This window comes from Halocatena marina (assembly GCF_023276375.1).
In the GTDB taxonomy this organism is placed as follows: Archaea; Halobacteriota; Halobacteria; order Halobacteriales; family Haloarculaceae; genus Halocatena; species Halocatena marina.
On sequence record NZ_JALLPK010000003.1, the window covers coordinates 115,343 to 173,013 of the forward strand.

The 57,671-nt window shown below is 52.3% G+C and carries 51 protein-coding genes and 9 pseudogenes (2 of these 60 running past the window's edge); 29 read left to right on the top strand and 31 right to left on the bottom strand.

What is annotated here, in order from left to right; all coding sequences use genetic code 11:
* Nucleotides 1-539 carry the 3' portion of a formate/nitrite transporter family protein gene (locus MW898_RS21365; RefSeq protein ID WP_248910325.1) on the top strand. It extends 307 nt beyond the left edge of the window, so 539 of the gene's 846 nt are visible here — the last part of the coding sequence; its start codon lies off the left edge, out of view; its stop codon occupies nt 537-539.
* Nucleotides 540-911: 372 nt separating this feature from the next.
* The gene (locus tag MW898_RS21370; protein WP_248910326.1) at nt 912-2,243 is read left to right on the top strand and encodes an MFS transporter; all 1,332 of its coding nucleotides are present in this window, start codon (nt 912-914) and stop codon (nt 2,241-2,243) included.
* Nucleotides 2,244-2,332: 89 nt separating this feature from the next.
* On the opposite strand, the gene MW898_RS21375 is transcribed toward MW898_RS21370, so the two are convergent.
* Nucleotides 2,333-2,779 (bottom strand): universal stress protein, encoded by a 447-nt coding sequence (locus MW898_RS21375; protein WP_248910327.1) that lies wholly within the window; start codon nt 2,777-2,779, stop codon nt 2,333-2,335.
* 219 nt (nt 2,780-2,998) lie between these two features.
* Nucleotides 2,999-3,517 (bottom strand): HPP family protein, encoded by a 519-nt coding sequence (locus MW898_RS21380; RefSeq protein ID WP_248910328.1) that lies wholly within the window; start codon nt 3,515-3,517, stop codon nt 2,999-3,001.
* A 401-nt stretch (nt 3,518-3,918) separates the two neighbouring features.
* Here MW898_RS21380 and MW898_RS26285 point away from each other — a divergent pair.
* A pseudogene (locus MW898_RS26285) lies at nt 3,919-4,065 on the top strand (IS6 family transposase); the annotation flags it as partial.
* A gap of 148 nt (nt 4,066-4,213) precedes the next feature.
* Here the strand turns inward: MW898_RS26285 and MW898_RS21390 are convergent.
* Nucleotides 4,214-4,411, bottom strand: a complete 198-nt coding sequence (locus tag MW898_RS21390; RefSeq protein WP_248910330.1) for a hypothetical protein — start codon at nt 4,409-4,411, stop codon at nt 4,214-4,216.
* 425 nt (nt 4,412-4,836) lie between these two features.
* Between MW898_RS21390 and MW898_RS21395 the strand changes: the two genes are divergently transcribed.
* The 3 genes from MW898_RS21395 (at nt 4,837) to MW898_RS21405 (ending at nt 8,868) form a co-directional block, all read left to right on the top strand.
* Nucleotides 4,837-5,019: a hypothetical protein gene (locus tag MW898_RS21395; protein ID WP_248910331.1), complete on the top strand. Its 183-nt coding sequence runs from the start codon at nt 4,837-4,839 to the stop codon at nt 5,017-5,019.
* Nucleotides 5,020-5,404: 385 nt separating this feature from the next.
* Entirely contained in the window at nt 5,405-7,774 is a 2,370-nt protein-coding gene (locus tag MW898_RS21400; RefSeq protein WP_248910332.1) for a heavy metal translocating P-type ATPase, read from the top strand.
* An 11-nt stretch (nt 7,775-7,785) separates the two neighbouring features.
* Nucleotides 7,786-8,868 (top strand): transposase, encoded by a 1,083-nt coding sequence (locus MW898_RS21405; RefSeq protein ID WP_309242245.1) that lies wholly within the window; start codon nt 7,786-7,788, stop codon nt 8,866-8,868.
* Nucleotides 8,869-9,222: 354 nt separating this feature from the next.
* Here the strand turns inward: MW898_RS21405 and MW898_RS21410 are convergent, their stop codons facing one another.
* Nucleotides 9,223-11,106: a NosD domain-containing protein gene (locus MW898_RS21410; RefSeq protein WP_248910333.1), complete on the bottom strand. Its 1,884-nt coding sequence runs from the start codon at nt 11,104-11,106 to the stop codon at nt 9,223-9,225.
* 892 nt (nt 11,107-11,998) lie between these two features.
* Here MW898_RS21410 and MW898_RS21415 point away from each other — a divergent pair.
* The 3 genes from MW898_RS21415 to MW898_RS21425 all read left to right on the top strand — a co-directional run bounded on the left by MW898_RS21415 (nt 11,999) and on the right by MW898_RS21425 (nt 16,944).
* Nucleotides 11,999-14,449 carry a P-loop NTPase fold protein gene (locus MW898_RS21415; protein WP_248910334.1) on the top strand — a complete coding sequence of 817 codons (2,451 nt, stop codon included), beginning with the start codon at nt 11,999-12,001 and terminating at the stop codon, nt 14,447-14,449.
* Between the two features lie 159 nt (nt 14,450-14,608).
* Entirely contained in the window at nt 14,609-15,034 is a 426-nt protein-coding gene (locus tag MW898_RS21420; protein WP_248910335.1) for an FG-GAP repeat protein, read from the top strand.
* A 182-nt stretch (nt 15,035-15,216) separates the two neighbouring features.
* On the top strand, nt 15,217-16,944 hold the full coding sequence (locus tag MW898_RS21425; RefSeq protein WP_248910336.1) for a transposase: 1,728 nt from the start codon (nt 15,217-15,219) through the stop codon (nt 16,942-16,944).
* Nucleotides 16,945-17,683: 739 nt separating this feature from the next.
* On the opposite strand, the gene MW898_RS21430 is transcribed toward MW898_RS21425, so the two are convergent.
* Both MW898_RS21430 and MW898_RS21435 read right to left on the bottom strand, forming a co-directional pair.
* Nucleotides 17,684-18,022, bottom strand: coding sequence for a type II toxin-antitoxin system PemK/MazF family toxin (locus tag MW898_RS21430; RefSeq protein WP_277999967.1), 339 nt, complete (start codon nt 18,020-18,022; stop codon nt 17,684-17,686).
* Complete coding sequence (locus tag MW898_RS21435) at nt 18,023-18,376, bottom strand: MarR family transcriptional regulator (protein ID WP_248910338.1); 354 nt, start codon at nt 18,374-18,376, stop codon at nt 18,023-18,025.
* 552 nt (nt 18,377-18,928) lie between these two features.
* Between MW898_RS21435 and MW898_RS21440 the strand changes: the two genes are divergently transcribed.
* Entirely contained in the window at nt 18,929-20,140 is a 1,212-nt protein-coding gene (locus tag MW898_RS21440) for a tyrosine-type recombinase/integrase (protein WP_248910339.1), read from the top strand.
* Nucleotides 20,141-20,546: 406 nt separating this feature from the next.
* On the opposite strand, the gene MW898_RS21445 is transcribed toward MW898_RS21440, so the two are convergent.
* On the bottom strand, nt 20,547-21,542 hold the full coding sequence (locus MW898_RS21445; protein ID WP_248910340.1) for a hypothetical protein: 996 nt from the start codon (nt 21,540-21,542) through the stop codon (nt 20,547-20,549).
* 339 nt (nt 21,543-21,881) lie between these two features.
* Here MW898_RS21445 and MW898_RS21450 point away from each other — a divergent pair, with 339 nt between their 5' ends.
* The 3 genes from MW898_RS21450 to MW898_RS21460 all read left to right on the top strand — a co-directional run bounded on the left by MW898_RS21450 (nt 21,882) and on the right by MW898_RS21460 (nt 23,985).
* Nucleotides 21,882-22,382, top strand: coding sequence for an HNH endonuclease (locus MW898_RS21450; protein ID WP_248910341.1), 501 nt, complete (start codon nt 21,882-21,884; stop codon nt 22,380-22,382).
* Nucleotides 22,383-22,560: 178 nt separating this feature from the next.
* Nucleotides 22,561-22,767 carry a hypothetical protein gene (locus MW898_RS21455; RefSeq protein ID WP_248910342.1) on the top strand — a complete coding sequence of 69 codons (207 nt, stop codon included), beginning with the start codon at nt 22,561-22,563 and terminating at the stop codon, nt 22,765-22,767.
* A 3-nt stretch (nt 22,768-22,770) separates the two neighbouring features.
* Nucleotides 22,771-23,985, top strand: coding sequence for an RNA-guided endonuclease InsQ/TnpB family protein (locus MW898_RS21460; RefSeq protein WP_248910343.1), 1,215 nt, complete (start codon nt 22,771-22,773; stop codon nt 23,983-23,985).
* Between the two features lie 315 nt (nt 23,986-24,300).
* On the opposite strand, the gene MW898_RS21465 is transcribed toward MW898_RS21460, so the two are convergent.
* Complete coding sequence (locus MW898_RS21465) at nt 24,301-24,759, bottom strand: DUF7970 domain-containing protein (protein WP_248910344.1); 459 nt, start codon at nt 24,757-24,759, stop codon at nt 24,301-24,303.
* A gap of 1 nt (nt 24,760) precedes the next feature.
* Entirely contained in the window at nt 24,761-25,624 is an 864-nt protein-coding gene (locus MW898_RS21470) for a ParA family protein (RefSeq protein ID WP_248910345.1), read from the bottom strand.
* Nucleotides 25,625-26,408: 784 nt separating this feature from the next.
* On the opposite strand from MW898_RS21470, the gene MW898_RS21475 reads away from it, so the two are divergent.
* On the top strand, nt 26,409-26,909 hold the full coding sequence (locus tag MW898_RS21475) for a hypothetical protein (RefSeq protein WP_248910346.1): 501 nt from the start codon (nt 26,409-26,411) through the stop codon (nt 26,907-26,909).
* 22 nt (nt 26,910-26,931) lie between these two features.
* On the opposite strand, the gene MW898_RS21480 is transcribed toward MW898_RS21475, so the two are convergent.
* From MW898_RS21480 to MW898_RS21495, 4 genes are all read right to left on the bottom strand, one after another.
* Nucleotides 26,932-28,182, bottom strand: a complete 1,251-nt coding sequence (locus MW898_RS21480) for an orc1/cdc6 family replication initiation protein (RefSeq protein ID WP_248910347.1) — start codon at nt 28,180-28,182, stop codon at nt 26,932-26,934.
* Nucleotides 28,183-29,021: 839 nt separating this feature from the next.
* On the bottom strand, nt 29,022-29,240 hold the full coding sequence (locus MW898_RS21485; RefSeq protein WP_248910589.1) for a hypothetical protein: 219 nt from the start codon (nt 29,238-29,240) through the stop codon (nt 29,022-29,024).
* Nucleotides 29,241-29,518: 278 nt separating this feature from the next.
* The gene (locus MW898_RS21490) at nt 29,519-29,821 is read right to left on the bottom strand and encodes a hypothetical protein (RefSeq protein ID WP_248910348.1); all 303 of its coding nucleotides are present in this window, start codon (nt 29,819-29,821) and stop codon (nt 29,519-29,521) included.
* 581 nt (nt 29,822-30,402) lie between these two features.
* Nucleotides 30,403-30,852 carry a nucleotidyltransferase family protein gene (locus MW898_RS21495; protein ID WP_248910349.1) on the bottom strand — a complete coding sequence of 150 codons (450 nt, stop codon included), beginning with the start codon at nt 30,850-30,852 and terminating at the stop codon, nt 30,403-30,405.
* A 549-nt stretch (nt 30,853-31,401) separates the two neighbouring features.
* On the opposite strand from MW898_RS21495, the gene MW898_RS21500 reads away from it, so the two are divergent.
* The 4 genes from MW898_RS21500 (at nt 31,402) to MW898_RS21515 (ending at nt 35,481) form a co-directional block, all read left to right on the top strand.
* Nucleotides 31,402-32,031 carry a DUF7437 domain-containing protein gene (locus MW898_RS21500; RefSeq protein ID WP_248910350.1) on the top strand — a complete coding sequence of 210 codons (630 nt, stop codon included), beginning with the start codon at nt 31,402-31,404 and terminating at the stop codon, nt 32,029-32,031.
* Nucleotides 32,024-32,566 (top strand): PIN domain-containing protein, encoded by a 543-nt coding sequence (locus MW898_RS21505; protein ID WP_248910351.1) that lies wholly within the window; start codon nt 32,024-32,026, stop codon nt 32,564-32,566. Before MW898_RS21500 ends, MW898_RS21505 begins: the two co-directional genes overlap by 8 nt.
* 203 nt (nt 32,567-32,769) lie before the next feature.
* A complete protein-coding gene (locus MW898_RS21510) occupies nt 32,770-33,993 on the top strand; it encodes an outer membrane protein assembly factor BamB family protein (RefSeq protein WP_248910352.1) in 1,224 nt (407 codons plus the stop codon).
* 1,281 nt (nt 33,994-35,274) lie between these two features.
* A complete protein-coding gene (locus MW898_RS21515; protein WP_248910353.1) occupies nt 35,275-35,481 on the top strand; it encodes a hypothetical protein in 207 nt (68 codons plus the stop codon).
* On the opposite strand, the gene MW898_RS26290 is transcribed toward MW898_RS21515, so the two are convergent.
* On the bottom strand, nt 35,386-35,637 hold the full coding sequence (locus MW898_RS26290; protein ID WP_368409216.1) for a DNA glycosylase AlkZ-like family protein: 252 nt from the start codon (nt 35,635-35,637) through the stop codon (nt 35,386-35,388). The genes MW898_RS21515 and MW898_RS26290 overlap by 96 nt on opposite strands.
* Between MW898_RS26290 and MW898_RS26295 the strand changes: the two are divergent.
* A pseudogene (locus MW898_RS26295) lies at nt 35,587-36,148 on the top strand (site-specific integrase); the annotation flags it as partial. The gene MW898_RS26290 and the pseudogene MW898_RS26295 overlap by 51 nt on opposite strands.
* 449 nt (nt 36,149-36,597) lie before the next feature.
* On the opposite strand, the gene MW898_RS25750 reads toward MW898_RS26295, so the two are convergent.
* Both MW898_RS25750 and MW898_RS26065 read right to left on the bottom strand, forming a co-directional pair.
* Complete coding sequence (locus MW898_RS25750; protein ID WP_264556751.1) at nt 36,598-36,738, bottom strand: hypothetical protein; 141 nt, start codon at nt 36,736-36,738, stop codon at nt 36,598-36,600.
* A gap of 38 nt (nt 36,739-36,776) precedes the next feature.
* Entirely contained in the window at nt 36,777-36,995 is a 219-nt protein-coding gene (locus MW898_RS26065; RefSeq protein WP_309242257.1) for an IclR family transcriptional regulator domain-containing protein, read from the bottom strand.
* Nucleotides 36,996-37,904: 909 nt separating this feature from the next.
* Here MW898_RS26065 and MW898_RS26070 point away from each other — a divergent pair.
* Both MW898_RS26070 and MW898_RS26075 read left to right on the top strand, forming a co-directional pair.
* Entirely contained in the window at nt 37,905-38,117 is a 213-nt protein-coding gene (locus tag MW898_RS26070; RefSeq protein WP_309242247.1) for an aldo/keto reductase, read from the top strand.
* 83 nt (nt 38,118-38,200) lie between these two features.
* Nucleotides 38,201-38,749 carry an aldo/keto reductase gene (locus MW898_RS26075; RefSeq protein WP_309242248.1) on the top strand — a complete coding sequence of 183 codons (549 nt, stop codon included), beginning with the start codon at nt 38,201-38,203 and terminating at the stop codon, nt 38,747-38,749.
* 19 nt (nt 38,750-38,768) lie between these two features.
* On the opposite strand, the gene MW898_RS21535 is transcribed toward MW898_RS26075, so the two are convergent.
* From MW898_RS21535 to MW898_RS26090, 5 genes and pseudogenes are all read right to left on the bottom strand, one after another.
* Complete coding sequence (locus tag MW898_RS21535; RefSeq protein WP_248910354.1) at nt 38,769-39,866, bottom strand: Gfo/Idh/MocA family protein; 1,098 nt, start codon at nt 39,864-39,866, stop codon at nt 38,769-38,771.
* 188 nt (nt 39,867-40,054) lie between these two features.
* Nucleotides 40,055-40,991, bottom strand: a pseudogene (locus tag MW898_RS21540) (hypothetical protein).
* A 634-nt stretch (nt 40,992-41,625) separates the two neighbouring features.
* Entirely contained in the window at nt 41,626-41,754 is a 129-nt protein-coding gene (locus tag MW898_RS26080) for a hypothetical protein (RefSeq protein WP_309242249.1), read from the bottom strand.
* A gap of 118 nt (nt 41,755-41,872) precedes the next feature.
* Nucleotides 41,873-42,067, bottom strand: a complete 195-nt coding sequence (locus tag MW898_RS26085) for a DUF4147 domain-containing protein (protein WP_309242250.1) — start codon at nt 42,065-42,067, stop codon at nt 41,873-41,875.
* Nucleotides 41,973-42,470: a DUF4147 domain-containing protein gene (locus tag MW898_RS26090; protein ID WP_309242251.1), complete on the bottom strand. Its 498-nt coding sequence runs from the start codon at nt 42,468-42,470 to the stop codon at nt 41,973-41,975. The genes MW898_RS26085 and MW898_RS26090 overlap by 95 nt, the downstream gene beginning before the upstream one ends.
* 441 nt (nt 42,471-42,911) lie before the next feature.
* Between MW898_RS26090 and MW898_RS21555 the strand changes: the two genes are divergently transcribed.
* On the top strand, nt 42,912-44,072 hold the full coding sequence (locus tag MW898_RS21555; protein ID WP_248910355.1) for an ABC transporter ATP-binding protein: 1,161 nt from the start codon (nt 42,912-42,914) through the stop codon (nt 44,070-44,072).
* On the opposite strand, the pseudogene MW898_RS21560 reads toward MW898_RS21555, so the two are convergent.
* Nucleotides 44,069-44,650: pseudogene (locus MW898_RS21560) on the bottom strand (transposase domain-containing protein). The gene MW898_RS21555 and the pseudogene MW898_RS21560 overlap by 4 nt on opposite strands.
* A gap of 987 nt (nt 44,651-45,637) precedes the next feature.
* Between MW898_RS21560 and MW898_RS21565 the strand changes: the two are divergent.
* Entirely contained in the window at nt 45,638-47,434 is a 1,797-nt protein-coding gene (locus MW898_RS21565) for a DUF2264 domain-containing protein (protein WP_248910356.1), read from the top strand.
* 51 nt (nt 47,435-47,485) lie between these two features.
* On the opposite strand, the pseudogene MW898_RS21570 reads toward MW898_RS21565, so the two are convergent.
* Nucleotides 47,486-48,421: pseudogene (locus MW898_RS21570) on the bottom strand (transposase).
* A gap of 351 nt (nt 48,422-48,772) precedes the next feature.
* On the opposite strand from MW898_RS21570, the gene MW898_RS21575 reads away from it, so the two are divergent.
* Complete coding sequence (locus tag MW898_RS21575) at nt 48,773-49,708, top strand: carbohydrate ABC transporter permease (protein WP_248910357.1); 936 nt, start codon at nt 48,773-48,775, stop codon at nt 49,706-49,708.
* Complete coding sequence (locus tag MW898_RS21580; RefSeq protein WP_248910358.1) at nt 49,689-50,579, top strand: carbohydrate ABC transporter permease; 891 nt, start codon at nt 49,689-49,691, stop codon at nt 50,577-50,579. The genes MW898_RS21575 and MW898_RS21580 overlap by 20 nt, the downstream gene beginning before the upstream one ends.
* A gap of 309 nt (nt 50,580-50,888) precedes the next feature.
* Here MW898_RS21580 and MW898_RS26300 read toward each other — a convergent pair.
* From MW898_RS26300 to MW898_RS26305, 3 genes and pseudogenes are all read right to left on the bottom strand, one after another.
* Nucleotides 50,889-51,634 (bottom strand): annotated as a pseudogene (locus MW898_RS26300) (IclR family transcriptional regulator).
* A 306-nt stretch (nt 51,635-51,940) separates the two neighbouring features.
* Nucleotides 51,941-52,975, bottom strand: a complete 1,035-nt coding sequence (locus MW898_RS21595) for a zinc-dependent alcohol dehydrogenase (protein ID WP_248910359.1) — start codon at nt 52,973-52,975, stop codon at nt 51,941-51,943.
* A 162-nt stretch (nt 52,976-53,137) separates the two neighbouring features.
* Nucleotides 53,138-53,947, bottom strand: a pseudogene (locus tag MW898_RS26305) (amidohydrolase family protein).
* Between the two features lie 580 nt (nt 53,948-54,527).
* Here MW898_RS26305 and MW898_RS21605 point away from each other — a divergent pair.
* Together MW898_RS21605 and MW898_RS25765 are read left to right on the top strand one after the other, a co-directional pair.
* Nucleotides 54,528-54,644 (top strand): annotated as a pseudogene (locus tag MW898_RS21605) (IS1595 family transposase); the annotation flags it as partial.
* Nucleotides 54,645-54,944: 300 nt separating this feature from the next.
* Complete coding sequence (locus MW898_RS25765; protein WP_264556745.1) at nt 54,945-55,076, top strand: hypothetical protein; 132 nt, start codon at nt 54,945-54,947, stop codon at nt 55,074-55,076.
* A gap of 102 nt (nt 55,077-55,178) precedes the next feature.
* Here MW898_RS25765 and MW898_RS25770 read toward each other — a convergent pair whose 3' ends face one another.
* Entirely contained in the window at nt 55,179-55,301 is a 123-nt protein-coding gene (locus tag MW898_RS25770; protein WP_277999969.1) for a hypothetical protein, read from the bottom strand.
* A 63-nt stretch (nt 55,302-55,364) separates the two neighbouring features.
* On the opposite strand from MW898_RS25770, the gene MW898_RS21610 reads away from it, so the two are divergent.
* Nucleotides 55,365-55,553, top strand: a complete 189-nt coding sequence (locus MW898_RS21610) for a hypothetical protein (protein ID WP_248910360.1) — start codon at nt 55,365-55,367, stop codon at nt 55,551-55,553.
* A 16-nt stretch (nt 55,554-55,569) separates the two neighbouring features.
* On the opposite strand, the gene MW898_RS21615 is transcribed toward MW898_RS21610, so the two are convergent.
* The 4 genes and pseudogenes from MW898_RS21615 to MW898_RS26310 form a co-directional block, all read right to left on the bottom strand.
* Nucleotides 55,570-55,986, bottom strand: coding sequence for a GlcG/HbpS family heme-binding protein (locus MW898_RS21615; protein WP_248910361.1), 417 nt, complete (start codon nt 55,984-55,986; stop codon nt 55,570-55,572).
* Between the two features lie 115 nt (nt 55,987-56,101).
* Entirely contained in the window at nt 56,102-56,305 is a 204-nt protein-coding gene (locus tag MW898_RS21620; RefSeq protein WP_248910362.1) for a hypothetical protein, read from the bottom strand.
* Between the two features lie 210 nt (nt 56,306-56,515).
* Nucleotides 56,516-56,737 (bottom strand): hypothetical protein, encoded by a 222-nt coding sequence (locus MW898_RS21625; protein WP_248910363.1) that lies wholly within the window; start codon nt 56,735-56,737, stop codon nt 56,516-56,518.
* Between the two features lie 113 nt (nt 56,738-56,850).
* A pseudogene (locus MW898_RS26310) lies at nt 56,851-57,512 on the bottom strand (NAD-dependent epimerase/dehydratase family protein); the annotation flags it as partial.
* A gap of 3 nt (nt 57,513-57,515) precedes the next feature.
* Here MW898_RS26310 and MW898_RS26315 point away from each other — a divergent pair.
* Nucleotides 57,516-57,671, top strand: partial view of a DUF2264 C-terminal domain-containing protein gene (locus MW898_RS26315; RefSeq protein ID WP_368409218.1) — the 5' portion only. It continues 51 nt past the right edge of the window; the window shows 156 of its 207 coding nt (coding positions 1-156); the start codon lies at nt 57,516-57,518; the stop codon falls past the right edge of the window.

Consider the following 57,671-nt stretch of genomic DNA (forward strand, 5'->3'; position numbering starts at 1 on the left):
TCCCGGTCCTCGACGGCCGCGCGTCGGTAGCCGATCTCGGGCGGATTTGGGGCGTGACGTACGTCTCGAATCTGCTCGGCTGTGGGGCGTTCGTCGCGCTGATTGTCGCCATCGGTGAGCCGATGGGTATCGCCGAGCCGTCGGCGTTCGGCTCGCTTGCGGGGGCGCTGGTAGGACTTCCGTGGTGGGTCATCACGCTCTCTGGCGTCGTTGCGGGATGGCTCATGGGGTTAGCGACGTGGCTCTCGGCCGCCAGCCGCGATACGATTGGGCGTATCGTCTTCGTCTTACTCACGACCGCAGCCATCGGATTCGGCCCATTTCACCACGCCATCCTCGGGACGACCGAAGTGCTCTCGGCGGTGGTACTCGAGACAGGTGTTACCCTCGGGACGTTCGCCATCTTTCTGCTGTTTACGACGATCGGGAACATTATCGGGGGGACCGTCTTCGTCGGACTGCTCAACTACGGGCACGTTGCCCTTGCGGGCGAACAGAAAGATGTCGACTTTCAGGCGGACGGGATTGAGGACTCCTAATGCAAAGGAGAGATAGACATTGGTGATGTCTGGTACATAGCAACCTGTCCGACAAGAGTAGAAATGGAAAAACATAGCTGGAACAGGCTTTTCAGAGACGACACGAAATGGTACGAATACTGATCATACGATTTTCCACGGCAGTGTAACACTACTGACGAGGAACTAAGAAAGCAGATTTGGGGTTCAAATAAATTGATATTCAAAATACAATTCGACAGAGCCAAGGGGTCGACGCCGTGACACGAACTGTACAAAGATGGCTACGATTCATCCGCAAGATGTGGAGCAGAGGCGACACAGTATCTCCCGAGGCATCGGTAGAAATCTAGCTGCAACGTGTCGACGGCAACGCACCGTCGCGAGCAAATAATGGACGACCCAGTAGTCGGTACACACGGGGTCACAGGCTCCCCGAGACGGGGGCTGTTTATGGCTACATTTGGGTTTTTCGCGGGGCTCACGACGATCGTCTTTTACGGCGCAGCCGGCCCTATCTTCGAGGAGCACCTAGCGCTAACAGGTGTTCTCCATGGGCTGTTGTTGGGTTCGCCGCACCTCAGTAAAGCAGTACTCAGAATTCCGTTTGGTGCCTGGGTCGACGAGGCCGGGGGCAAAAAGCCCATGCTCATCCTGTTGGCGGTGACGATTGTCGGAATAGCAGGGCTCGTTGTCACCCTGTTCGTAACGTATCCAGAGAATTTTGGGATGCATCTCTATCCACTGCTGGTACTGTTCGGGTTGTTGGCGGGAGCAGGCGGGGCGACGTTCTCCGTCGGCATCAGCCAGACCTCCTATTGGTATCCCAGTGACAGACAGGGATTCGCGATGGGTGCATTTGCTGGTGCAGGGAATATCGGACCGGGAATGGTTGTCTACGTCTTGCCCGTTCTGATCGGGTTCTGGGGGCTGACCATGGCGTACTCGCTGTGGTTTGCGTTCGTCGTCGTCGTCACAGCTGTCTACGCGGTGTACGCCGTCGATCCCTACTACTTCCAGCTCATTCGGCAGGGAAAAGACGAATCTGAAGCAGCACAGACCGCAGACGAGCTCGGGCAGGACATTTTTCCATCCGGGAACGCGTGGGAGTCACTACGAGTATCCGCCTCAATCCGACGGACATGGGTACTCGTCTTCCTCTATACGGTCTCGTTTGGTGGAGGGTTCACCTCCTTGTCCGCCTGGTTCCCCACCTATTGGGACCTGTTCCACGGATTCGATCTCTCGATCGCAGGCCTGCTCGCGGGCATCTTCATTGTCTACGGGTCGCTCATCAGAATTCCCGGTGGTAGTATTAGCGACCGGTTCGGCGGCGAAAACGTCGCTATTGTGAGTTTCAGCATTATGGCAGTCGGTGCGGCGGTCATGACCGTCGCATCGGGATTCTGGCCCGCGTTCATCGGTATGATAATTCTTGGGACTGGGATGGGGATCGCGAACGCAGCCGTCTTCGAGTTAGTTCCGAAGTTCGTCCCGGAAGCCGTCGGTGGAGCCTCCGGCTGGATCAGCGGCATCGGCGGTGGCGGGACCCTTGTCATCCTTCCGGCGTTGGGGTACTACACTGATATTTTCGGCCAAATTGGTTATGCACGAGGGTTCTCTCTCTTCGTGATATTGAGCGTACTCTGTGCTGCGGTCGCGGTGGCACTGAAGATATACGGCCCTGAAACAGAGGCACCTGCCGACGAAACGCCCGTTCACTGAGACAGGTATCTCACCTGTTCTGTCTCAGTAGCGGACAAATTGCTGAGCGGTTCCGACGCCGATCGATCCACCGGGAGAGTGGACGATGGCTACTCCTCTGGATCTCGGTGCACAGTCAGGACCGGAATCTCGGACTGGCGAACGACGGCTTCGGTTACACTCCCGAGTAGGGCCCGTTTGACACCCGTTCTTCCATGGGTTCCTATTACGATCACATCGATATCGTTCTCATTCGCATACGTGAGAATATCATCATGAGGACGCCCTTGCCGAACAGCAGTCGTTGTCTCAATCCCTCGATCGTTTGCACGCGCCGCGATTTCACTGGTGGCATCCTTCCCCTTCTTCCGTAGCGCATCCAACAGGTTATCCAAGCCGGGGACTCCCTCCCCAGTGCCGGAAACTGTGGTTGGCTGATCAACGATATAGAGGATATGGAGTGATGCCTCGTGTGTTTCAGCCAGTTCAATCGCGGTGTCTACTGCTGGTTTAACCGCTTTGCTACCATCGGTTGAGATGAGTATTTGATCGAACATACACGGACACGTCTCGTATTGTACTACCAGAAGATACATTATAATAGTAGTCCCGAACCTTCTATCCCTCAGAGTAATCTGAGGAGGGGCCACAGTGGTATTTCAATCAGCAGGCTTCACGATATGAGACGAAGTAAGAGCCACACCGTCCCCACTCTTTCGCTGAACGCTTTCTCGCTTCTCAAACAGCGTTTGATTCTCCCTGCTCTGATGGGGCAGTCAGGGGAAATCACCGACGAGGGTGGTGGATTCGCCGTCAGATTCAGGCCCAAATTCCAGTCGAAGGACCTGAAGACAGGCGACGCACAGGATCGCGATCGTGACGACAGCGAGGGCGAGAATGGTCGGGAATGCCCCAATTGCTGCGATACATGCAATCACATAGGCCATCGGATGGTCCACGTGTAGTACGTAGAAGACAGCGGTGCTCGCCCCACAGGCGAGTAACAGACTCCCAACGATGCGAAGTCCGGATTCTGACATGGGTTCGATACTGGTCGGGGCAATGCCGTGGGCAACAACAGTATAGGCCACCCATCCAGCGATCAACGCAGTCAGATGGCTGACCAACACAGTCTTCGGGGAATTCTCCGACGCATGGGGAGACAGGACGAGCAGATACGCGGCAGGCGCAAGGGCGATTAGAACTCCCCAGAGTCCGGAGGCGAACATAATTCCTGCGAGTATGACAAGGAGTACGGCTCCTTGGCCGCTCGCCCACATCACTTGTTCATCCATCGCTTGCCTCCAAGGTGGGACTTCGGCTTCAATGAGTGTTACGTACGAGGTGTGGAGAGAGTCTCGACGTCTTTGACGGTGAACCAGATACGTTTGCTCTCATGTTTGTTATAATTATTCAGTTGTAATATGTGTGTATTACTAGTTGGTTACTCTCATACGTAGGTACGTCAGGATTCGGATAAGTTTGGTGAACACGTGACAACCAGCCCATTAGGAGCGAGTAGGACGGGTTTCGTACTGTTCGAGCAGTCGTCTGATTCGCTTGGCCGTGAAAAGGCCGTGTGCAAGTGGTGGCAAGAAGATCGCCATACCGTTTGTCATAGATGGACGTTACGCGACGCTATTCCTTACAGGGCACTGTCTGGTCAAAGTATGAGCAGTTCCTGGGTCTGGTGTTCATGCACATCCAGAAACTGCTCGAAGAGACGTTGAACACCGCAGCTCTTGAGTGTTGGGCTGAGGAGAGCACCCCGAGCGCCTACACGCTGCGGGAAACGGTCCCTCTGCTCGAGTTGTTTGGTGTTTCTCGCTCGCATCAGGCGATCGAGAACCGCACCCCGGTTGAGGAGGTGTTGAAACGGTGACTAGACAATATCGATTTCTCTTGACTTCCTACTTCTACGACATGTTTTATATTCGCTGTGGCTGACATGAACGTAGAGAGCACAGTCTGCACCAACCTCACCGAATCTATTACTCGGCGATATCTGGCTTGTTGAGGACGCTCACGGACACGAGAAGAAAGATAGCGAACGCCGTGATCAACCCGCTAACGAGGGCGAGCTGTGTGTCGCGACTTCCTGTCGTCTTGATGACGGCGAGAGTGATTCCGGCCCCGACCGGGAGTGAGAACAGGAGGGCAAAGCCGAGTTCTTCACGATTCATCGGCATGAATGTCCCAAGCGTTATCGTATGTCGGCATCATCGTGTCCACCCGACTCATCGCCATGTGAGTGTAATTGTCCAACGTCTCCGTTCGCAGGCATGTTACTCTCCACTGCCTTGGTCCTAGCTACTTTATCAAACCATACCGTTTTTATTTCATTCGGTTTCCGTCGGGCTCTTGTCTCCACATTACGTGCTATTCGATACTGGACAATAGTTTTTCCGCGAGATTATTACCTACAATAGAGTATACTCAATGGAATCCGCTTACAGCCGACTGATCCTGTACATCGGAAGCCCTTCGCAGTCGGTGTCAAGAAAATCTGTAAGATTTATGATAAACCCATCGCTTGTGTGTTGTTTCTCATCAGTGCCAGGTTGCAGAATGATCGCATCGACGGGATAGCGACAATCAACCAGAAGTGATTGCAGTGACGAGCGAGGGGACCGGCAACATTCTTAACAGCTCATCCGAGTACGAATTTGCCGCATACAAACGAAACGTTCCGATTTGGACGCTTGCAACACCAGCGGATATCAATACCGACAGACGCAATGAAGGTCTCGTTCGGTACGGTCATGGTCGCGTTGTCGCACTTGACTACACTCGGTAGTCATACCTGGAAGGTCGAATCTCGACTTGTTATATGATCTTTACCCTACTCATCCTTATTTTCATTTTTCTATAACGATTTGAATATATAGATACATCTATCGAAACCTCCTGTTTACTTGCTATCAACTCAAGAATTCAAGTGTGCCTTCTAGACAGTTTCGTTGATGAAGACTGGGGAGATGGAGCGATCGTATCTCAAAGCTAATTGTAACACGCTGCTAATCGCCGATGATCAGTCCGTGGTTATCGATCGTGCTCAAGCCGAGATATGCACTCTCTGTGGTCGGGAGCTACCGGAATCGCCTATCGGAGAGACAGACAAATCCTCGTTTTGTTCAATCGGGTGTCAAACTGTCTATGATACAATCGGAGGTGGTAAAACGGTGAGCGAACCCGACGAAGCGCGAAGTGAAGAAGACAGGCCCGAGAATGGTAGCTACCGACGCAGCAACGATACAGATTCACGTGAAGACGTCACTCGTACGTTCCTCCGTATTGACGGTATGCACAGTATCACATGTGAATCATTTTTGGAAGCGGTTGCTGAGGGATGTGACGGCGTCACCGATGCTGAGGCGAGTTACGTCACGGAAACGATACGGATCGACTACGATCCGGGCTCGATTTCACAAGCCACGCTCTGTGATGCACTGAACATAGCCGGTTATACAGCAATTCCTCGCGAGGACGCACCGATTGACTCGAACGTCGCAGCCGAACAGGGTGAACGTCGGCTTGAGAGTGCATTGGGATATCGCTACGCCGCCGGTGTCATCTTTGGCTCCTTTTTGCTACTTCCGTACATTGTATTACTGTATCCAGCTCACCTCTCGTCACTGCTCGGAGAGGGAGCCCTCCAGTCATTTGCGGGAGGTGCACAGTTAGATGGCGGAACTGGAGTCCTGATTTTACCACTCTATCTCGTACTGACGGGCGTCATCCTCTTTTTCACTGGGTTACCGCTGCTTCGTGGTGCGTACGTCAGTCTGAAGATGCGAGCGCCAAACGCAGAACTTCTCACCACACTTACCGTGATGGGTGCCTATCTGTACAGCACGGTTGCCGTCCTCCTCGGCCGAACTGACGTGTATTTCGATCTCACTATCGTGATTGCCGCGATTGTGGTGGCTGCCATCTTCTATGAATCACTGGTCAAACAGCGGGCGATGGATCTTCTGACGAACCTCACTCTCTCACAAATCGACGAGGCCAGACGATACGAACCGGACGGGACGACAAAAATTGTTGCTGTCGATGATCTTCAGGCTAGCGATCGAATTCTCGTCCGAGAAGGGGAGCGAATTCCGGTCGACGGGATACTGACCACTGGAGAGTGTACGGTTGAGGAGGCGGTCATCACTGGTGAGTCGCTTCCCATCGAAAAGCAAGGCGGTGACGATATTGTCGGTGGATCGATCGTCACTGCAGACGCAGCAGTGGTCTCGGTTGCTGACCGCGCTACCAGCAGTATCGAACAGCTCATTACGACTGTCTGGAATCTCCAGAGCGCCGACCACGGGGCACAACGACAGGCGAATCAGTTCGCTGCACGCAGTATCCCGATCATCGTGGCAGTAGCTGTTATCATCGGTGGGACACGACTGGCACTCGATGGAAATCCAGTTACATCCCTTCTAGTCGCGCTGACGGTGCTCTTGGTGGCATCACCGTGGGCATTCGGTCTTGCGACACCACTCTCGGTCGCTACTAGTATCGAAGAAGCGATGCGGCGGGGAATCGTCGTATTCGATGAAACCATCTTCGAACGGTTACGGGATGTCGATGTCATCATCTTCGATAAAACCGGGACGCTGACGACCGGCCAGATGAGTGTGATCGAAGCGGATGCTCCTGCGGAGCTGTTGGAGGCAGCGGCGATGCTCGAGCGGCGGGCCTCACACCCCGCTGCGGACGCGATCGTGGCCGCATTTGCTCAGGAAAATGAGATCGCTGAAACAACCCTGCCCGATGGTAGTGGCTCTGAGGACCCAGACGATGTGGAAGGAGAAGTCGACGGAGTACGGGAGTTCAGTAGCCATTCGACGGGCGTTGAGGGAGTCGTCAATGGCACAGAGACACTCGTCGGTCATCCCGATCTCTTCGAGATACGTGGCTGGTCGGTTAGTGACGAGCTTCTGACCCGGGCAGAGAGTGCGCGTGGCTTCGGTCGACTTCCAGTCCTCGTTGGGCGTGACGGGAATGCAGAAGGGTTCATCGTTGTCGGTGACGAGCCACGGGAGCGGTGGGACGAAACCATTACTCGCCTCAGCGAGCAAGGCATCGAAATCGTCGTCCTGACGGGTGACGATGAAGACGCCGCTAGGTTCTTCGGTCGGCATCCACACGTCGATTACGTGTTTGCGGGCGTGCCTCCCGCCGGGAAGACGGCAACGGTTCGTCGATTACAGTCAAACCGGTCCGTCACGATGGTTGGCGATGGAACAAACGATGCACCGGCACTTGCCCAAGCTGATCTCGGCATTTCACTGGGCAGTGGGACAGCGCTCGCGTCCGATGCAGCCGATATTGCGATTGTGGATGATGATCTCACAGCCGTCGAAACGGCGTTCGATCTCGCTCGTGCAGCCCGTCAGCGAATCAGACAGAATAATGTGCTGGCACTCCTTTATAATGGCATCACGATTCCGTTAGCAGCTGTGAATCTCCTGAATCCCCTCCTCGCGATGGCGGCGGTGATCGTGAGTAGCACGCTTCTCGCAGCAAACTCAGTTCGAGCACTACTTGACTCCTAACGTGCTGTGCGATGCGAGTTGGCCAGCTCAATCGGATGGAACGATCGCCGTCGATCCCTGAAGACGCATTCTGGGAATTACAGACGTATCTCGGGCTGGGAGAAGAGCTCTGTGCCAACGAAGGGGCACGAAGTTTCATCACCGAGTCAACGCGAGAGAAGACACCACTTGGTCATATTCATCGTCACCACATCCGCCAACAGTTATCCATCGAGACGATTCGAGACATGTACCACGAGGCGATGCAACGCCTGCTCGCAGAAGCGACCAGCCGGTCAGAGTACTTCGGGGAAGCAGCGGTGGCGATCGATACGACCGCAGCCGATTCCTTCACGGGTGATCGAGATGGGCACGAGGACGAAATCATCGGCACGAAAGAGGATGACGACGAGTACGCCTACCAGTGGGCAACCATCCAGGTCGTCGGCTGGGGGCCACGGGTGATGCTCGACGTCCGTCCTGTTCGCAAAGGCGACACGCTCGTCGAGATCGTTACGGACCTGCTCGAATCAGCCGAGGAACTCATCCGCATCGATCGCGTCCTCATGGATCGGGAGTTCGACAGCCAACACGTTCTCGAAGCAATCGTCGAGCGTAGGCACGACTATCTCGTGCCGAAGCGCAAACGGACCAGTGAGAAGGCCGTCGCCAGTCGCATGGAACAGCACGATGTTGAGACAGCAGTGAATGAACGAGGGCTTCATCTCGGGAACAACGAGTGGCACGAGACTCAACTACTCTACGTGCCGAAACGGAATTTTGACGGGGAGATCGAGGAAGGCCATGACCGGCACGTCGTGTTCATGTCCTCAGAACCGATTCTCGGCTCGGTCGAGGCTCATATTGGACGATACAGTGATCGCCAGGAGATCGAAGCTGGCTACAAACAGATCAAACGCTTCATGGCGAAAACGACCTCCACAGACTTTGTACTGCGATTTTTCTATTTTGCGTTCGCGTGTCTGCTCTACTCGCTGTGGCGGCTGATCGACCACTTGGTGCAGGTGTGCTTCACTGATTCGTTTACCGATGAACCGTGGGTGACGATGCACGACGTGCTCACATCGCTGAAGAAGCGCACTGGAGTTGGGTGACTACCGCAGCCACCCCATGTTTGCTTGCTCAAGGAGCGACAGGACTGTCATCTGATTTCCTAATTATTACAATGACGGAATAACGATCGATATTCCTCAGTAAATCACCACCAAATTCGGAAAATTATTGAGAGAGTCATGCATTGAGATGCGAAATGAGACAGTGATTCTCAACTTCACCGGAATACGGAAATTGAGTACGTTATTCCCAATTCAGGAATTCAGAGCCAATTCGTCCCAGGTGAGGCTCGCTGTTACGACGCCAGTCGCTGCACCGACTGCTACACCCACGCTTACAAGCATGAAGGCGGCCATTGTCATGGAAATAAGTCGATTCATGAGTAGTAGTTGGATTCATTCATCACCGCCGGTACCCGGAAGCCCACTAGAGTCATCACACAGCTCAACGCCTTTACCACACAGTTCGACTGTCGTCGTCGGTTCGTCGGGGTCGTTGCTTTCGATCTGAAGTGTTGCGTGCTTCGTGCATTTGGATGTCGGTGCGAACTCGACAGTGATGTTCTGACTCTCACCCGGTTCAAGGCTGAACGGTGCCTCACCACCGACAATGGTGAATGCGCTTGCGTCTGTGCCAACGATATCAGTCGCACTCACCTCAAGCGTGCCTGTGCCAGTGTTGGTGACGGTGACGTTCTTCGTCTTGGAGTCGCCAATAGTGACTTTGCCGAAGTCGAGACTGGTTGGTGAGACGTCGATGTCGGGTTGTTGCTGACCATTGACCTGCGTGAGTGGGAGGAAGTCCGTGTTGTTGTTATCGATGCCGAAGTCGTTGGGTTGGTCACAGAACCCATCGTTATTGGCGTCGGTGCAGGTCTGGCTGAATCCATCGCCAGTGGGTGTGGCGTAGTAGTTTCCACCGAGGTTGGGACCGCCGATGATGTTGGGGCCGGATTGGTTCGAGACATTCCATGTGTTGGATTGGCTATCGAATTTACTTCCAAAGGCGACGTTTTGCGTATTGTTCAGTAGATTATTGTAGACATGGTTATCCGTAGAACTATTATTGAGAAGGATTCCAGCCTCTCCATTGGCAGTGACACTATTACTGCTTATATTGCTATCAGTTGCATTTTCGATGTATAGACCAGTATTCGTGTTTTTGGAGAGGTTATTATTCGATAGAAGATTGTTGGTGGTGTTTGCGAGAATAATTCCGTTTTCTTCATTTGAATGAGCAATATTGTTTGTTATAGTGTTATTCTTACTCGTTCCTTGAAAATTAGAGAATATAATGCCAATTCGAATCCCACTTTCTAGGTTATTGTTGACTATATTATCTTTAAGGGTGACATTATTGACTGTTTGACGAAATGCAATTCCATTAACGTTATTCCTGTTAGCAGTACTATTAATAATCACACTGTTTTCTCCTGCGCCAATCCCATTATTAGTATTATTGTTGGCGGTATTGTTGATAGATACGCTGTTTCTCGATACTCCGATTCCAGTCTCATCGTTATCATTGGCGATATTATTAATAAGTGTAGAGTTTTCTGATGAACTAATCCCCTCGCCTTCGTTATTATTTACTGTACTATTTACCACCTTATTATCCCTATTACTAAGTTCAATTCCTGTAAGACCATTGTTTACTACAGTATTGTTAACTATTGTGTTATCTGGAGTCACTCGGTCAAAGTAAATCCCACTTAATCGATTTCCACTAACATAATTATTTGACAATGTATTGTTTGTGGTCGGTGATGATGGCCCACCAAATAAGATTATACCATCTGCTGTATTGTTTACCACTTTATTATTATTTATTGAATTATTATTCATATCTCCTGCACCATATATCCCTTGAAAATTACTTTTAGTTATAGTATTTTCAACCGTACCATTATCGGAAGAAAGATAGATGATACCATCTCTCCAGTCAGTAGATGTGAGATTAGTCACGGTAACATCTGAGGAGACTCCTCTTGCAAAAACACCAAATGAGGAGTTATTATCTATACCATCGATTGTGTGGCCATTTCCATCGAAAACCACATCACTGGCTTGAATGTCGATACAGGTGGTCGCCGAACTATTCGTGATGTTCTGTGTGAGGATGTACTCACCCGACGACGTAATCGTGGTACAGGAATTGATCGGTGTCTGTGCGCTTGCGGGTTTGATAGCGAGCAGACTTGCGCTCGTTACTACCGATGCGACGATGAGTAGGGCAAGCCCACTCACAAGTACTTGCTGTTTTCTCTTATCGTGGCTCATTTTGTATCACTCGGTCTCTGAAATATTATTTCAAGCAAAGAAAGAAGGAATATATTATTGTTATACGCTGTATAAGGTTGGTAATAAGATAATACCTGCTCGAATCAGTGAGGTTTATCTCAAGTGATATCCACGAGAACTCAAGCCCTCTATCGCAGACTAGCGTTGGATGGTACCAGACGTTTGTTCGTCACAACCCTCATTGCGGTCGTGGATACGTGGCAAGCAGTGACTCCAGCGTTAGGGACGGCATCCAACGGCGACCCCTCGACATGCTGCCACGTCGAAGCAATAAATCGGGCCGTGTCGTAGCACTCCACCCTCCCACGATCCCGGAGCGGGAATCGAATCATCGTCGACCACCATTGATTCGCTGTGGAATGCTCTAAAGAAATTGATGTCTTCAGTAGTAGAAAGATATCAAATAGTGCTATCCGGGGTGGGTATTCACAATGACGTACTGGATGCGGTTGCTAGAATGGGGCTAGAGTGGGAATTAAACCGCTCACATTCGGTCTTACCTGTCCGCTTCTTCTCAGTGGTGACTACAAATGAAATACCAGACCTCACATAATTTTGTCAGTATGTGGGTTTGACAGTATATTGCCTTTCGTTAGCAAGGCTGTTGATCTCTGTTTCCGCAGTGGAAGAATTTCTATAACCCCAATTATATACTATATATGATATTGTATATTGAAGGAATCATTGTCTCAGTATGGGTGAATCGACAACAGACATTGTACATCATACAGACGGTAGCTCTGGGACAGTTCGAAATATTGGATGATATCGCCTGTATTTGCAAACATATTGAGACACCGATATCTGTCCCTCACCAGTCTAATCATATCACTTCAGTAATATTTATTTGCGGCAATATCGAAGTCAATATATGACGATTGATGATGATAGATATAGCTCTGATGACGAGGGGAGTCATCAAGTGATATCAGCAGTGATGAATGACCGTCCGACGACCAACGATTCGCTTGATTTTGAGCCCGAGAACAAAGCACTATTTGAGTACATTACCCGCAAAGAGACCATCCCACCATTGACTATTTCCATCGAGGGAGAGTGGGGTATCGGAAAATCTTCATTTATGTTGCAACTTAAATCAAGGCTTCAAAAAGAGGGTCACTTCACAGTTTACTTTAATCCTTGGCGCTACGAAGAGACGGAGCTGCTGTGGGCTGCCTTCCTCGTGACGCTATTCAAACAGCTTTCAAAAGATCTCTCATTCAGGGACCGACAAGTCGCAAAGTGGCAACTAATTAAGTCTAGATTTCGCTCAATCCGATTACTGCGAGCGATAGCGATCCTTGTTGCCTTCTTACTAGTCGTCTTGTTGCTTATTTGGATCATACCGGGTGAGTTTCCTTCTGGGTCTCAAGGCTTCATCCTACGGAGCTGGTTAAACGAACTGGTTATAGGAGGAGGACTCGCTGGAGTGGTTGCCTTGGTAGCTTTCGTGTGGCAAGGATATCGGAAGCACGCTGTTGCTCCAGTCGAATCAGAGCTTCGATCAGCTCTTGTGACCCCATACTATGAAGATCATACCGCATTTATAAAACGACTCCACGATGACCTTACTCGAACGCTTGATGCCTATGTCGGTGAGAAGCGTCGTATCTTTATCTTTATCGACGATCTCGATCGGTGTGACCAACTACGAGCGGCAAAGCTCATCGAATCGATCAACCTCATGCTTTCGAATGATCCACGATTGGTGTATCTGATTGGAATGGATCGTGAAAAGGTAGCGGCAGGGATCACAGCGAAGCACGTAGAGTTGTTACCACATCTTGATGCTGAAACGGATACCGACCCCTCTTCAGATCAGACTATCGAATTCGGGTATTCGTATATCGATAAATTCATTCAACTCCCATTCATTCTTCCAAGGCCAACATCTCGTGAAATCAGAGACTTTACTTCGGCAATTATAGACCCTGAAGATCCTGAAGCAGCCCCGACGGATTATCAGGAATCGCCTGAGAAAACAGCAAATCGCCGACCGGATTCGCCTCGAAAAGTGAAGGAGCTCTATAACGATTTAAAGCCTATTCTTGAACCCAAAGATGCGAAGCGTCTCGTGACTGTAACCGACTGGATAGCACCAACACTCGATCATAATCCACGACAGGTCAAGAAATTTATCAATCAGTACCGACTTAGTATCTCCTTGGCGCACTACAATGAGGTACTGGAGCTTAAGTATCAAGAGACAAGGAAGCTACCACCGCCGAAGGAAGCAGAACCTCTCGGTGAAACAGAACCTCATGATGAAACAGAATTTCTTCACCTTCACGACGATGTGACGCTGGAACAACTTGGAAAGTTTGTCGCCATTGGTCTTCAGTGGCCACGACTTCTTCCAAAACTTGATCGCAATCCTAGATTACTCGCTGACTTGACTGTAATCGGGCTTCGACGGCAATACTGGGAACAGTTCCAGTGGCAACTAACGGAGCATTTCGATGATTACGTGTACACTGACCAGTACTTGGAACAGGAAGACAAGGCATGCAGGGAAATGGAGAAGAAAATGCTCCCCAAATGTCTCGAATCGGAGGATAAACTTGAGCCGCTGTTGAAATTGCTTCTTGAAAAACTATACGAGGGTTCAAGAGATGGTTCGGATATCGATGGGATGAATCCGGCTGTTGGGATGGTGAAGTACTTCGATGTGGACAGCCATGATATAGACAAACAGATGACATGGGCAGACCGTTTCCGAGAAGCAGATCCCATTGCCCTTGAACACAGAACCGATGCGAATGCGGCTTACAGCATGATCAGTGCCGATATTGAGAAGCTCCTTAGACTCTCACCTCGATCAGATCAGCCGACAGAAACATTCAATCCAGATCCAGCTGCCGATCTCGCTGATGAAGCCTTCCGTCGCGGTTGTGTTGCTATCAAACAGAACGAATACGAAACTGCTCGACTGCGCTTCGATAAGTGCTTAGATCTGTACGAAACAGATGATAGAGATAACAAACCCGAAATAGATGATAGAAATGATGAAGCGTCGGCACTCAACAATCTCGGTGTCGTTGCCGAGCACCAGGCAGAGTACAAGCTTGCGCGTAAGTACTACCGCCAAAGCCTTGATATAGAGCGTGAACTCGTTGAGGACATCAACAGAGCTGTGATTCTCACCAATCTAGGATATGTCGCCCGCAAACAAGGCGATCGCGACACAGCGCGTGAGTCTTTCCAAGAAAGCCTAGAGATCAGAAAGCAGTTCAATGATGAGGACGGCATCAAAATCCTCAACGAGGCGATTGACCAGTTAGATGACGACCCCGATGGTCTCTCTGCAAGTCCCCATGCATAGCTACACGCGATATTGAAGAATCACTACACAACATAGGGGATTGGAGAACTAAGACCCTTCAAGCGGGGGACGACGGATGATCTACGTCACATCCCTGATCTGTCGCTTCATCAATCAAGCAGTGGCAGTGGCCAGCGATGGTGTTGATGGCTGAATCCATTGTCCTGCCAGAGTGGTGCGGATTCGTCGACGAAGCGGACGTATTGCTGTACTGTCTCCAGATATACCTCGGGAAGTAACCCCAGAGAACTCCAGAAACTGATCGTCGATGATGGCGCAGAAGACGATAACTTCGGAACGTCGGTGGCGATCGACAGGGCCACGGAAACTATCGTAGTTGGTGCTACGGACGCAGTGTACGTGTTCACCTGTCAGGGTAGCCAGTTCGTCCAGACCCAAAAACTCACTGCCAGTGATGGAGCTAATGGTTTTGGCGAGTCTGTGACAATCGATGGAGACACTATCGTCGTCGGTGCGCCGGGAGATACTAACGAGAATGGGGACAATGCTGGCGCTGCATACGTGTATATTCGAACCTCCGCTAGTTCCACGTCTCTGGCCGCTAGCGATTCAGGAACCGACTAGGTCCGTATCTCAAACAAGAATGTGAGTGGCGATTCTTGAAATCTTGATATACTGCGTTGTTTCGCTGTTGGAGACGGCAACTAGCAGGTTGGCTCTCATCTCCCGCAGCACCACGCCTGATTCACCTCCATCGGCGTCGATGCGTATTCTAATATAATGCTGAATTACATATCGGATTGTCAATGGATGCGACGACGACATCGAAACGCGCTGTCTTCCGGACGATCGCTGAGCACCCGAACTATCAGTGGCCGTACTATCGAATACCCGATATAGAGTTCACAGCTGCCGATCTCGATGCATTCGAACACGATGTCCATCGGCTCGCCAGCGTCTGGTTTCGCCACGATGCCCACGAGGACGTAGAAGCGTTCATTTGCTGGTGTCCACTGTACCATCTCGATTTCAGCCCGCATGACGCCCATCCAGCGTGGCACGCCCAATCGAAACCCACCGTCCCGATGGTGCGTGCGCTCATGCTCATGGATCTCCACGGGTGGGCGCACGAAACTGCATTCGTGCGGTATCTGGCGGAGCAGCCCGCTCTCGTCGACGCACTCGGCTTCACGGAGGTTCCAGATCAGGCAACGCTCTGGCGGGCACGCCACGAACGATTCAGTGACGAGCTGCTGGACGCGATCACGGCGTGTGTTCGGAACATCCGGGTGCTCGCTGGCCAGAACCGTGTTTCTGTACCGCCGCAAAAGACCGACAACACGGCTGAGGCCAATACGCCGAGATCGTGGGAGCAGCCCAACAATGACGAACCGACCCAGTGGGAGATCATTCAGCGGGCAGACGAGTTAACGAAGCAAGCACAACGACGCATCTTCCCGGCGTTCACATTCGACCGCGACAAGCAAGCGTCAATTCCCGAAGACGCGTTCTGGGAATTACAGACGTACCTTGGTCTGGGAGAGGATCTCTGTGCTAACGAGGGCGCACGCAGCTTCATCACCGAATCAACACGGGAGCGCACGCCACTTGGACACGTCCACCGGTATCACATCCGCCAGCAGCTCTCGACCAATGCGATCAGGGATATGTACCACAAGGCTATGCAACGTCTGCTGGCAGAAGCGACCAGCCGGTCGGAGTACTTCGGGGAAGCAGCGGTAGCAATCGATACAACCGCAGCCGACCCATTCACGGGCAATAGAGACGGTCACGAGGACGAGATCATTGGCACGAAGGAGGATGATGACGAGTATGCCTACCAGTGGGCGACGATCCAGGTCGTTGGGTGGGGGCCACGGGTGATGCTCGACGCCCGCCCCATCCGAAAGGGCGACACGCTCGTCGAAATCGTTACTGACCTCCTCGAATCGGCAGAGGATCTCATCCGCATCGATCGTGTCCTCATGGATCGAGAATTCGACAGCCAACACGTCCTCGAAACAATCGCCGAGCGTGGGCACGACTATTTCGTGCCGAAGCGCAAACGAACCAGCGAGAAAGCTGTTGCGCGTCGGATGGAACAGAATGACGTCAAGACAGCAGTAAACGAGCGTGGGCTTCATCTCGGCAATAACGAATGGCACGAGACCACGCTGCTCTACGTGCCAAAACGGAACTTTGACGGGGAGATCGAGGAAGGCCACGAACGGTACGTCGTCTTCATGTCCTCAGAACCGATTCTCGGGTCGGTCGAGGCCCATATCGGGTTGTACAGTGATCGCCAGGAGATCGAAGCTGGCTACAAACAGATCAAACGGTTCATGGCGAAAACGACCTCCAAAGATTTCGTCCTCCGCTTTTTCTATTTCGCGTTCGCGTGCCTACTGTACTCGCTGTGGCGGCTGATCGATCATCTCGTGCAAGTGTCTTTCACTGATTCGTTCACCGATGAGCCGTGGGTGACGATGCACGACGTACTGACATCGGTGAAGAAACACACCGGTATCGGCTAACCCGATCGCTCGGTCCCGCATTCGCCGGGGTCGAGGAGCGGCGGGACTCTCGCTCCATCAATACATAACAGTAATACTAAAGAAATGAACGCAGTTTACTGCTGAATACCGAACAATAGCGACGATTTTTACAATGATCCATGCATAGAATCGGCGATATTCTCAGAGATTCTCAACTTGCAGCGTGCCAGATTCCATATAGCGACATGCGCTTTATGAGGGGTGATTCACCTTCTTCAGATCCTCTCTCAGTCGAAAACGGGCGAATCGGCAAAAACCCCAACTACCTACGCTTAGTGTGATAAGCAACAGTAGATTCACCAGACCGACCGCTGTACGTGAAGCATGAATCGTAGAATCCACAGAGACTAACGCTTCACCCGGCTCAGACACCGCCCCGAGCTCAACCAGTTCGTTGAGTGACTTCGTGAGGAAGACCTCAGTTGGACTCCGCCACTCACCAATCTAGAGCTGAAATCGGCTATGTACGATCTCTAATGCACGTTCCACCCCGAAATCTAGCTCGTCAACCCAAATTTCAGGGCATCCGTACATTAGAATACTTGTCTTTCCATCATCAGATCGAGTGAGAGAGTGACCAGCGTGTTCGTGGCCACCTGAAGACGATCAAGAACGCGATCGCTGTCAGCACACTTCCTCCGATATAACTACCGGTACTAAGAATGGCGGTTGCTCGAACGCTCTCCTTTGATCACACCCGTATCAGCGGCGAAGATTATCAACTGTCTGGGAGCGGGGTGTAGCCGTGCAGGTCCTCAACAGTTGCCGCGATAATGTGCTGTGCCAGCGTCCCCTGCTGTCGGTCGAAGTCTCGATATTTGATCGTGGTGATGTACCAAGGCGAAATGTACGAGGGTTTCTCGGAGCCGCCCTGAACCCAGGCGGTGGTGGGAACCTTGATTCCGGCTGCATGCTGCTGGGTCGTCAGTGCGAGCACAATACATTCAGTGTGCGAAAAGGGGTGCGTCGTGTCACTGATGATCACCCATGGTCGGTAGGACGGGCTCGACTTGTGCGGCGCCGGGCCCCACCAGACGTCACCTCGGTCATAGCCCATTTATTGGTCCTCTGATTCGATGCCTGGTCCCCACTCTTCCGGGTCTTCCGGGCCAAATCGGTCGGTGGCCGCACGGGCGGTCGCCAGCGCGCTGAGCGTCGTGTCAACATCCCCAGCGTCCCCAATTGCCCAGTATTCGCCGCGGTGGCGCACCAGATCGCGCTCTTCGAGCCGGGAGAGAACGACACCCACGCTCCCGCGCGCAACACCTGTCTTCTCGTGGATTTCCTTTGGCAGATATGCCTGATCGGGATTCGATGCGAGAAACGCGAGAATGTCCTCTGCGTTTGTGCGCCCAGTTGCACGCAGTTCGTTCATCTCCCCTTCTTCGAACCGCTTGATGTCGATGGGCATACACCCTAGTATGTAACAGCAAGTAATAAACGTAATGGATGTAATAACGAAGGTCTCTTCCCGATTTGTTCAATGCTATAGATATTATACTAAGGAGGATTTTAAGAATACACTGAGTTATTCGATGGTGTCCAACTACACTCGTGAGAGCAGTGTTCCGAATGGAGTGTGAGCATCTTTTACGGTCCACCGTGTCTACAGATACTCAAGGCGAGTGTCTCGGAATCTCGAAAATCACGCTGTGATTTGCTGGATATAGGAAGATGAAGATATACTTTGACTTGACCCGAGGCGGTTCACTACAGCTTACAGTCACCGACTGAAAATGGGCGGACGGCACTCCAATGACCCCGTTGGCGGAGACGATCGAGTATATTGCAGGAGTATCGCTGGGATCTCAAACCGATATTATAAATGGTCATCGATGGATATGAGGTCGATGTGGATCGACCGAGTACGTCCCTTCACAATGAGTCTCCTTAAGCACGAAAACGAGCTGTTGACGACGGTTCAGGCAATCAACGACACGGGTACAGCCCGTGGAGACGAGCCATGAGCGACCAGCCACTAGCACCGCCGATTGAGACTGCTATCGATGCATTCCTCCAAGACAAAGGTAAAGGTGTAACGGGCGAGAGCGGCACCTACCGCTCGGATGCTGCCCGCGAGCTCGATCGGTTCGTTGAGTGGCTTCGCGAGGAAGATCTCGGTCGGACCCCAACGTTCGCCGATTTCGACGAACGGACCTTCCGCCGGTATGCGCGCTTTCTCGTCGGGCTTGGAAACGCGAAAGCTACGACGATCACCTACTACGCCTACGTCTCATCGTTTTGTGGGTGGGCTGTCGACGAAGGCTATCTTGAACGCCACTATGCGAGCACGAGCGTTGCTCACGCGCCACTTCCTGCGAATGATGAGCGGCGGTCTGGTGATCAGCAAGCTTGGGATCCTGAGCATCGCGACCGGATCACCCGCTACGTCGATGAACAGGCCGATGCCGCGATCGATGCGCGGAGCAACGAGACCGAGGAGAACGACGGAAGCGTCTATCAATCCATTCAAGCGTGTCGTGATCGGGCACTCGTCTACGTGCTCGCGTATACGGCCGTGCGTGGGGCCGAGATTTTCCGTGTCCCTGACGATGAACGTCGTGACGGCCTCAGCTGGAGAGATGTCGACCTCGATGCGCAGTCACTGACCGTCTTCCGGAAAAAACAGCAGTGGGACGAGGCGTCTATTCCTGCTCCCGTTATCCACCCACTTCGGATCTACAAACGCATCCTCGATCCACCGGACGAAGACTGGCCCGTCTTCTCGACGTTTCACTATCCAACGCTCGGTCGACTTGTCCGTGAGGAGCTCGCCGTAGAGGGCTACAGCGAGCAGGAGATCGAGGAGATTCGAGACGAGCACGAGCGTGATCTCCTCGTGTGTCGTGAGTATGGTCTTGGCCCACCACCATCGATCACACCCCACGCAGCCCGTTCCCGGATGAAGCGGCTGTGCGAGGAGGCAGAGATTGTTCTCGACGACCGACATGGGTACCTCGCGCCACACGGCGGCCGTCGAGGCATGGGAGAAGTCCTCGTCCGCGAGTTCGGGTACGCAACTGCGGCCCGCTATCTCGATAACTCCGAACAGATGGTCCGCGAGCGCTATTCGCATATTGAGGCGGGGGAACAGGCTGACATGGCGACGGCCGCTCTCGCTGCGAGTGATCAGCGGGTTCGTGATCCGTCAGCTATTGAGGAAGTCAACGACTAATGGTGACATCCCCTGCAGTAAACGGCGAGGCTTCCCACACGGTGGGAATCCGGCACGGAAGGTTTAGTCCTGAAAGACACGAAGAAGCGCCACAGATTAATGTGGAAAGGAATGCTCCTTCATGCGCAACGGAAGTTGGAATCCAGCCCGGCCACCGAGTAACGGTTGGTCAGTACCGTGTCGCATTCCGTCCGGTTACCAGACGCGAAGCGATCTGGTGTGCGGACGAGACGTACCGCGTCTCGTCAACGCGGGACCCTCATGTCGGATTTCTATCTTAACACAGAGTAACTCACCGATCATTAAGTGGTGAAGATATAATATGAAGGTGAAATAAAAGCGATTATCATTAGCAACGACCTCGTCCGTATTGATACACTTATTCTAGTTCTCAATCACGTTCGTATCACTTCTTTGTTGTATTACCAACGGTGACTGTCTTACAAGCCCAGTCGGTATCCGTCAGAGACGGTTTGATGGGTTCACCGGTATATGTAATTGGTACAGTGTGTCTCTGCTGTCCAAGATGCTGTATATCGAGTACAAGCGTTGCTGGTTTTGTTTTTCCTTGACACTGGTTTGATGGCGTTTTCCAATGCTCCGCTACGTCTGGTGGCGTTCCCCATGTCTCTGTTCCGGGATAGGAAAGTGGTGAGTCTCTCGTCTCGAACGTCGCATTCGAGTCGACCCCGACATAGTGAGCCCACTCGACATCGATATCCTCGTCCACACGATTCAAATGGGTTCCAGACTGCGAAATCGGTTCGGGTACTCCCTCAGTCAGATCCATTTGTGTAAGCTTGAGTGGGACGTTACCGGTGTTCTTTATTGTTACCGCGAGATCAGTAGAAGCTGTCGTCCTGTAGTTATCTTCGCCATTCCCGTTCTTATTTAAGATTTCTGTTGAGAGCGGGCGAATATCGGTAACTGCATACGAGATAGTGGCATCGAGTGGTTGCTGATCGACAACAGTCGAATCGTATGCAGCCACAATTGAGTAAGTTCCCTCCGAAAGTGGCAGATAATCAGAACGGTATTCTCCCCGTCCTAATAGCGGGAGATCGACTGTTGTCTGACCTCCAGAAACCTGCCGACGACGAATCAGTCGCCCGCTCGAATCGATCAGATTTACATGCGTTACGGTACTTGATGAGTCAAGTGTCACTGTGGCAGTCAGACGATTGAACGAGAGGTCACGGATTACGCCTGGTGATTGAGTTGTTGGCTTCAAAGTCGCCGTCTGGGTTGTTGGCTTCGAAGTCGCCGTTTGGGTTGTTGGCTTCGAAGTCGCCGTTTGCTTTGAGGCATTATCTCCGATTAGACCTCCAGTACACCCCGCAGTAGCGGTCGTCAGCAGGAGTCCGCCTACAGCGTGGAGCATTGATCGACGAGATACAGTCATGACTCACTCCCTCGATGCTGGCTAACGATCTCGGGTACAGGAACGACATATTGATGTTTCATCACACTGACAATATTGTTCCTATACTAGTATATCTTACCATTTCCTGTATAGAAATCGCTAACATATGTGGGATTAAGTGATCGACCTCGGCTTCGACGCGATCGGCCCGTTCTTGCATCGCCTTATGTAATTCATCGATGCACATGGATCGACTCTCATTACATAAGGCTTCGAGTATCACATCACACATCGATTGAGGAGTGTTTCATACGGCAGCAAGCGTATATCGTCCAAAGATTTATTCCTCCGTCGTATGTCGTATGTTAAATAGAACGGATGGAGAATCGACAGAAGACGCTGGATGGGGGGTTAACGAAGCCGTACACAGACGAGTTCCTGCTGCGTGATCTCTATGAGACACAGGAGCTCTCTGTTGCTGAGATAACCGATATCCTCGAGTGTTCCGAAACGACGGTCCGAAACTACATGCGCTGGTTTGGGATCGAGTGTCGGAACGGGGTTGACCGCGATCCGTCTCCAGCGTGGTTCGGCACTCGCCCCGATGGATACGAGTGCTGGAACGACGGACACCAGACTATCTATGTACATCGCCTCGTTGCTGTCGCTGAATGGGGCTTTGAGGCAGTAGCGAGCGGCGTCGTCCATCACAAGAACCAGATCCAGTGGGACAATCGCCCTGAGAATCTTCACCTGTTCGAGAGCAACAGTGCTCACATCCGGCATCACGCACGGCCGAGCGCACACGAGGATCAGCAAACCATTGACGAGGTTATCAGGGAGACAGACAAAACGCAGCTGACGTTTGATGATTTTTAGTCTTCCTCAATCTCGGGCTTAGAGATGCTTACAACCCCAGTCGATTCCGTGAGCCCGACTGTGATCTATGCCCGCTCAAAGTCCGCGTCGGCACCACAATCTTCTCCACAGCGTGGTCGGAGCAACGAGCTGCATCTAGAGTCCAGCATTCAGGCCACTGATCGAGCTAGAGCAAGAGATGATCGCCCAGCCACATTACTTCGAACACCGCTGGCTCGTCGATTTCCGGGAAATCAAGGATGAAGCTTTCATCAGGATACAAGCGGGAAACTTCGCCGTTCACGGTGGGGAGGAACGCGATATGGTGAGAAACAACCGCCGTTCGGTGGCCGACCGACTCCCCCTTCCAAACGCCACCTATATGAATGTAGTGCGCTACACATGAAATATGGTGGAGGTGCGTCGCACGATCGTCGTCAAACTCGACATGGACGACAGCGACGCGACTCTCCTCCACGAAACCGTCGAGGAGTACCTGTGGGCGTGCAACTACGTCGTCCGCGACGCATGGCGGGACGACTACAAGCCCACCTCGAAAACGAAACTCCACGACCGGACGTACTCCGACGTGCGCGAACAGACGTGCCTACAGGCGAATCTCGTACAATCCGCACGCAACCGGGCCGCCAAAGCCATCAAGGGCGTCGTCGCCCGCTGGCAGAACGGCAAGAAGGCGTCGCAACCACACTTCACGACGCCCTCGGTGCGGTACGACAAACGGAGTGCGACGTTCCACGACGACCACGTATCCCTCTCCACGGTGAACGGACGTATCGAAGCCGAATACGTCCTTCCGCCGAAGGGAGACAATCCGCACACGAAGTACCTCCGCGACGACGAGTACGAGGTTACGGGTGCGACGCTTCAGTACCGCGACGCGACGGACACCTTTTATCTCCACATCGGAACGAAGGCCGACGTGGAGTCAGAGATACCGGACCAAGGCGACGCCGAGAACAGCACAGTCCTCGGCGTGGACCTCGGTATCGAACAGATAGCCGTCACGTCAACCGGGATGTTCTGGAGTGGCGACTACCTCAACCACCGTCGTCGGGAATACGAACGGGTGCGTGGCGACCTTCAACGGACGGGAACAGAGTCGGCCCATCGGACCATTGAACGGATGGGCGACCGAGAGACACGGTGGGTAGAGGACTACCTACACCGAATCTCGAAAGCCATCGTCCAAGAAGCCGTCGCGCACGGGTGCGACCGAATAGCGTTCGAGGTGTTGACGGACATACGCGACCGTCTGCCCGGCGCAAAGAAGTTCCATGCGTGGGCGTTCCGACGCCTGTACGACTATACGGCGTACAAGGCCGAAGCGGAGGGTATCGAAGCCACGCAGGTAGACCCGGCGTACACGTCCAAGCGGTGTTCCAAGTGCGGGACGACGCTGGACGAGAATCGTCCGTCACAAGCGAAGTTCTGTTGTGTGAAGTGCGGGTACGAGGGCAACGCGGACTACAACGCGGCGAAGAACATCGGATTTCGGCTCCTCCGTGCGGGGCAAAAGTCTCCGCACGGAGGGGCGACACGTCACCTCGCCCTGAAGTCGGGGACGCTGAACGTGAATGGCGGCTACTCGCCTGCCACCCAGTAGGGTCGGCCAGAACGGGAGTCAACCGACAAGCTCCGCCCTTTAGGGCGGAGAAGGTGACTCACGACTCGCGTCCTTCGATCTTTAGTATTAGATATTTTATACAAACTGAAGTGCTATCTATACCGATTGTGCAGTGCGTACGGTTTACACTGTCTATACTGTATGGATACGGTTGATAGTTGCCAGCATTGGTGTACCGTCTTTGAGTTCTGGTATTAACCGACTGTACAAACCGTTCAAACAGTATGTGATGTTCAAACAGTATGCACTTTATACACAGTGTGTACAGTTTTACAGTGAAAGAGAACGACTGAGCTAGGAAAGGTCGTCGACGTCGTCGGGATCAAGACCACGTGATTCGAGGACGAGTTGGGTCAGTTCACGTGGGTGTTCATTCGCTAGCCGCACCATTGCATCGTGCGCCTCTCGAACCTCAAAATCATCATGTCCGAGCGCAAGAAGGTCACTTTCGACGCTATTACACACAACTTTGAGGAAGTGCGAATTCTCTTCGTGAGGATAGATGGACATCTTATCGCTTTCTTGTGTCGGGAAAGCTGGTCCGCCTGTCTCCTGATCGGCATCACCCTTTTCGTCGGGAGTATCGCGTTCTTCCTCGGTTCTATCGTCATCGATTGGTTCCGACGTAGCGGCTTCTGCTATCTCGTTGACAGGAGATTCCGGTTCGGAGATGTCAGAATGGTCAACGGTCTCTTCGGTCGAAGTGGATCCTTTCGTTTGATCTAACTGGCTTCGTAGGTCACTACTGTCCATATTATGCACGCTCCGCAACAATCTCTGCAAGGGTGTCGAAGTGTTTAATTTGGTCGCATGATGGGTCAAATGGGGCAACTGGCATGTTCTCCGTAAATGAGTCTGAGAGTGGATCTCGATCACGGATACCTGGTAGTGGGATATCGCCCCGTCCCTCGGCGTCGATCTGCTCCCACTGCTCCTCCGTAATCCGGGCGTACTGAGGGAGGTAATCTGCCCAGTTCTTGTTTAGATCTTCGAGAAGTCGTCGGTCGGGTTTCATCGGTCGAATAGACTCACTCAACATATTCGGTGTGATAGCGAGAATATCAGCAGCTCCATCCGTTGCCTCAATGATAGGGATGATCTGGTTTTCCATGATTCGTTCAAGGCCACTGATGCTTCCCTGCCCAGGGATGACCGGAATGATAAAACTCTGTGCGGCAACCAGCGCGTTGTCAGCCACTTTCGAGGGATCACCGGGGGCATCGAGGACGACATAGTCGTAGCCATCTTCTCGGAGTGGATCAATGACTTTATTTTTGAGAATGACATCAGCGTTCATCTGATTCTTCATCCGGTCATTGATTGTCGACATCTCGGATGAGCTGGCTACAACACCGAAATCCCACTCTGTCTCGATCACTAAATCTTCTGGATGTTCGTCACGGAAGATGACCTCTTCGAGCTGGCCGTTTGCTTTGTACGCATCCCCGAAGCCGAGAAACTCTGTCCCGTGACCGTTTTTATCCACGTCGATGTAAACTGTTTCTCCGTGATTCTCTTGGAGACGATGCGCAAGGTTGATCGCGATCGTCGATTTTCCCATCCCACCCTTCAGTATACAGACTGCAACGACGCCGTTTTTCGATGTTAGCGGGTTCATGTATTCTCTAACTTCTATACTGTGTGCACAGTACATACCGTGTATACTGTATTTGCATCACAGATATCACGATGTGTGTGCGGAGATAATATAAATGCTACGTCCCAGACTGTGGAAACATCATGTACAGTCTATACAGTATAAACTTTGCAAACGGTATAGTAGTCTAAGGTGCTCTATTCGCGATTTACCGATACTGTTTATGCAGTTTAGACCGTTGAAACATTATATACTGTCTATACAGTATACACTTCATTAACTGTATAACCGCCTAACTTGCTCTTCAAATTGTCTAAGAGTACCGTCTATACAGTTTAGACTGTAGAAGATTCATGTACAGTTTGTACAGTATAGACTTCGAAAACAGCATGGAAGCCTGATAAGTACACCTAACGGGCTGATAGTACTGTTTGTACGGTTTAGACTGTAGAAGAATCATGTACAGTTTGTACAGTGAGGACGTCATAACCAGAATAGACATCCAATACGTTCACCCAACGATCTAGCAATACCGTCTGGACAGTGTATACTGTTCAGGCAGTATGCGATGTACTTACTGTCGAGATCTTACTCCTGTTTGAGAACCCTTGAGAGAGTTACCCCACAAGTTCGAGTGGGATGACTCCCGTGTGGAATGACGGACGAAGTCGACGTGGTGGTCACCTTCTCCGTCCTTGAGGGTAGAGAAAGGGACGAAACCATCGACAAAGGCGACGTGGGTTCTGCAACGAACCCAGAAGATTTCACATAGCACTACTAACAACTGAGCAACGGCTCCTTGACGATGGCATCACTATCCATCTACGAATACACCAGCTATGACGCCTTTATCGCCGACACTGCACAGCATGGGATAGCTGAGACGGATCTTGCCCTCGTGTGGGTACTACTTGAGCGCCTTGAGCCCGACGAGGTCTTCATCCGCCTCCCTCGCTGGCTGGCCGAGGAGAAAGTCGGCTACACAGAAGGCGGGACGCCGACCGAATTCGTTGGACGAATCGATCGCACGACTGAGAAAGCACTTCTATTCGTGGACTCGGCAGCAGCTCGCCCGTTAATGAAACGCGCGCATCGCATCAATCACCTTGAAGAAGGACTTGAGAATTCGACGATCGATTCATCATCGATACCAGACGACGAAGAGCGACGGGCCTGGCTCGAACGAAAATTGGCGCACCATCGCGAAGCCTTCGCTCACCGGGCAGATCAAGACGGACTCACTGACGAGTGGCTCCCAATCTCCCAGATCGAAACGGTGCTTCGTCACAGAGAGTCATCAACGTAATCTAAGAAGTGAGCACACTCGTTCACTGGTCGATATCGACTTGGGCTGGATTAGGATCCATTTTGAACACGACACTGGGTTCCCAGAGGAGCCGATGTTCTTTGTACGTACCTTTGCCCATCCCCCCGTGTTCTTGGTTAGACTCTGTCACTTCGAGAAACGCGAGTTCGCCGAGCAAACTCCGGATTGTATCTGTCGACAGGTGGTCTGTCCCGACAGCATCACAGACTTTCTTATAGATATCGTAAATGAGAGTCGTTCGAAACCAGGCCCTGTTCGTCTCAGTCTTTGCGGTAAGATTGGCAAGAGCATAGAGAACGTATTTGCTATGAGGTGGGAGCCCAGCAATGAGCTCTTTTAGCCGTTCACCCTCGGCTTGTTCCTGTGCCAACTCAAGATGAATCTCTTTCACTTCACCGATATCGTTGTTCTTGGCGTAGTCGCCCGCGTGACGTAACAGCCGGATCGCTTTCCGGGCGTCACCGTGACGTTGCGCAGCTAATGCTGCTGTCTTGGGAATCACGCCCGAATTCAGAACGCCTTCTTTGAACGCATCGCTCCGGTTTTCGAGAATCTGTCGTAACTGCTCACCATCGTAGGGATCGAAGATGAACTCATTGTGTCCGAGACTGCTCTTGACTCGTTCAGTCATCTGATCTCGAAAGTTCACCTTGTTCGAGATGGAGATAATACCGATTGAGACGTCGATTTTTCCGGCTTCACGGGCTCGTGAGAGGAGCATGAGCACGTTATCGTCGCTGAGCTGGTCGACCTCATCAAGTGTGATGAGCGCGGCATCATATTCCTGATCTAGAATATCCCAGAGACGGTTGTAGTATTCATTCGTCGAGATACCGCGAGTCGGGACTTTGACACCAGATTCCGGCGTGTTGATACCGTCTGCGATTGTCTGGATCGTGTCAGCCTCACCCTTTGCCTGAGCACAGTCTACGGTCACCGTCGCTAGATGGGTATTTCGCCGCTGAGCCTCGCTTCGAGCTCGTTCCATGACATGCTTTGCGACGAGGGACTTACCCGATCCGGTTTTTCCATACAGAATCACAGAGTTCGGGGGAGCGCCAGTGACGGCCGGACCGACCTCGTTCGCGAGCTCCTGAATATGTTCGTCACGACCGACGATACGATTCTCGTCGGGAATATGGTCGATGTTTAGTAGCTCCCGGTTCGCGAAGATCGTAGTATTACCACTGTCGTTAACTGCCTGAAAAAGTTTGTCACCACCTCCCATTGACTCTTCGCTTTCCTCTTGCATACCACGCTTATCAAGAACTGGTAAGAAAAATGTTTGCACTAGATTCCGAGTTAGAAATGGCCCATAAACGATGAATTCCGATTGTATAACGTCTCGTCGGATAACTTCGAATTTGGTTTTCACCCCCCTGATTCCGAGTTAGAGTGTACCCATCTCCCACACACGATGATATTTGATGCCAGAATTGAATCGTCACGGGCAGTTTCGTCATAGCACCTAGCCTTAAGACAGACACACCAGATTCCGAGTTAGTTGTGGAGTGATGCCAACAAGGCGGTGATACAGACCCAACCCACACACCTAATTCCGAGTTAGTTATCGAGAGAAAGCGACCAGCCAAATATAAACGGTTATACATCTAAATCAGAAGATAATGAACAGACACACCAGATTCCGAGTTAGGTGATCGGAGTAAAGACCCCGGTGATCTCAAGTTGAGATTATTGTATCTAAATCTAACTATTAATAATGTCTTATTGCTAAATCACTCATACCTAGTTTATCTTTCTAGTCTAGGTTCTAGTCTAGGTGGAATACACCTGATTCCGAGTTAGTTCAGCCGTCTCAAGCATCGTTCTATGCCTCTGTACAGCAACTAACTCGGAATCAGGTGTGTGTCCGTTACATCTAGTACCAATCATAACATAGAGTAACCACATTTATCGTTGATCTGATCCTCTCGTACACAGGTCGAGCGCTTCTGTACTGTCACGCACTATACGCTCAATGCAGAGATGAACAACTGTGAGAAGGGTATAGATCCCCGGCCGTAAACCGTCGAGTGGGACCACTTGCCGAGAATCGTACACCCGAGATGTGAAAAATTACTCCTCTGGTGACTAAATCAGGTTTACATGATCCCGAACGACAACGTCGAGATCGTATCGTATTAAGACAGAGCGTTCACCGACCGGGCCACGGTTGGTAAGACGCTCGACGGCAAGGAAGCATACTCTCCCCACCGTCCGTGCGTGATGGGGACGGCTGCGGAGGCGTCTGTTCCGTTGTTGCCGGTCGAACAAGAGGGCTGTGAGCGGTGGTGCCTTCCGTGACATCATCGGTACTACATCTCGATACCGGGGAGTGTTCACCGATCTCATCGCTCGGAAGTGTGATGACGGATTCTGAGTCGTAAGCGGGGCCGGACATTGTGTAAAGGCCCACACCGTACGCCTTGCGGACGACCACCGACACTCCTAATTTCTCGCTATTGGACCCGCGCACGTTCATACAGAACAGTCTGCACTTAACTCGGTCTGTCCCTTTTGCATTGTACCAACTGGTGACGAGCAGACTCAATCTGGTTCCCACACTACCCAGTCGCCCAGTGCTCTGACTAATGGTCGCTGGCGACTGAGTCGGTCGCTGCGACGAGCTCACGACAAAATTCTGTAATAACCGCCTCGGGGTCGGGATCACTCACCCGATAGGAAAAGCCTTGTGAGGTGACGGTAAACTCGCTTGCCGCAGTAAGCCTCCCCTCACTCACTTGCAGATCGAGTACAGCCTCACGGTAGAGGACAAATGTGCGGTACTCGTCGACATCGAGGTGTTCAAGATTACACTCGTCGAGGGCAGCGAGCACGTTGGCGGCCGTGCGAAGCTCACATCGCTGGACTGCGGGCTCATCGCTTGCCATACGACAGGGGTGACAGTACAGCACTATATACCTGCGTCAGACGCCGCTACACAATTGATGCGTTACCCGATAGACAGAATCGATCTTGAGGCAGATCCTGAATGAGACCCTCGAGATCTCGTACTCGTTTCAACTCGCGGTAGCACGGAGTCTCCTTCTTCAACGAACGAGCGACGCGAGTAAGTAGGGAGGAGAGGAAGTGCGTTCGATACGTTTAGGACCATTTGGAATGTATATGGACTGTCCATGACGGGCCACAGACAGTCCGCGAGGGTTGGCGTGCCAACGGAGCCACGGGGCGTTTCTCGGCATGGACGGGTCGCTGTCAACCGCCCCCGAAAGTCGGATCGTCGAAGCGAACATGACGCCCTGTGCCTCTCCGTCGCCCGTGACCGAACGGGCGTAGAGTGGAGGTCACGTCTAATTAAATTGCCGCTGGCGTCTGGCCCTACGCTACAAGCGTCTTTAGTCGGCATGAGTCTCATGCCGAGAAGACACACGCAAGCCCCGTCCTCAACGAGCGCGGTAGCGCGAGTAGGTCGGGGTAGTTGACGAATATCGCTATACTCCCACGCGTTTATTTAGCTATCTGTCAGATTAAATTTATCTTCCAGTCGGTCGGCTGTGTGGTGCTTGTCTATTTTCCTGTAAGCTTCGACGAGCGAATCAAGTGGTAGTAACGGAACCCCTCGATCGACAGTCGTCTCACATTCAACGGTATCGAGGTCAACAAGCGGCTCTTGATGGTCTTTTTCACGTGTGCTGAACAGTACTTCGAGGTCCTCGCCGTGCATTTGATACTCGTCGATCTGCGAGACGCCGATCTCGTGCGTCCCAACGAACGCGTCGGAAAACGTCTCTCGAATCTGATGGGCTCCCGATTCTGTGGTGAGAATATCAATATCAGATGGGTCATCGTCAAGGCCTCGAAGAACGGAATTGGTACTGCCGAAAATACACCACGTCACACTGGGCACGATGTTCGCCACACATTCGGTTAGAACCAGCTCTTGAGGGGCGGATAGTGGCATATTCCACCCTTTAATGTGAAACTTATAAAAGCTCTGTTGGCTGTTAGCTGACGTAAGCTCTCTCGACTCTCATGTCCATCAGTCGCGGTCTCATCTAATGTTAGTCGAATCACGTACCAGTTGATCGCTCTCAGCGAGACCCGAGTCTTAAACCACGAGACGAAATCCTAATCAAATACAATCAGTGTGAAATAAGGTATGTAATAGAAGCCAAACACCGATATTATGGAGGATTTTCTAGCAAAGTTGATATATCGATATATACTTCATCTCCATAGCGCATATTTGATGGGTTATATCGGTTTGTTCGTTTGTCTGTCGGAGACAACCGATCAAACCAATTAATAAGTAAATAGACTAATTTGCTCTATCCGGCCAAATTGGCCCGCATCTATCCCAACACACAGACAGCATACCGCCTTCTTTGTCCGGATCCGGCAAATTCTACGCTTATATCCAGAAGTGATACGTAGCCACCAATAGCAGTTGATCTACCAACACATCATATGTGCCGAAACGTTTTAGACCACAGTTCGCGTACTATGGACTATGTCTGACGCTCAGAATCCTAATGACCCCCCCGATGCAGGAACCGCAGCCCACGGGTTCTTCGTCGTTCAGGAATTGCTCGGCACTCCTGCGCTCGCACGGATCTACACGGATGTATTGATCAATTCACCGACGACGATCACTGCCGTCCGTGACCGCCAAGGTGTCTCTAAGAGTACAGCCTACAAGTACGCTAACACGCTGGCTGAGTTAGGCGTCGCAGAAGAACTCGATGCGCACAAAGACGGGTCGTCCCTCTGGCGTGCTGAACCTGTGAGTGGTATCTGGACAGATGAAACTACCATCGAGCTTGGGCCTGTGATCATCGCTGTCTTTGGTGCGACCAGCGTCGATGATGATCTTGAACTTTTCATCGAGCGCCACGGGAAGGCGGCGCTCGCCCCCGCAATCACAGCAACGGTTGACTATCTCAACGGGGAGACGACACGGCGTGGCGTCGCTGCTGCTCTCGAGGTACCAGCTGTGGAAGGCATCGCGGTTTCGCAGGCGATCGAGCGGATCATCGCTGTGGTGAAACCCCATGACTCGACGCTTGATACAAGCATGTTCGAAGTCGATGTCCACGACCGAGCTATCGAACAAGGACCATACCAGCGGGCCAATGAGTGAGGCCCACCCATCACCGTTTCCAACCGCCCTTATTCTTGATACGAGCTTCCTTCGAACGATCGGTGGCACAGGAAACGATTCGTATCAGACGTTCATTCATTACGTCCAATCCGAGGAGCGCGAGTTATATCTGAGTGGACGTGTTGTCGAAGAGCTCACTGAGCAGCGTGGCTATCTGAGCATCGACTGGGTTGACCGGGCAGATACGACAGAGTGGATTACCATCATTGACGATGTCCAGCCAGGGGTACGGGTTCACGATGGCCCACGTGCCGGGCACGTCATGGATCGAGTCCACGAACGGCTGGTAACGTTCGAACAAACGGATCCCAACATCTTGCGAAAGACCGATTCGGAACTGCCAGCAGTCACCGTTATGCTGCTCGGTTCAACCTCCCATGAGTCTATCGGAATTTTGATGGACGACCGGAACGCTGAACGGGCGATTGCTGGTGTGATCAAGAACACGTACTACGAGGGACGAATACGCATCATTGATATCTGGGAAGCCATAGAATACATGGAATCACAGTAGATCGGGATTCAGTGGGTGGATTCGATAGTTTGTGTTAGATTACAAAATAAATAGAATAATTATTATGATAATATTGTTAAATGATGGTTATTCAACACAGCAGTTTGTGGGACGGCAGGAAATCAAGTCGAGAATCCTCCGTGGATTGGATACCCAACACACAAATGTACAGTAATATTTCATTATGATGAAAGTAGCCCTCAATGACTCGAAACAAATTCCCCGTCACCCGTCGGCAGGCGCTTGCAGTCTGCGTCGGCGCGACGATCGGAAGTTTCACGCTTCCACGAGAGTGGTTTCTCAGCTCTCCTGAGCGCATCCCACAGAGCGCCACCGGATCGTGGCCGATGGAACGACACGACCCGGCACGAACGGGCTACGCTCCGGAGTCGAACGGACTGACACGGAAACCGAACGTCTCCTGGCAAGCTACGATCGCAGACAAAGATGAAATTCTGTCTCGGCTCGTTTGTTCGGATAAAACAGTGTACGCCACGAGCAATGACACACTATACGCGTTCACTGCTGCAACGGGAAGCCAGCGATGGCAAACGAGCCAATTTGGAACCCTCCCCTGGACCGAAAGCTCGTTCCGTAGGACCGAAAACTCGCTTCAGGTCAGAAATGGTCCCACGCTCGGCAACAAGCAGTTGTTCGTCGGATCTCGTAACCACCTAGCTGCCGTTGATCTGACTGACGGGAGTGCGCAGTGGGGACGTCGAACGAGCGGTACCAGCACAGTTCTGCGTGTCGGCAACACAGTGTACATCAATAATGGAGACACTGCCGTGGCCATCGATCTCCAGTCAGGACTCGAACGTTGGAAAACATCCCCAACCGTGGGCGTTTATCCATACGCGTACGCAGACGGATTCATCGTCGGACCAGCCGGTGACAGTGATCCATCACCTGTCGCAGCGATAAATGCCTTAACCGGGAAAAGAGAATGGACAACTCCCATCAAGATCAAGAATCCCGTCTCCTCTATTCCCACACATCGACCCAATCCGTGCATCGTGAACGGGACCATCTACTACGGGAGTGGGCCACTGTATGCACTGACGCTCACCGACGGAACGGTCCGATGGTCACACTCAATCGGAGCGACTGGTGTCAGCCTCACACCGGTCTCCGATGGCTCAGCAGTCTATTTTGTACTTGATGATAGCGTCCGTGCGGTCGATGCAGAAAGCGGAAAACTGCGGTGGCGTGTTGATCTTCCTGCTCTCGAAACGCCGGCACTCATAGACGGAACACTCTACGTTGGGCTCGAACACGGAATCGCTGCACTCGATAGCGCTACCGGTGATGAGCAGTTCCGTGTGACGCTGTCCGAGACGGAGACCGTGAGTAGTTCCCCGATCATCGCAGGTGGAACTGTGTATCTCGCACTCGGCCAAACACTCTACGCCCTCACAGACAAATGAACACATCCAAACCTCCGCAGAATGGGTCCAGCAGTTTCCATCGAGTGCTTTCACTCTGGTTCGGATTTAAGCTCGCTCTATTTCCTGGACTGTATACTGTCCTCAAGGTAGCCCTCATCAATGAGCCAATGTATACTGGTATGTACGCTACACAGCTCCTCGCAATCGGTGCCGTCTACGTTATGCAATGGAGGTCTCCTACCGTTCGATCACGAACGGTCTGGTCGTTTGGTCTTACGTCGGGTCTCCTATCCTATCTGTTGTTAGTACTTACTTCAGGGGTAGGAATGGGGAGTAATCCTACGAGTGGATCTCTATATCTCATCGTGAAAGCGTCTCTCATCCTGGTTGCAGCGTTTTCAGGAGGGTACGCTGTCGTCTGTACCGACTGACAGGACGTTGTATTGTCCGTCTGTGGATCACGATAGTTCGAGTGACAGCCACTCTCCGAACGTATGGATTCAACACTTTACGCGATCCATCCATAGTGCGCTACCAACCGAACATGATCTACCCAAGTAGATATCACATACAGCTGATGATAGGTGGACAAGAGTTCTAACGCACATCTTCTGTGAAATTTAAATCATTGGGATGAATTTCTTAGATGGCTGTGCATGACGAATCCGTATCTGCCCATCGTCAGGTCAAGAATGACGAGATCGTCGACGATGTGGCGACTCCGACGTTTTCCGGTGGCTCATCACTGACGACGCTAAATGATGATTTGTGCTTCACGTACAGCGGTCGGTCGAGTAAATCCACTGTTGTTTATTGGGCTAAAACGAAGTGATTGGCAATTTCGCGAATTCGACCGATTTCGAGGGTGTTGGTGGCTATGATGACTGAATCCAATCTAATAAAGCGTATATCACTATATCAAATTCATTGAATGAGATTGCGAATCTGTGTCTAATTTCACTTTTCAATACGCAATCTATGATAAATTTAATAATCTTAGTGGTAGCTCACTGGGGAATATTGATGTTATTCTGTCACCAATGGTAACTTCCCCCCGATGATTGGATTCACCGAATTCTTTTTAGGATGATGAATACCTTATCGACTTATGGTCGATACTAGACCGAATATTATCTTCATTACTACCGACCAGCAACGCTTCGATACAATACACGCGCTCGGCGCCAGAGGTCGGCTAGGTCGATTTATTATGCATGATATGTAACGGAATTTACACCAGCGTTATTCTAACATTATTTAGATGTGTATAATACAAAATTTTGTCGCTTATTCATCGACTTCGGATAGCGGCATCTCCGAATGAAAAGACACGGTTCACGCTGGAACGGTGAACTGAACCTTTCGTGGATCGGCATCGGCAGTGATGAACGCAAGCAACTGGGTGCCCTCGTTGGTGAGAGCGGCACGATCTCATTTAGACAACGGTTCAAATGGTTCGATGAGCAGGGTAGCCCCATCGTCGTGCCGTTGAACGTACCAGAATCCGGCGACGAAGCCGTCGACTAAGACAGCCCCTCTCGCGTAGTATTCATCCATTACCCGCTGGTGATGTTCGGACGGAATGATTCGTGAGCGGTCGTCATGAGAGAGCAACACGTTGTCGAGTTCCGGGAGGATATCTCGCTCAAGGACGGGAATATGGATGACTACCGAAAGAAACACAGGTGGGACGCTGTGAACTTCCTCGATCCAGTGATTTCGCCGCTGCGCAACTATCGAAAGCCGATAGATCCACCAACTGAGCACTGGCTGGTGTTTCCTACGTTCGACTAGCAGACGCTCCTACGTTTCGTGCAAAACGAGATGACTGACCGCGGGGAATACCCAGATTGCAATCGATAAGCGACGTGACGAGTACGCTCGTGACCTGCCATTGGCACTTGAGGAGGACGTTCAACTGCCGCCGATCCCGATGGACGGTGCGCGGTCGATTCTCTGGCGTCTCTAAGACACAGCGAAAATCGATATTGACCATCTAAAACACGGTTACCCTGCGCCTCATGGCGGCCGCCGTAGGATGATTGGTGTTCTCATGAGGGCGCTCGGATCTCCGGTTGCAGTTCGTTATCTTGACAACTCTGGAGAAATGGTGCGAGAGCACTACTCACATATCGAAGCTGAGGAACTAAGAGGTTTCGCGACAGAAGCCCTTATTAATGTCTGGTCTTGGTAGATAATGGGTGGGTAGAGAAACATATTTAAATTTATGAAATAATAAGACGGACGGAATCTGATGCCACATCAATATCGACAATATTCGGTTATGAGTGAGCCATTCTCGTTACTAAGTAACTAATTCTGAATGTATATCGAAATGATATTTTGTTAGTGGTTTCGTTTGCACTTGCACCTGTGTCGAGGTCGTGGTACGTGCTATAATAACAACTGTACTCATGTTATTTTGGCTTTCAAATCTGTTGATATCGACTTCTGATCGTCACAGCACGACAGACAGTATATATGCTTGGACCGTCTAAAATAGCAAATATACTTTATTTATACCAAATCACCTTCCATATATGGTGAACTTAAGGCAATACATTTGGATGATATCAGTATATTGGCTTTTAAATCAGTATTAGTAAACTACAGTGTAGCATTGGTGTTTCTTAGTGGAGATAGCTATGTATGGGTGATATTGAGTTCAATGATATTCGCTACGCTTTGGAGTTTCTTCCGGACCAACTCATCATCAAACCGGCTCGTAGGTCCTGAAACACCAATTGCGCCCTCAATTTGGTCATTGTTGTTGATTATTGGCACAGCTACGCAACGAAGTCCTTTGCCCCGTGCCTCATCGTCTAGTGTATGTCATTCTCGCGCACGCGCTCCAATTCATCAAAGATTTCGTCGCGGTCTGTGATCGTGTTTTCAGTAGACGCTGGCATTCCGTGTCTATCGAATATCTCCATTACATGTTCGCGAGGTAAGTTTGTGAGTGTTGTATTTCCGAGACTAGTATTGTGAAAAATAGGCCTCTCGACTGATATACGAGTTAGTCTTAACAGCATTCTCTCCATGTGCCCTATGTAGATAGATGCCCTTGCCGTGTTTCTTAACAAGGAGATTTGCCAGTTCGCCGGTTTCTTCAGCCAATGAATTTACTTCGTCCTTGGAGATATCGTAAAGTCGTCGTTTATGTATGCGTATCCACGGAGATCGAGAAATTAGAGACCGACCCGATATCTGTTTACCTTTTTAACGATGTATCTGTCTTGCCCGAGGGTACATAAATAGTTGTGGAGACTACTTTTCGATAGGTTGAGCTCCGAGGAACTCAGTGACGGTAGCATCATTTTTCTCTTTGAGAGCTTCGAGAATCCGGAACGTTGTCTGTGTTGTTCTGACGAAACTCAACGATTGGGTCTTCCCCATATTTATCTATGGTGAATTTTTATAAATTATCCATTAAACTACAAAAATACACCAGTATCTCTGTTGGGCCTATAAGTTTCACGCGATGGACTCCTGCTCATATCACCTAATTGCAGAAAAGGAAATTCTATAGTCTGCACCGCTAATCGTAGAATCTACACAGATACTCGCTTTTATATATGTAGGCAAGTAGTGTATATTAAATAATATCTAATATAACGTTAAGATCTCCGTTCTGATAATTTGTCTTTAAGCTGTGAGTCGTCTGACTCATAGATTCTCAGGACCAGTCCAACAGAACTCATGACTTATTTATCCCAATCCAATCAATATATTTCGCTGACTTTAGCGGAAACCATGAGTGCTGAATAGTAGCCTACTCCCGAGATAGTCATCGGCAACTGTGTTTTGATAATGCTGTACATATGATCAATAAAACTACCAATAACCTAATATCAATATAATAATCTTCTATATCTTATCAATCTTCACTCAAATATATTTGACAGCGGTCGGATTATTATGGGCCAATTGCCAGCCACGAACCTCGGTACGTGGCAGAACACCGATCCGGGAATATACGCACAGGGCGTGAGACAGCGCTCGAAACGGGGCTCAGATACATTGACACGGCACAGTACTACGGCAACGAGGAAGCCGTTGGCGATGCCCTCGCCGACGACGTTCCCCGCAAGGTGGTCTTCATCGGATCGAAGGTTCACGCCGAGAAGCTTGGTCTTGCACACGACAAGGTTATCAAGGGGTAGAGGTCACGCTCGACCGCCTGAACCTTGACTAGCTCGACCTGCTGTACGTCCATTGGCCGATCGCCAACTACGCCGCCGAGACGATGTCGGCCTTCGACGAGCTCGTCGACCGCAAGCTTATCGACCATGTCGGCGTCTGTAACTTTGACGTTGACCTGCTCGACGAAGCGGTAGACAACATGGAGTCGCCACTGTTCGCTCATCAAATCGAGACTCACCCGCTGTTACAGCAGGACGAACTCATTGGCCACGCACAGGAGAACGACTACCACCACATCGCGTACTCCCCGCTCGCTCGCAGCAACACCTTGTACATCTCTGAGATTACGGAGATTGCTGAGAAACACGATATCAGTGCGTCGCAGGTCAGCTTCGTGTGGCTCCTCTCGCGGGAGAACGTCACCGTCGTCCCGAAAGCGACGGGCGAAGACCAGATTAGAGTCGACTTTGCCGCACAGGACCTCGAACTCGACGACGAGAACGTCGAGCGAATTCGAGATACGAACGGACCGAGCGGTACGTCAGCCGTGACGGCGCGCCGTGGTTCGAAGCCAGACCGGCGACTAGTGGACTTCTGTTTTCACGCAAGAAGCGGAGTAGACGCGGTCCGAATTACGCGACGACTGGTATAGTGCGGTTGTAGAATACCAACTACCAGGACGTAACCGCGACCTCGCGCAGCGATTTTGCCAACGGGATATCGACTGTCGATCCGGTGTAATGCGAGAGGTAGAACCCAACGATGATCTCAAGCGACCGGGCGGCTTCGACGCCGGGCGAGTAGTTCTCCCCATTGCCGTTCAGGAGGTCCTGAATGTGCGTCGCCGCGTTCGCGAACGAGCGCTTGTAGTCGTCTTCCCACGTCCACGCGCCGTCGATGCCGGGCAGCGACTGCTCGATGTGTTCGCCGTCTTCGAGCGACCAGTAGCGCCACTCGCCATCGTCGTTGTTCAGATAGAGTTTTCCCTCGGCGCCGACGAAGTTCAGAGTCATCGAGGAGACCTCCCGGGGAATCGTGCAGTCGACGGTGACGAACGAGCCATCGTTCATGACGACGTGGCCGCCGCCGCCCGCGTCGACGACTTCCTGTGTCGCGTCAAGTGAGTCGACAGCCTCATTCTCGCCCGTGATGTAGCCGCTGACCTGCTCTGCTCTGGCGTCCAAGAGATAGACGAGCGTGTCGAGGACGTGCGTGGAGTTGCGCATCAGTTCCATCCGATACTGCGTGCTCACTGACTTGACCTCACCCAGGAGGTTCTGCTCGTGGATGAGGTCGTGGAGCCGTTGGAGCTTATCAGTAAAACGGAATGAGTGGTTGACGACAAGTTCGGTATCGGTTTTCTCGCACACTTCGACCATCTCTTCGGCGGCGCTGACCTGCGAGGCGATGGGCTTCTCACACCAAATGACCGCTGGCTCGGCCGCCGACTGGGCAGCGTCGATAGCGTGTTCGTGGTGGAGAAACGACGGGGTGCAGACCGAGACCACGTCGAGGTCTTCCGCGTCGAGCATCGCCCCGTGTCCGACGTACTGCCGTTCTAACGGGATGTCCCACGCGCTGCCAAACGTCGTCAATTTCTCCTCGTCGACATCAGATATCGCGACGAGTTCTATTTCGTCGGTGCTCGCGTATCCGCCGGCGTGACTCGCGTCGATTTTCTCCGTGCCGATGGCTTCCTCGTCGTGCATACCAAGGATACCCATTCCTGCGATACCGCCCGTGCCGATTACGCCTGCTCTATATGTCATATGTGTATCTGGACCCGTGGCTGGTCGCAGACGCGGCTCGCCCGCTGGTCATGGCGCTGACGAGACGGTCCGTCACCAGTGGCAATTGGTGTCCCAGGAAGTCATTTGTTGTCTCAATATATAAATCTTTGAGTGGTTCGATGTGCGACGGCGAGATATCAGCGGGGGATTGCCTCGGCAGCGGACGGCTACTCCCGGAGCGACGGTGCGGCGAACTGTCCATCATCGAACTCGATGGGCTTCGGTTCATCGACGACGTGGAGGTTGTCACGGTCGCGCGCGCGGCCTCGACCACCGACGGGAGCTTCAATCCGCGATCGTACTGGCGGTGAGCGTGTAGATGAGCGTCGTCGTCGTGTCCAGTTCTGCGACGATGTCTTCGGGGATCACGTCGGCCGAACCGATACCCGTCGCGTTATCTGGGTTTTCTAGTTCAGTCCGCGCACATAAATGAGCTTGATCTCCAGCTTCTTGGGTGCGGGTTCGTTGATGAGAACGGGCGGCGACCGATGACGTTCGTATCGATTCCTTAATCACTGATTTCTTTACCCTGACGGTCGTACATAACGAAGTCGAGTTCCTCGAATAGCAGTTCCGGCATCAGGTCGTAGGCGGTTTCCAGCAGTTCTTCTTCGTGATCGAGGAACCCGCTCGGTGGGGCGCCCTCGACGAGCGTCGTCTCGTCGTGCTGATTTTCGACGACGGTGACGCCGACGCCGATGGGTAGTTCGTCGAGGAGCTGGTCGGTGATCTCGGAGATTGTCCGCCGGAATGATCAGCCTACGGCCCACCTGTGCGCAATCTATGGCCCACGTTGCTTGCCCATGCCGATGACGGTCATCCTCGAGAGCCCGCTCTCGACGGAGTTGTCGAAATCAGTGTGCGGCTTGACGCGGTTTATGGAGACGATGGTGTCCGCCGCGACTGCGTTGTCGTCGGCGAACGACAGCGACTCAACAGCTTATGCAGCATGCACTGTGACGTCATCTGGCGACATCGGTTCTGTCTCTCAGACCTGTTCGATGACTTCCAGTCCTGGCAGTTCGGGGTCATCGCAGGCTTCGACGATCGTCCCTTCGGGAAAGACAGTGCACTCGCTGCTATTGCCTGCTCGCTTGTATCCATACTTGTTGCATCAATCCGTTCGCTCATAAACGTAGCCCTCGGTCGCGATAATACCACTACTTGCACCGGGTCTCTCAACCCGGCAAAATCGTCTGCTGTAGCCTCAATTATCGTGACTACGCCGAAGAGCAGGACGAAAAAATACCCAAATGGCCGATGCTGTTCGGGAAAGCCGCAGAGTCGGTCATCAATCCCGTGATCGATTGTTCCCCATACCTGACCGTGTCGGCATCCCCTGGGACCCTGTAGAGGTACACGACCCCGGATAAACCACCAAAGCTGAGATTGAGGGTATCGGGACGTTGATCAACACTGTCGTGAGAAAATAAAATTACTTGATGGCGGTCTACGATTATTCATCCGGTTACTCGATTACTTCTGGGACGATCAGTACGACTATACCGTTGACAATTTATCCCAGTCGGGTCGGTCTCAATCGTCGACCCGATGTCTGAGAGGTACGACTCCGCGTCGTTCGCAAAGAGTGCCTCACGGGCCGCCAGGTGTCACTTATCGTCGTTGCGTCGACGATGGCTCCAGCCGCGTCGGGGTTCCGTCCTCGCCGTCCGTATCGACGGCACCGATGACTGTGTCACCGTCGTGTTTGAGCGCACCACCGAGGGTAAGTTCCTGATTAGGATTGCCCGCTACCGTCAGTAATCGTGACGGTTGTCTCGCCGCCCGCGAGGAGAACCGCCGGCGAATCGACGGGTATCCCTCTCGTCACGGCTTCTTCAGCGGTAGCGACCAACGGTTTCACCACCTCTCACGCCTCACCCCGGAGGCGAGACGTGAGAACCAGCGGCTCGTAGCCGCGATTCTGTGCCACGGTCGCAGCGGCGTTGAGTGCCGTAACGTTTTCTCCGACGAAACGATTGGTGCTACGTGTCGAAGACTGAGTCGTCCGGAAACAGTGTCTCTCTGTGCTCTCCAGTGACACCGGTTTCAAGATGATTACAAACGGCTAACGATGACGTGAATTCAAATCGTTCGAACACCGATAGAACTCCCTGGTAAGTCGTTTCGTCGGGTACCGACGGACCGCTTCCTGCAGTCGACAGGTCGTTGCCGATCACGTCGTTCCAGAAGGAGTCCGACGACAGTTGTAGGTGCGGCTCGCCTTGCGAGTTGTCCCCCTTTCAACTCAGATAGGTGTTTGCCGGCATTGATCTCGTCAATCGGGACACCACCGTCAAGCAGGCAATCAGTCGTCGCTGGCAGATCGTTAAGCGTCAGCGTACTAGCCGATGCAGACAGGAGTGCGCTGGCACCACCGGTCAGAACGAATAGAACGAGAGTGTCCTCATCGGCTTCATCAAGAATGTCGAGGACTGTGGCCGTCCGCTTCGGTGTTGCGTTCCGACGGGAGGGATGGTCGCCCACTGTACTCTGAACGGCCTTGGTGTCGACAGGCTGCTTGCCGACGACGTGTCGCTCGGTAAGCGACTTACCGAGTATGGATTCTGGAGCATGCGTCACGCCACCAGCGGCTTCCCCACCACCGACAAGGACGACATCGGTATAGTCCTTAAGGTTTTATGTCGTCTCGCCGACGAAAAGTATATCTTCATTTAATCCAACAGTCGCTCGGGTTAGCCGTCTCTGGAGCGGCAGTGTCTATGACAGCTTCGATACAATCGAATGCGACCTTGTGGCCGCAGCTGGACCCGATCGCAGATCGGCTACGGATCATACTTATGCTACTGAGCCGGCCGGTAAAAATCTGCCTTAACGGACCGTAGTTTCAGCGCTGTTCATAAGGTCGGTGAGGTCGTGTTCAGCAGAGGCTAAAAGTTGAGGGCATGTTTGGTTTGGAGAGTACTCTTATGCTCGAAAGTGTTGGAACTCACCGTCGGAAACCGAGGCGTCGCAGGGTAAATAGCAGGTGGTTTTATATGGACCGGATAAATATTGACCGGTATGGCGAAAATAGAGATTGATGAACTGACAAAAGTCTTTGAGTCAGCGGAGAGCGAAATAACTGCTGTCAATAAGCTCAACCTTACGATCGATGACGGCGAATTTCTGGTCCTTGTCGGCCCATCAGGGTGTGGAAAATCAACCACGCTCAGGTCTATTGCAGGCTTGGAAACCGTCACGGATGGAACGATCAAGATAGACGATAGGGATATTACTGACGCCAAACCTAAGAATCGTGATATCGCGATGGTGTTCCAGAACTATGCGCTCTACCCCCACATGACGGTTCGTGAGAACATGTCTTTTGGCCTTGAGATGACTACCGATATCTCAGACGACGTGATTCACGATCGGGTACGAGACGCTGCGGCGATGCTCGGTATTGAAGACCTGCTGGAAAAGAAGCCAAGGTCACTCTCGGGCGGCCAACAGCAGCGCGTCGCGCTCGGCCGAGCAATCGTTAGGGAACCGAAGGCGTTCCTGATGGACGAGCCACTGTCGAACTTAGATGCCAAACTCCGCACCGAGATGCGCACCGAACTTCAAGACCTCCAGCAAGAACTGGAAATCAGCACGGTGTACGTCACCCACGATCAGACAGAGGCAATGACTATGGGTGACAAAATCGCGATACTGAACGGAGGAGAACTCCAGCAGGTCGGCACGCCACTCGAATGCTACTACCAGCCCCAGAATCAGTTCGTGGCGAGTTTTATTGGATCCCCGAGTATGAACTTCTTCGAGGTCACGTATTCGGACTCGGACAAGCAGTCGACTCTTGACCAAGAGAAGTTCAAGTATAGTATGTCCGACGAGCTAGCGGGACAACTCGGCAGGGTTAATGAATCACTCGTTCTCGGGATTCGCCCGGAGAGTATCGACGTCACCGACACACAGGCACCGAATGCACTTGAGGTAGAAGTCTCGGTGGTCGAACCGTTGGGTGAGCGGACACTCGTCTACTTCGATATCGGTGGCGAAACCTATATTGCAAGCCTTGACACCGATGTTTTCGTCAGTCCGGGTGACGTTCTCAATATTAGCTTCCCGGAAGAGAAGCTCCACATCTTCGATCGCGCTACCGGTAATGCCATTTGGAACCCCGATCCACCGTCGGAGAATAGAGTGATGCTGCGTACCGGAACCAGTGATAGTGTTTAGTTTGGAGCATTGTGCCAGCGAACAAAGTTCTGCGATCAATTTCGGTCGTTTCCGGGTCGACGCGGCTGAAGCAGTTCGGAAACGGCAACGCTCATAGCTTCATTTCGTGAAAAATTCGTTCGACAGCGTTCCGATTTCCGTAGCGGCGAGCTGAAATCTGAGTCGACTCGTTGATGTGCTGTTTGGGGGGGCTGGGCGCCATCAACGAAAAATACAGCAGCTTCGACATGAAACTCGCGAAGAAAAAGATCGGTGAGAGCCGTCGTCGTGGTTAAAGACAACCGGGCATGAAAGAAGATCATTCGTTTGTATGTGAACGGCGGCGTACAGCCAGAATTGCCCGTCGCTGATGCGAATTTCAGTTTCGTCGGCGCAATCTGATTCGGAGATTACCCAGAGTCTGGCTGTAGATTGGCTTTCTGCAACCAATTGCGGATTGCTTTCCACGACTATTGGACACCCAGCAAGTCGAATAATTCAGTGGTATTCGACAACGAGAGATCTGCAACGTGCGATGGAATACTAACCTTCATCGCTGGCCAAGATATCCGTACATATTTCACAAAATGAAAATCAATTTAGTCTCTTTTTCCTCTGAGACGGCTGATCTCTGGCCGAGCCACCGAGAAATCCGTCGCTCTCACTTTTTACGCTTAATTACTCGACCTCGCATGTTTGTTCAGGCTGGTGACCTAGAGTGTCTGATGCTGCCGATTACGTCGTTTCTCTCCTGCACTGCTCCGATTGACGAGCTGGGGTGCTCTTCGACGCGGCAGAAACATCATGCGAAAACCTGCGTCACAGGTCTTGTTGCTTTCCGCAACAAGACTATCGAGTGCATCTCAATACACGTTCTTCCAGCGAAAATCGAATGAGCCTTGAACAAGTTCCTCACCAAGTATAACTGGGACACTGGCCGGCTGAACAGTGAACGGCTCGCACTCTTCTAAGCACACAACGAAACCGCATAGAGTCGTGGAGATGTTGTCGATGATGACGACGCCTTCACTCGCAAGACTGACAAACGGATTCCAAACGTCGGGAAGTTCTACGATCATACCAAACGCGGCTACACCTGGAAACAAAATCTCATCTATGCTCTCTACGCCGACGAAAAAACCACATACCCACTCAGCTTCCGTCTCTACGAGAAGTAAGTGAAGACATTGATAGAATTAGCGACCGATCTCGTCAACGAACCCATCGAGATAGGTGCCCCGGCGGACACCTGCCTTTTTGACAGAAGCTACTGCTCGGAAACATTCGTCACGCACCTCGAATCATGCCATTAGCAGTGGGTTTCGGCTATCAAGAGCTATACTCGCATCACCTACGCGGGCGGGCATTTCAGAGTCACCAACTCAACCTAGATCGACTACTTTCTTTACGCTAAAGTTACACCTTCTCAATAGATTACCGAATGATTTTAATACGCACTCTATCTTCCTATAGAAAGAGATGCCGTTGTTCATATTTCGGTGTAGATTGATGACGAATCGGCCGAACGCAGGTTCCACCGTACTGTGCCGAACCGGACTGTGTAGCAGTTCCGCTGGTGACTATCCATGACGAACCCAATTGCGTCCAACCCACTCAAAACGCGTGGCGATGCACAAGCAGCAGTCCGTGAATTGGTAACCCCATTAGAGAAACACGCAAGTTCGGGCGGTGCACTTGTCCGTCCCGGCAATACCGGTGCGGCGTTTTCCGAGGTTTGTGCCGCCCAAGAAGGAGTCACTCGTCCACTATGGGGAATCGTGCCACTCCTTGATGGTAATGGTAAATTCGAGCACCTCCAGCGCTATCGAAAAGGGATTCGGCATGGTACAAATCCGAACCACGATGAGTACTGGGGCGACATTGCCGATTTTTCCCATCACCACGTCGAAATTGCCCCGCTCGGCTTTGCGCTTGCACTTCAACCTGATGAGTTTTGGGACCCGTTGTCGGATGCGGAACAGAGCCAGCTGGTCGAGTGGCTGAACGGCACGAACGATGCCGAACTCTACGATTGCAACTGGCTCTGGTTTCGCGTACTCGCGAATCTTGGACTACGATCTGTCGGTGCTAACCACGATTGGGTGCAGGCGGAGCGGGACCTTGAGCGATTAGAACAGTGGGCCAGCGACGATGGCTGGTACGTTGATGGGACGCCGGGGCGCGTCGATTACTACGCGGCCTGGGCGATGCATACCTACGGCCTGATCTATGCGGCATTGACTCAAGACGCCGAACGTAATGCGCAATTTCGGGACCGAGCTGCGAAATTCGCACAGGACTATCGCTATTGGTTTGCAGACGACGGATCCGCACTGCCATACGGCCGGAGCCTCACATACCGCTTCGCGCAATCATCATTCTGGGGCGCTCTGGCTCTGGCGGACATCGAAGCTCTGCCGTGGTCCGAGATACGCTGGCACTGGCAGCGCAATCTCCAGTGGTGGCGCGAACGGCCGATTTTCAGGGACGACGGGGTGCTATCGATCGGATACGCGTATCCGACACTAAAGATGAGCGAAGACTATAATGCACCGAGTTCGCCCTACTGGGCCCTCAAGGCGTTTTTGCCGCTGGCACAGTCAGCGTCACACCCGTTCTGGCAAGCAGCCCCGAAACCGCCCAACGACCTCGAATCCCGCATTGTGCAGGAGACACCGAAGCTGATACTCTCTCGCGACCGAGGCGACGTGTTCGCACTTGCTGCCGGGCAGAACACAGAGTACAATCATAAATACAACAAGTTCGCGTACTCGACTGCATTCGGTTTCGGGGTCGGCAGTGATGTTCGGGGATTAGCATCGGCCGGACCGGACAATGTGCTTGCATTGAGTGATGGGAACGATTACGTCCGGACACGCGAAAATGTCATCGAATCGAATGTAGACGATGGAATTTCCTACTCCCAATGGCGCCCTTGGGACGACGTCGTGGTTGAGAGTTGGCTCGTTCCGATGATCCCATGGCACGTTAGGATCCACCGACTTGACACAAAACGCTTGGTATCCAGTTCAGAAGGCGGATTCGGGATCAATCTCGACGGCGAGCTGATATCCCAAACAATGGAAGACAGGAAAGCGGTGGTACGTAATTCGACCAGTACCAGTGGTCTTGTTGACCTCGCGGCGAACCGTAGCGGTGATAGCGTCCAACCCGATCCGAATACGGATCTCTATCATCCTCGGACAATTGTACCCCTCCTGTCCGACCAGCACGACCAAGGCATACACTGGATAGTTACGGCCGTGTTCGCATCAACAAATGCCACAGACGAGCGATGGTTCGAACCTCCTCGGTTCCGACGCGGTGAAAGTATCACCATTATCGCTGCTGATGGAGAACAGAAGGTTGAGATCGATCGCTGACCGGTCCACTCACCCTGCGTTATCCCATCTGACCGTGTCACAGAATCCATCTCATATTTTCCCACACATCGGATCGTTTCCTCGCTTGTGGTTAGTAATGGCAACGACGCGCCGTAGGCAGGGCGCAACGAATACTTTTGTTCGTGTGTGGGCACGGCCTCGTGCACGTCTGTGCCCAAGGCCGAAGCCTTAATCGCGTCATCGGTTCGTTCAACCCCCGTCCGGTGATTGTATGTCTCGTTCTGGATGGATTGGATCAGCTGAACGTCCTAGCTGTGTCCCTCGATATGGTCTTCGGCCCCGTATTCGATGTCCAGTGGGTCGTCAGTGTTTCGCGGATCGTACGGAGCGACTGGCACGACCACCTGCTGGCCGCAGGGGTCGTGCCAGTCGGGAATGTCGTACGCGCTGTCTCCAAGCATCCAGATTAGTTATCGATGGCGAGCACATCACGAGTGACGCGCATTGTCGTCTCCTCCGCTTGTTTGGCTTGTGCGAACTCCGCTGCTATCGGGACCTTTGACCTGGTCGAGGCGATCGCACAGCTGATGCCGTAGTAGTACCCCTTACAGTTAGATCGTAGTTCCACGACGCAGCGTCGTTGTATCGGATCGCTTCGATGTGAGTCGAATCGATAACGTAAATGGAGTCGATAGCGTGTTCGAGATCGGTGAGAAACCGGTCAAAAGAGTCTATAGATAGCGGCTTGTCGAATCCGCAGTAGTACCAGACGAGACTATGCTGGGGTTCTCGTGTGACCAGGCGTATGCAGTAAACGTTCTGGTAGCAGCAGTGCAGAAAACCGCGAAGGTGATTTGGTAGCTAGTGGGCCGTGTTCGCCCCCACTTCGAGGGAGGCGAACACGTCGTATTTCAACAGGAAGGCAAATTCAAGGTGTTCGAACAGCGGTACCATCTTGGTAGCTGCCGTATTCAAGAAGTCGCCTACTGAAGCTACATCTTGCAGGGTTGCGGTCGTGCTGTACACATTTTCCGCACCCTGCAGCTTCGTACGTGACACTTTCTATGACACGCTTCCTCCAGCAGAAGCACAGTTCATGCTAAGCATAATCCCCCTGATTTCCTTGTGAAACTGGAAAGTTTGTTCTCCCTCTTGTAGAGAAGGAGGTGCAGTTGGGAAGTCATCGCAGGTCCGTCTGTCCCATTGCTGAAACAGAGCTAACCGCTGTATTCCAAGCTTCGGGGAATAGGGCATGGTCCTACGCCCGTGTAGTGAAATACGACGAATAAAAGGGATAACTTTATTAACATCAGTACGGTCATTACCCCCATGGCTACGAGTACTGAGGATACCTCAGAATGGAGGTCCTTGGACTGGATGAAGGAAGTTATTGGAATCAGACGATCACAGGACAATTTAATCGGAATGCTCTTTCTAGTTCCGAACGTTGTCGTCTTCAGTGCATTTATGCTCACTCCTGTGCTATTTGCGTTTTACATATCTTTCACTGAATGGAGTATCCTGGGTACTCCGAGCTGGGTCGGACTCGATAATTACGTTACTATATTCACGCCATTGCCATGGGAAAACAACTGGGCGGCGTTGCGGACGCCGGATGCAAATCTCTGGTGGTGGTCCGTAAAGAACACGTTGGTTTACGCCATAGGGACGGTTCCGCTTTCAGTATTTGGAGGTCTCGGCGCTGCACTGTTGTTTGACAAGGGAATTCGGGCAAAAAAGACCTTCCGCGCTATTTACTTCATGCCCGTCATGCTTAGTGGTGCCGCGAGTGCGATTATCTGGCGCTGGGTCTTTTCGGGGTCAGGGATATTGAACTATTTTCTCGAACCAGTCGGTCTGGCGTACAACTGGGCGGGTTCAACTGACACTGCACTTTTCGGCGTGATGACTATCGCTATCTGGGCCGGAATTGGATTCAACATGATCTTCTACCTCGCTGGACTCCAGAATATCCCTGATGAACTCTACGAATCAGCGCGGCTGGATGGGGCAAACGCTTGGCAACGGTTCCGACGGATCACTTGGCCGAATTTGAGTAGTATCACATTCTTCGTACTCGTTCTCGCTGTCATTAAATCGTTTCAAGTGTTCGCCTACGCGTACGTCTTCTCCGAAAATGGCGGTCCATACTATGCGACAACTACCATCGTCGTACTCATTTATAAGCGAGCATTTGAGGAGGGCCAGATGGGTGTCGGCAGCGCAATGGCAGTGTGTCTATTCTTGATGATCTTCGCGTTTAGCTACTATCAGTACCGGTTGCGCGATAATAATGAGGAGGCGGGGTACTAACATGGCCCGATCGAACACAAACTACCCCGGCTACGATACCGGCGGCGCGTCCTACTGGGTCAAACGATCACTGATATATATCGTTGTCCTCGCGGGAGCGTTGTGGATGGTACTACCAATCTGGTGGGTAATCACGACGTCACTTTCCGAAGCGCCTGTCGCTAGTGATATCGTCTTCTACCCGCGTAATTTCACACTCGATAACTTCCTCAAGCTGTGGGAGCTACGCGACAGAATCCCCATATTCAATTGGTTCTTTAATTCCGTCGTCGTCGGGCTCGCAGTCACTGGGTTCAACCTGATCTTCGACAGCTTGGCTGGCTACTCGCTCGCCAAGATCGAGTTCATCGGCCGCGATAAGATTTTCCTCCTCTTCATCGCCACGATGATGATTCCCGGAATGATCACGCTGATCCCGATGTACCTCCTTATCGCCGAGTTCGGACTCCTCAATACGCATGCGGGGCTGATGCTCCCGTTTATTGCCAAACCGTTCGGTATCTTCGTGTTCCGTCAGTATTTCAAGGGCTTGCCCTCCTCTCTCGGGGACGCGGCGCTCATTGACGGGTGCAATAAACTGCAGGTGTTCTACAAAATTTATCTGCCGATGGCCAAGCCGGCGGTCGCGTCGGTCGGCATAATCGTGTTCATGGGCTTCTGGAATAACTTCACCTGGCCCTTTATCCTCATGTCGGATACCGAGATGTACACCTTGCCCGCCGCCCTTTATACTGCCCAAACGAACTACTTCACTGACTGGGGTATGCTTATGGCAATCACGCTGATCTTGGTGCTGCCGCTTCTCCTCCTATTCATTGCGCTACAGAAGTACTTCATCAGGGGGATGACAATGACGGGAGTGAAAGGCTAGCCCTATCCCATTCGCCCAAATGTCTTGAGACCCCACGTCTAACCTCTCTGTAAGCAGATCTTTGAGTTACATAGATACCACTCACTACAGTCTTCTCGCTTCTCAAACTCCCTCAACCAGGCAGTGTCGCTTGAGATGAGAGTATAGACCGGATGAATGTGTTGAATCTACTATAGATGGGTGGGGATTAATCATGTACAACTAGTGCGCTCCATGGGAAAGGCGACTCAGTGTGACTCCTCGTCAGATTTCGTCGCCCGTGGGGTGTGCCAGTTCTGTCGAGAATTAGTAGCCGATCTCACTTCGTGCCTACGAATAGGTGAGATTGACTTCAATCACGTTCGCATCCCGGAGGACTAACTTAGGGAATTCCCCGGTGAACCGTTGCTTATTCATTCGGCTCTTGGGACCCGAGACATTCACTAGTGCAATCGCACGGCCCGCCTCGTTCTTCATGGGCGCTGCGATACATCACATCCCCTGAACCCGCTCTTCGTTGTCGAAGGCATGTTCACAGTCTGCCACTTCGTCGAGGACGCTGAACAGTTCCTCTCTGGTCGAAATCGTACTCTCAGTCACCTTCGGCAGTCTGTGGCGCTCGACTATTTCTTCGACCTCATTCTGTGCTCGATGCGCTGTAATCGTCTTCCTGAGTACTGTCGTCTGCAACTGGACATGCATACCTGCATGTATATCTAGTTGGACAGCATCCGGACCACGTTCCTTGTAAAGAAACACAAGGCCGTGTTCCTAGATCATGAGGTTCGAATGCTCACCAGTCTCCGTAGCCAGCTTGTTGATTTCACATCGTACAATTCTGAATACTTCTCTCGAGACTGTGTTCGGTCACCCTAGCACGAGGACTGGGTGCTAACGTAGTGGGTACTTCCCTTTTTGACAGGGCACTCCTCCCGTGTGAGCGTCCGAAGGTGGTTGTGAACCGTACTTGTCGGTATGTCTAGCTGGTTATCCACTTCAGGTACCCCAGCTCCGTTGAGTTCGCGAAGCGTTTCGACGATATCCACCGTTCTTTTCTCCGCCCTGATTGGGACAATGGCTTTCGTAGTGGGACAATAGCATACATCTATGAAAAAGAGTTTCCGTTATTGCCGGACAGGTCCGAGCTGGTTGGGCGGGCGACAATGGAGAGAGTGCAGTCCCGTAATCACGCTGCTCTTTCTGTTTGATCAGTGCTCAGAAGAACCAAACATCTTTGATGTCGGAGACAAACGAGTTTCATGGCTGTCCAACTATAGCAGCGGTTTGATAACCTAAAGAGCAGGAGATAGCACTGGACGACGGAAGCAGACCTGTATTACTGCTCTCAAAGTCAGGTACCCGTTAGTAGATCGAAAAACCGTTCACTCCGCGAAGCGAAACACTGGCTTGCACGTCTCCGAGTTCAAGAACGCCTCGAACGCCATCGCAGGGTCGTTGACGCTGTACGACGTGTCTAGAATCTTGTCCACAGCGATTTCCCCACGCTTCATCAGGCGGAGCGCCTGCTCGAAGTTGGTCCAGGTCGATCCATAGGACATGTTCATTTCGACTTCGCCACGGACAACAGAAGTGAGACTAACCTTACTGGTGTCGTTCGGGATTCCAACAACGACGATCTGACCGCCTTTGCGGACGTGTTCGACACCGGTAGAGATGCCCGTGTGATGACCGGTCGAGTCGAAGACGACGTCGAATCCGATTCCATCAGTGAACGAGTCGACTCGCTCTTCGAGTCTGTTGCCAGATTGGACGTCGACTGTCTCGATACCGAGATCCTCGATGAGCGGAAGTCTGTACCCAGTGTCTCGTGTTAACCCGGAAACAACTACGTTCGCACCGAGCGAGTCTGCCACCGCGGCGACTAAAACACCAATCGGTCCGGGACCCTCGACAAGAACGTTGTCGCCCGGTGTCGTCTTGGACTGACTGAGTACGGCCCGTGTGGCGATACTCGTGGGTTCCGTAATGGCCGCGTGACGGAGCGGAACGGAGTCCGGGACAGCATGGACGTGCTGCGGTTCGACTGCGACGTACTGAGTGTATGCCCCGTCACGGTGCATTCCCGTGATAGAAAAGTTCTGACAAACGTTCGGCTGCCCGTTCTTACACTGGAAGCATTGTCCACAATTATGAATGGGTTCTTCAATTATCTTGTCTCCGATAGCGAACTTGTCGACTTCAGCACCGACTTCGACGACTTCGCCGGAGTACTCGTGTCCCATGACACGCGGAATTGGAATCCACTCATATCCACCGTCGTATTTGTACGCGTGTGCGTCGCTTCCACAGAGACCGGCTGTGTGGACTTCAATCAACACTTCGTCCGAATCGGGAGTCGGCGCCTCCCGTTCCTGTGTTTCCACCTGTCCGGGTCCAGTTTGTACGATTGCTTTCATAGTTGTTAGCAGAGTCTAAGATACTCGACTCGTTTTAAGGTTGTCGACCCTTCGTTAATAATCTTGGGTGATCATAGAATGTGCGCGCCACCAGCAGTTTCCGGCTCAATCAAGCCCAATGTGTCGGGAGAATGAGTTTCCGGTTATCCAGTCTATGTTTCGCTACGAGAGGATGTCGACGTGACGAGGCCAGTGACAAGCTTCGGGGTAACTGGCCTCGTCGCTCACATTCGGAAAATCGGATCCTCAGACGACGCATTCGCACCCAGACGTGTCGACGTACCACCGGACGCGGTCGTGCATGTCCTCGCACGGGACGTGGTTTTGGACATGTGAGTCATCTCCGAGACTTTCACTGCGACACCGTCGAATTCCGTGAGGCCGCTGGTCCGTGCGAACGTCTCCTCATCGGTCGGTGTTTCTGGACCCCCCATGTGCGACGTAATCGAATAGATAGATGAGTTCTGGGTACGTCTCGACGAGCTCGAGAGCTAATCGAGCTAACCGTGGTCACAGAAGATTTGCACGACTGCATCCGTCTCGATGGAGGCCTCCCAGAACTCCGATCTCGATAGTCCTGCGAAGCCAGTTCACCGTTGGATCGAACGTTTCCCACATTTGGTCGTACGGACAGGCCATTCCGAGGCGGAACCCGAGCCCACCGTCTATCTACATACACTGGCGGAGTTGCTCGGCCATGTCGACGACGAATGGGTCGAGCATCGCTACCCCCTAGAGGTGGTCGTACTCCGCAGCCACCCGTAGTGTGTGCTAGTCGTTCGTCCACTCATAGGTTGGGTAGCTGACAACGACTGCTTCGTCGATGCTGTTGCGATCTCATTTCCTCCAAGAGTCGTTCAGCTGTGTACACAGTGTGAGGTTGAACGAATCGACGAGGTCGAACAGCGGTCCGTTCACCCATGGATGTACTCTACTGGCAGCACCCCAGTCGTGAGTATGGGCATCAATCATACCATCCCCGTCTTCGGATATCTTACTAAGTCTTCCGTCGCTGTGTAAAAGAACCTTTCCGACATTGCCGGAGTTGAATTCTGATACATCTTCACAGTTGGGCAGTTGATTTATCGGTGGTCTGCGTCCGTTCATCTAGAACGTCCAATCCGACTCGGGCGGAAAGGGGCCTCGTCCCATTGGAGGTCATTATTACGGATTGGAGAGACAGACAAAACCGGGCTAGGAATTACAGCACTAATATTGTAATTTTGAATAGCTCGTGGTATCCCTCTAAACTTTCCTTCCGATTATACCGGATGGCGGTCCATACAGATGACGGCTCTCGACTCGGTGTCGCAGACCACTGACCGTCGGTCATCTATGTCGAACTGGCGTTCGTCGAGCACCTGAGATAGCCAGAGCGTAATAATCAGTGCTATTTTAGCAGAATTTTGATATAATTCAGATGTTGCTCGCAAATAGAAGAGGGCAATGACACCGCGCTAGGATGTCCGACACGAATGATTCAGGTCAATGTATTTGGTTCGGAATCGCTCGCAGCGGACCTACTGGAACAGGTCCGCTGGCGTGACGGTAGCTCTCACCGCATCGAGGCGTCTCGAAGGACAAGTTGATACAGCATTTTCGCGCCTTTCAGGTACGCAGCAAACTCTTCAGAATGCCCGGTCGAGGAGCACTCAAGCACGCTGTCTAAGCCACTCTCTGAAATCAACAATATGCTACGTGAGCGTTGACTCTATTACGATGTCGAGTTAGTCATCCCAATCCCCGATATTTCTGCCTCATCGTAGCTAGATAGTTTAGAATTAGCGGGCAGTAACATGTCTGGCTCATAGCAACCGCATCAATTGTACGTAACATAAGAGTGGTCCATTCCCACTCACATGGATGAACCGTTATGTGCATACGAACAGACATGCGAACGATGTCATGAGAGTTTGAGTGGGTCGCTGGCCCTTGTGAGGCGACCGAAGGCCCAATCTGGGCAAACGGTGTGGTCCGTTTCACCGAAATCGAGGCAAATCAAGCTCTCGAATACGACCCCAAAGTGGACGAGACGAGCATCTATCTCGATCCAACCGCACCAGCGGTTGGATCCCACAAGGGATTGGACGAAAACCTGTAAGCCTGCAAGGCGGACGCCCATCGAATCGCCGCGTTGGAACCGTGAACAGACGCCTCCGTCGTAGATTGGTTTGAAGGAGCTCCACTCAACAGTCCGGATGACCTAGAAATCAACCGCGACGGCGGCATCTGGTTCACCGACCCCGACGACAAGGACCGGGGCTTTCTCGGTCACGATTCGGTCTACCGTGCCGAACGAACCGACACCAAATGGCGATTTGTTCACCTGAACGATGAAATGGATCGCCAAAATGGCATCTTTCTTTCGCCGGACGAATGACGTCTCTACATGGCCGGGTATACCCTATGGCACAGAAATCGACTGGCGAACTGCACGTTCGGTGGACCGGACCGCTCGACGCTCTTCATCACGGATCTGACGGGGAGCCTCTACGCGGCGCGGACCGACCTCAGGGTTCGTCCGCTTCTGAGAACGGGACCGAAACATCGATTACGAGGGGCGTGCCTGAGTCGGTGAATCTCTGGACGAAGTCTTACCGCAGCGACTCGAACGCTTCGAGCCCTGCTCGCGAGGCCTCCATGTCCTCAGAAACTGCCCCACCGCTCGCGCCGACCGCACCGACGACAGTGCCGTTGTGTTCAACGGGAAATCCGCCACCGAACACCACCACGCACCCGTTATCTGTCGTGTGAAGCCCGTAGACGTCGCCGCCTGGTTCGGCTCCTTCTTTTAATTCGTGGGTGGGTTTCTTCACTGCGGCCGCCGTGTACGCTTTGTTCTGTGCGATATTGCTCGCGACCAGCTTCGCGCCGTCCATCCGACGGAAGCCGAGAAGGTTTCCCTCACTGTTGGTAACCGCGAGATTCAGTTTCACGTCGAGGTCATCAGCTTGTTGCTCAGCCGCGTCAAGAATCGTCTTGGCTTCTGCTAGCGTTAGCTCTTGCACCATCGAACTTGCAGTCGGACGTGTGGGATAAAAATCTACTGCTCGCGGGCAGAACTGCAGTCCCAAGCGCTGCCCAGTGATGGCTCTTGTGGACCCGCATCTGCCACCGATTCCGTTGTCAATTGATGATCGGTGACGTCAGTTGCACCCGTTCGAGCCTATGGTTACCGTGGAAAGACGTTGCCTGCCTACTCGAACGAGTCCACGTCGCCAGCCGGGCCTCAATATGGTCAGCATCGACAGGGCGAACGACCGGTAGGACAGACTCGCCTTCGGGGGTCGAGAGTGGTGTAGCTGAGGAGTTCGATGTTGCCGTCCGCACCCGTAATATCACTGGGTGAGACGATGAGTACCTTCTCGTTTCACGTCCGCCCATTGGTGGGGCTGTCAATAGCTGCCAGTACAAGCGGTACGAGGCTGTCGTCCACAGAAATTTTCCCGTCCGCTCCATTAGCGTGGAACGTTCCTTCGTCGTCCCGCCTGACGTCTGCGTCGGGTGCCAACGTCTAGACGTGGTCGACGTCCAGCGCGTTCAGGTTGAATAGCCCAAACCCGTCCGCGTCAACGTTTCGGTGCCACCTCCGTCTATCATCGTCTGCCTCTTGCTCGTTCCCAGTTTCAGAGATTTGGCTATCTCGTTTACGAGCACTGTGTTCGATAGTGCCGCGACCCCGGTTTCTGCTAGCAGACCGAGTGCGGTTCGTCTGATGAACGATGTTTGATTCGACTTACTGTCTGTAGGTGAGTCATCCACACCTTCATATCATTTTGGATACTCATACATAAGTATTGATAAGAAATCGAGCCAACTATACTCGAATCAGTTGCCTCGGCAGAGACGCGTCAGGAAAACTCAAACGCGAAGCGTTACGCCGGCGGGCTATCCCATGTCCCGGCGTCGTCTTGTGGGTGGTAACCAATCTGCGAGCGAGCGTGTTCGAGATCATACCACCGGCGTTGATTATTGCTCGCGCCACTGAAAATACCGAATTCCACGGATTCGTCCTAGAGGCAGCAGTCAATCTGGTATGCAAAGTCTCGGCGGGACTGCCACATCGCCTTCATACGTGCGACAGTTTCTTCGTACTTGGGACTGCCTCGTTCGATATCACCTTCGTCGACGGCACGCTCAGCATCGCCGTAGGGGTGGTCGTACTCGGGCATCCGAACGCTGCAGATTCAGAGCGCGTAGAACTGCTTCGGATACTCGTAGTTCTCGACGTAGTACCGACCCATGTCATTGCCATACGTCTTCGAGGCACCGTAGAATAAGTCGGGTTGGACCGGGTCGTGGTATCCGACGACGAGTCCGTGACCAGACTGGTAGATGTCTGGTGCGAACTCGTCTTCGTACCCACCCATGACGTGATCCGTCGAGAGAAAGACAAACGACTCGACTTCGGCCTCGCGGACAGCTTCGAGCGTATTGTACATTCCGATGATGTTCGGCTCGAAGATGTCTTCCCACGACTCGTCGGTATAGGGGGTTACGCAGCCATGTGGACGAGTGCGTCCTGTCCCTCGGTGGCGACGTGTTCGCACTCGCCGGTGGACAGAACACTCGGTTCGAACACAAGAACAGTAAATTCGCCTGCTCGAATGCCTTCGGCTTCGGGGTCAGCAGCGACGTTCGAGGATTGGCGTCGGCCGGTCCTGACAACATGCTTGCCCTGAGTGGCGGGAACGAG

Bases quoted from the DNA above. Each gene is read 5' to 3' on its own strand.
- MW898_RS21535 (WP_248910354.1), bottom strand. From the start codon at position 39,866: ATGACATATAGAGCAGGCGTAATCGGCACGGGCGGTATCGCAGGAATG.
- MW898_RS21495 (WP_248910349.1), bottom strand. From the start codon at position 30,852: ATGCCACTATCCGCCCCTCAAGAGCTGGTTCTAACCGAATGTGTGGCG.
- MW898_RS21415 (WP_248910334.1), top strand. From the start codon at position 11,999: ATGACGATTGATGATGATAGATATAGCTCTGATGACGAGGGGAGTCAT.
- MW898_RS21485 (WP_248910589.1), bottom strand. From the start codon at position 29,240: ATGATGTCACGGAAGGCACCACCGCTCACAGCCCTCTTGTTCGACCGG.
- MW898_RS21515 (WP_248910353.1), top strand. From the start codon at position 35,275: ATGAAAAGACACGGTTCACGCTGGAACGGTGAACTGAACCTTTCGTGG.
- MW898_RS21410 (WP_248910333.1), bottom strand. From the start codon at position 11,106: ATGAGCCACGATAAGAGAAAACAGCAAGTACTTGTGAGTGGGCTTGCC.
- MW898_RS21390 (WP_248910330.1), bottom strand. From the start codon at position 4,411: ATGCCGATGAATCGTGAAGAACTCGGCTTTGCCCTCCTGTTCTCACTC.
- MW898_RS21380 (WP_248910328.1), bottom strand. From the start codon at position 3,517: ATGGATGAACAAGTGATGTGGGCGAGCGGCCAAGGAGCCGTACTCCTT.
- MW898_RS21500 (WP_248910350.1), top strand. From the start codon at position 31,402: ATGTCTGACGCTCAGAATCCTAATGACCCCCCCGATGCAGGAACCGCA.
- MW898_RS21505 (WP_248910351.1), top strand. From the start codon at position 32,024: ATGAGTGAGGCCCACCCATCACCGTTTCCAACCGCCCTTATTCTTGAT.
- MW898_RS21565 (WP_248910356.1), top strand. From the start codon at position 45,638: ATGACGAACCCAATTGCGTCCAACCCACTCAAAACGCGTGGCGATGCA.
- MW898_RS26065 (WP_309242257.1), bottom strand. From the start codon at position 36,995: ATGGAGAGAATGCTGTTAAGACTAACTCGTATATCAGTCGAGAGGCCT.
- MW898_RS21465 (WP_248910344.1), bottom strand. From the start codon at position 24,759: ATGGACAGTAGTGACCTACGAAGCCAGTTAGATCAAACGAAAGGATCC.
- MW898_RS21470 (WP_248910345.1), bottom strand. From the start codon at position 25,624: ATGAACCCGCTAACATCGAAAAACGGCGTCGTTGCAGTCTGTATACTG.
- MW898_RS21455 (WP_248910342.1), top strand. From the start codon at position 22,561: ATGATCGCCCAGCCACATTACTTCGAACACCGCTGGCTCGTCGATTTC.
- MW898_RS21595 (WP_248910359.1), bottom strand. From the start codon at position 52,975: ATGAAAGCAATCGTACAAACTGGACCCGGACAGGTGGAAACACAGGAA.
- MW898_RS21450 (WP_248910341.1), top strand. From the start codon at position 21,882: ATGGAGAATCGACAGAAGACGCTGGATGGGGGGTTAACGAAGCCGTAC.
- MW898_RS21555 (WP_248910355.1), top strand. From the start codon at position 42,912: ATGGCGAAAATAGAGATTGATGAACTGACAAAAGTCTTTGAGTCAGCG.
- MW898_RS21480 (WP_248910347.1), bottom strand. From the start codon at position 28,182: ATGCAAGAGGAAAGCGAAGAGTCAATGGGAGGTGGTGACAAACTTTTT.
- MW898_RS21430 (WP_277999967.1), bottom strand. From the start codon at position 18,022: ATGGGCTATGACCGAGGTGACGTCTGGTGGGGCCCGGCGCCGCACAAG.
- MW898_RS21615 (WP_248910361.1), bottom strand. From the start codon at position 55,986: ATGGTGCAAGAGCTAACGCTAGCAGAAGCCAAGACGATTCTTGACGCG.
- MW898_RS21580 (WP_248910358.1), top strand. From the start codon at position 49,689: ATGAGGAGGCGGGGTACTAACATGGCCCGATCGAACACAAACTACCCC.
- MW898_RS21405 (WP_309242245.1), top strand. From the start codon at position 7,786: ATGCGAGTTGGCCAGCTCAATCGGATGGAACGATCGCCGTCGATCCCT.
- MW898_RS21375 (WP_248910327.1), bottom strand. From the start codon at position 2,779: ATGTTCGATCAAATACTCATCTCAACCGATGGTAGCAAAGCGGTTAAA.
- MW898_RS21370 (WP_248910326.1), top strand. From the start codon at position 912: ATGGACGACCCAGTAGTCGGTACACACGGGGTCACAGGCTCCCCGAGA.
- MW898_RS21510 (WP_248910352.1), top strand. From the start codon at position 32,770: ATGACTCGAAACAAATTCCCCGTCACCCGTCGGCAGGCGCTTGCAGTC.
- MW898_RS21460 (WP_248910343.1), top strand. From the start codon at position 22,771: ATGGTGGAGGTGCGTCGCACGATCGTCGTCAAACTCGACATGGACGAC.
- MW898_RS21435 (WP_248910338.1), bottom strand. From the start codon at position 18,376: ATGCCCATCGACATCAAGCGGTTCGAAGAAGGGGAGATGAACGAACTG.
- MW898_RS21425 (WP_248910336.1), top strand. From the start codon at position 15,217: ATGGATGCGACGACGACATCGAAACGCGCTGTCTTCCGGACGATCGCT.
- MW898_RS21475 (WP_248910346.1), top strand. From the start codon at position 26,409: ATGGCATCACTATCCATCTACGAATACACCAGCTATGACGCCTTTATC.
- MW898_RS21440 (WP_248910339.1), top strand. From the start codon at position 18,929: ATGAGCGACCAGCCACTAGCACCGCCGATTGAGACTGCTATCGATGCA.
- MW898_RS21575 (WP_248910357.1), top strand. From the start codon at position 48,773: ATGAAGGAAGTTATTGGAATCAGACGATCACAGGACAATTTAATCGGA.
- MW898_RS21445 (WP_248910340.1), bottom strand. From the start codon at position 21,542: ATGACTGTATCTCGTCGATCAATGCTCCACGCTGTAGGCGGACTCCTG.
- MW898_RS26075 (WP_309242248.1), top strand. From the start codon at position 38,201: ATGTCGGCCTTCGACGAGCTCGTCGACCGCAAGCTTATCGACCATGTC.
- MW898_RS21610 (WP_248910360.1), top strand. From the start codon at position 55,365: ATGGCCGGGTATACCCTATGGCACAGAAATCGACTGGCGAACTGCACG.
- MW898_RS21490 (WP_248910348.1), bottom strand. From the start codon at position 29,821: ATGGCAAGCGATGAGCCCGCAGTCCAGCGATGTGAGCTTCGCACGGCC.